The 57,400-nt window shown below is 63.6% G+C and carries 50 protein-coding genes (2 of these 50 only partly in view); 35 read left to right on the top strand and 15 right to left on the bottom strand.

From position 1 onward, the window contains the following. Positions 1–145: the beginning of a 2,3,4,5-tetrahydropyridine-2,6-dicarboxylate N-succinyltransferase gene (gene dapD / locus ACN9M1_RS08245; RefSeq protein ID WP_021194364.1), read on the bottom strand. It extends 683 nt beyond the left edge of the window; 145 of the gene's 828 nt are visible here — the first part of the coding sequence; the start codon lies at positions 143–145; its stop codon lies beyond the left edge, outside the window. 42 nt (positions 146–187) lie between these two features. Continuing rightward, a complete protein-coding gene (dapC, locus tag ACN9M1_RS08240; protein ID WP_426398721.1) occupies positions 188–1,387 on the bottom strand; it encodes a succinyldiaminopimelate transaminase in 1,200 nt (399 codons plus the stop codon). A gap of 157 nt (positions 1,388–1,544) precedes the next feature. On the opposite strand from dapC, the gene ACN9M1_RS08235 reads away from it, so the two are divergent. From ACN9M1_RS08235 to ACN9M1_RS08205, 7 genes are all read left to right on the top strand, one after another. Then, on the top strand, positions 1,545–2,480 hold the full coding sequence (locus tag ACN9M1_RS08235) for a DMT family transporter (protein WP_426398827.1): 936 nt from the start codon (positions 1,545–1,547) through the stop codon (positions 2,478–2,480). Positions 2,481–2,580: 100 nt separating this feature from the next. Beyond that, entirely contained in the window at positions 2,581–3,582 is a 1,002-nt protein-coding gene (locus ACN9M1_RS08230; protein ID WP_426398826.1) for an alpha/beta fold hydrolase, read from the top strand. 250 nt (positions 3,583–3,832) lie between these two features. Further along, positions 3,833–7,348, top strand: coding sequence for a chromosome segregation protein SMC (gene smc, locus ACN9M1_RS08225; RefSeq protein ID WP_426398720.1), 3,516 nt, complete (start codon positions 3,833–3,835; stop codon positions 7,346–7,348). Then, entirely contained in the window at positions 7,349–8,593 is a 1,245-nt protein-coding gene (locus ACN9M1_RS08220; RefSeq protein WP_426398719.1) for a cell division protein ZipA C-terminal FtsZ-binding domain-containing protein, read from the top strand. A 19-nt stretch (positions 8,594–8,612) separates the two neighbouring features. Then, positions 8,613–11,036 (top strand): NAD-dependent DNA ligase LigA, encoded by a 2,424-nt coding sequence (ligA, locus tag ACN9M1_RS08215; RefSeq protein WP_426398718.1) that lies wholly within the window; start codon positions 8,613–8,615, stop codon positions 11,034–11,036. A gap of 16 nt (positions 11,037–11,052) precedes the next feature. Beyond that, positions 11,053–11,586 carry a peptide deformylase gene (gene def, locus ACN9M1_RS08210; protein ID WP_426398717.1) on the top strand — a complete coding sequence of 178 codons (534 nt, stop codon included), beginning with the start codon at positions 11,053–11,055 and terminating at the stop codon, positions 11,584–11,586. Positions 11,587–11,676: 90 nt separating this feature from the next. Further along, a complete protein-coding gene (locus ACN9M1_RS08205; RefSeq protein ID WP_426398716.1) occupies positions 11,677–12,804 on the top strand; it encodes an alpha/beta fold hydrolase in 1,128 nt (375 codons plus the stop codon). Between the two features lie 74 nt (positions 12,805–12,878). Here ACN9M1_RS08205 and ACN9M1_RS08200 read toward each other — a convergent pair whose 3' ends face one another. The 3 genes from ACN9M1_RS08200 to map form a co-directional block, all read right to left on the bottom strand. Continuing rightward, positions 12,879–14,921 (bottom strand): pseudouridine synthase, encoded by a 2,043-nt coding sequence (locus tag ACN9M1_RS08200; protein WP_426398715.1) that lies wholly within the window; start codon positions 14,919–14,921, stop codon positions 12,879–12,881. Between the two features lie 54 nt (positions 14,922–14,975). Then, the gene (locus ACN9M1_RS08195) at positions 14,976–17,570 is read right to left on the bottom strand and encodes a [protein-PII] uridylyltransferase (RefSeq protein ID WP_426398714.1); all 2,595 of its coding nucleotides are present in this window, start codon (positions 17,568–17,570) and stop codon (positions 14,976–14,978) included. A gap of 95 nt (positions 17,571–17,665) precedes the next feature. After that, on the bottom strand, positions 17,666–18,490 hold the full coding sequence (gene map, locus ACN9M1_RS08190) for a type I methionyl aminopeptidase (RefSeq protein ID WP_426398713.1): 825 nt from the start codon (positions 18,488–18,490) through the stop codon (positions 17,666–17,668). A gap of 317 nt (positions 18,491–18,807) precedes the next feature. Between map and rpsB the strand changes: the two genes are divergently transcribed. The 19 genes from rpsB (at position 18,808) to ACN9M1_RS08095 (ending at position 38,577) form a co-directional block, all read left to right on the top strand. Continuing rightward, complete coding sequence (gene rpsB / locus ACN9M1_RS08185; protein ID WP_426398712.1) at positions 18,808–19,551, top strand: 30S ribosomal protein S2; 744 nt, start codon at positions 18,808–18,810, stop codon at positions 19,549–19,551. Positions 19,552–19,824: 273 nt separating this feature from the next. Further along, positions 19,825–20,715, top strand: a complete 891-nt coding sequence (gene tsf / locus ACN9M1_RS08180; protein ID WP_426398711.1) for a translation elongation factor Ts — start codon at positions 19,825–19,827, stop codon at positions 20,713–20,715. Between the two features lie 290 nt (positions 20,716–21,005). Beyond that, positions 21,006–21,716, top strand: a complete 711-nt coding sequence (pyrH, locus tag ACN9M1_RS08175; protein ID WP_009238238.1) for a UMP kinase — start codon at positions 21,006–21,008, stop codon at positions 21,714–21,716. Positions 21,717–21,881: 165 nt separating this feature from the next. Further along, on the top strand, positions 21,882–22,442 hold the full coding sequence (gene frr, locus ACN9M1_RS08170) for a ribosome recycling factor (protein ID WP_410937997.1): 561 nt from the start codon (positions 21,882–21,884) through the stop codon (positions 22,440–22,442). Between the two features lie 50 nt (positions 22,443–22,492). Continuing rightward, entirely contained in the window at positions 22,493–23,269 is a 777-nt protein-coding gene (uppS, locus tag ACN9M1_RS08165; protein ID WP_426398710.1) for a polyprenyl diphosphate synthase, read from the top strand. Between the two features lie 3 nt (positions 23,270–23,272). Then, positions 23,273–24,091, top strand: coding sequence for a phosphatidate cytidylyltransferase (locus ACN9M1_RS08160; protein WP_426398709.1), 819 nt, complete (start codon positions 23,273–23,275; stop codon positions 24,089–24,091). An 11-nt stretch (positions 24,092–24,102) separates the two neighbouring features. Beyond that, positions 24,103–25,293, top strand: a complete 1,191-nt coding sequence (gene ispC / locus ACN9M1_RS08155; protein WP_426398708.1) for a 1-deoxy-D-xylulose-5-phosphate reductoisomerase — start codon at positions 24,103–24,105, stop codon at positions 25,291–25,293. An 88-nt stretch (positions 25,294–25,381) separates the two neighbouring features. After that, positions 25,382–26,770 carry an RIP metalloprotease RseP gene (gene rseP / locus ACN9M1_RS08150; RefSeq protein WP_426398707.1) on the top strand — a complete coding sequence of 463 codons (1,389 nt, stop codon included), beginning with the start codon at positions 25,382–25,384 and terminating at the stop codon, positions 26,768–26,770. 117 nt (positions 26,771–26,887) lie between these two features. Continuing rightward, complete coding sequence (bamA, locus tag ACN9M1_RS08145; protein WP_426398706.1) at positions 26,888–29,182, top strand: outer membrane protein assembly factor BamA; 2,295 nt, start codon at positions 26,888–26,890, stop codon at positions 29,180–29,182. Then, on the top strand, positions 29,182–29,730 hold the full coding sequence (locus ACN9M1_RS08140; RefSeq protein ID WP_426398705.1) for an OmpH family outer membrane protein: 549 nt from the start codon (positions 29,182–29,184) through the stop codon (positions 29,728–29,730). Before bamA ends, ACN9M1_RS08140 begins: the two co-directional genes overlap by 1 nt. A 10-nt stretch (positions 29,731–29,740) precedes the next feature. Beyond that, positions 29,741–30,814 (top strand): UDP-3-O-(3-hydroxymyristoyl)glucosamine N-acyltransferase, encoded by a 1,074-nt coding sequence (lpxD, locus tag ACN9M1_RS08135; RefSeq protein ID WP_426398704.1) that lies wholly within the window; start codon positions 29,741–29,743, stop codon positions 30,812–30,814. Continuing rightward, on the top strand, positions 30,811–31,314 hold the full coding sequence (gene fabZ / locus ACN9M1_RS08130) for a 3-hydroxyacyl-ACP dehydratase FabZ (protein ID WP_426398703.1): 504 nt from the start codon (positions 30,811–30,813) through the stop codon (positions 31,312–31,314). The genes lpxD and fabZ overlap by 4 nt, the downstream gene beginning before the upstream one ends. Then, entirely contained in the window at positions 31,311–32,126 is an 816-nt protein-coding gene (lpxA, locus tag ACN9M1_RS08125) for an acyl-ACP--UDP-N-acetylglucosamine O-acyltransferase (protein WP_426398702.1), read from the top strand. The genes fabZ and lpxA overlap by 4 nt, the downstream gene beginning before the upstream one ends. An 11-nt stretch (positions 32,127–32,137) precedes the next feature. After that, positions 32,138–33,292 carry a lipid-A-disaccharide synthase gene (gene lpxB, locus ACN9M1_RS08120; RefSeq protein ID WP_426398701.1) on the top strand — a complete coding sequence of 385 codons (1,155 nt, stop codon included), beginning with the start codon at positions 32,138–32,140 and terminating at the stop codon, positions 33,290–33,292. Between the two features lie 15 nt (positions 33,293–33,307). After that, positions 33,308–34,006 (top strand): ribonuclease HII, encoded by a 699-nt coding sequence (gene rnhB / locus ACN9M1_RS08115; RefSeq protein WP_426398700.1) that lies wholly within the window; start codon positions 33,308–33,310, stop codon positions 34,004–34,006. A 22-nt stretch (positions 34,007–34,028) separates the two neighbouring features. Beyond that, positions 34,029–34,811, top strand: coding sequence for a TrmH family RNA methyltransferase (locus ACN9M1_RS08110; RefSeq protein WP_426398699.1), 783 nt, complete (start codon positions 34,029–34,031; stop codon positions 34,809–34,811). Between the two features lie 144 nt (positions 34,812–34,955). Next, positions 34,956–35,831 (top strand): M24 family metallopeptidase, encoded by an 876-nt coding sequence (locus tag ACN9M1_RS08105; RefSeq protein ID WP_426398698.1) that lies wholly within the window; start codon positions 34,956–34,958, stop codon positions 35,829–35,831. A 17-nt stretch (positions 35,832–35,848) separates the two neighbouring features. Beyond that, positions 35,849–37,648, top strand: a complete 1,800-nt coding sequence (locus ACN9M1_RS08100; RefSeq protein WP_426398697.1) for an SDR family oxidoreductase — start codon at positions 35,849–35,851, stop codon at positions 37,646–37,648. Positions 37,649–37,674: 26 nt separating this feature from the next. Beyond that, complete coding sequence (locus ACN9M1_RS08095; protein WP_426398696.1) at positions 37,675–38,577, top strand: metal-dependent hydrolase; 903 nt, start codon at positions 37,675–37,677, stop codon at positions 38,575–38,577. Between the two features lie 63 nt (positions 38,578–38,640). Here the strand turns inward: ACN9M1_RS08095 and ppsR are convergent, their stop codons facing one another. Continuing rightward, on the bottom strand, positions 38,641–39,480 hold the full coding sequence (gene ppsR, locus ACN9M1_RS08090) for a posphoenolpyruvate synthetase regulatory kinase/phosphorylase PpsR (protein WP_426398695.1): 840 nt from the start codon (positions 39,478–39,480) through the stop codon (positions 38,641–38,643). A 229-nt stretch (positions 39,481–39,709) separates the two neighbouring features. On the opposite strand from ppsR, the gene ppsA reads away from it, so the two are divergent. The 3 genes from ppsA (at position 39,710) to ACN9M1_RS08075 (ending at position 43,650) form a co-directional block, all read left to right on the top strand. After that, entirely contained in the window at positions 39,710–42,097 is a 2,388-nt protein-coding gene (gene ppsA, locus ACN9M1_RS08085) for a phosphoenolpyruvate synthase (protein WP_426398694.1), read from the top strand. Between the two features lie 161 nt (positions 42,098–42,258). After that, positions 42,259–42,684, top strand: a complete 426-nt coding sequence (locus ACN9M1_RS08080) for an NfeD family protein (protein ID WP_426398693.1) — start codon at positions 42,259–42,261, stop codon at positions 42,682–42,684. Positions 42,685–42,723: 39 nt separating this feature from the next. Next, positions 42,724–43,650 (top strand): SPFH domain-containing protein, encoded by a 927-nt coding sequence (locus ACN9M1_RS08075; RefSeq protein WP_426398692.1) that lies wholly within the window; start codon positions 42,724–42,726, stop codon positions 43,648–43,650. Between the two features lie 19 nt (positions 43,651–43,669). Here ACN9M1_RS08075 and smpB read toward each other — a convergent pair whose 3' ends face one another. Further along, positions 43,670–44,116 carry an SsrA-binding protein SmpB gene (gene smpB, locus ACN9M1_RS08070; protein WP_012435465.1) on the bottom strand — a complete coding sequence of 149 codons (447 nt, stop codon included), beginning with the start codon at positions 44,114–44,116 and terminating at the stop codon, positions 43,670–43,672. A 125-nt stretch (positions 44,117–44,241) separates the two neighbouring features. Here smpB and ACN9M1_RS08065 point away from each other — a divergent pair, with 125 nt between their 5' ends. Continuing rightward, the gene (locus ACN9M1_RS08065) at positions 44,242–44,679 is read left to right on the top strand and encodes a type II toxin-antitoxin system RatA family toxin (RefSeq protein WP_426398691.1); all 438 of its coding nucleotides are present in this window, start codon (positions 44,242–44,244) and stop codon (positions 44,677–44,679) included. Then, positions 44,666–45,022 (top strand): RnfH family protein, encoded by a 357-nt coding sequence (locus ACN9M1_RS08060; protein WP_426398690.1) that lies wholly within the window; start codon positions 44,666–44,668, stop codon positions 45,020–45,022. The genes ACN9M1_RS08065 and ACN9M1_RS08060 overlap by 14 nt, the downstream gene beginning before the upstream one ends. A 7-nt stretch (positions 45,023–45,029) precedes the next feature. On the opposite strand, the gene ACN9M1_RS08055 is transcribed toward ACN9M1_RS08060, so the two are convergent. Continuing rightward, positions 45,030–45,554 (bottom strand): DUF4124 domain-containing protein, encoded by a 525-nt coding sequence (locus tag ACN9M1_RS08055; protein ID WP_426398689.1) that lies wholly within the window; start codon positions 45,552–45,554, stop codon positions 45,030–45,032. A gap of 153 nt (positions 45,555–45,707) precedes the next feature. Continuing rightward, on the bottom strand, positions 45,708–46,652 hold the full coding sequence (locus ACN9M1_RS08050; RefSeq protein WP_426398688.1) for a DMT family transporter: 945 nt from the start codon (positions 46,650–46,652) through the stop codon (positions 45,708–45,710). A 163-nt stretch (positions 46,653–46,815) separates the two neighbouring features. Here ACN9M1_RS08050 and guaB point away from each other — a divergent pair, with 163 nt between their 5' ends. From guaB to guaA, 3 genes are all read left to right on the top strand, one after another. Continuing rightward, a complete protein-coding gene (gene guaB / locus ACN9M1_RS08045) occupies positions 46,816–48,279 on the top strand; it encodes an IMP dehydrogenase (protein WP_092970514.1) in 1,464 nt (487 codons plus the stop codon). Between the two features lie 122 nt (positions 48,280–48,401). After that, positions 48,402–48,980: a hypothetical protein gene (locus ACN9M1_RS08040; RefSeq protein ID WP_426398687.1), complete on the top strand. Its 579-nt coding sequence runs from the start codon at positions 48,402–48,404 to the stop codon at positions 48,978–48,980. Further along, positions 48,955–50,574: a glutamine-hydrolyzing GMP synthase gene (gene guaA / locus ACN9M1_RS08035; RefSeq protein WP_426398686.1), complete on the top strand. Its 1,620-nt coding sequence runs from the start codon at positions 48,955–48,957 to the stop codon at positions 50,572–50,574. Before ACN9M1_RS08040 ends, guaA begins: the two co-directional genes overlap by 26 nt. 195 nt (positions 50,575–50,769) lie before the next feature. Here the strand turns inward: guaA and ACN9M1_RS08030 are convergent, their stop codons facing one another. Further along, positions 50,770–51,429, bottom strand: a complete 660-nt coding sequence (locus ACN9M1_RS08030) for a glutathione S-transferase family protein (protein ID WP_426398685.1) — start codon at positions 51,427–51,429, stop codon at positions 50,770–50,772. A 114-nt stretch (positions 51,430–51,543) separates the two neighbouring features. On the opposite strand from ACN9M1_RS08030, the gene ACN9M1_RS08025 reads away from it, so the two are divergent. Then, positions 51,544–52,239, top strand: a complete 696-nt coding sequence (locus ACN9M1_RS08025; protein WP_426398684.1) for a helix-turn-helix transcriptional regulator — start codon at positions 51,544–51,546, stop codon at positions 52,237–52,239. Positions 52,240–52,301: 62 nt separating this feature from the next. On the opposite strand, the gene bluB is transcribed toward ACN9M1_RS08025, so the two are convergent. The 5 genes in view from bluB to cobJ are tightly spaced (at most 38 nt apart) and all read right to left on the bottom strand, a layout consistent with a single transcriptional unit that may run on beyond the window. Next, the gene (bluB, locus tag ACN9M1_RS08020) at positions 52,302–52,949 is read right to left on the bottom strand and encodes a 5,6-dimethylbenzimidazole synthase (RefSeq protein ID WP_426398683.1); all 648 of its coding nucleotides are present in this window, start codon (positions 52,947–52,949) and stop codon (positions 52,302–52,304) included. Further along, positions 52,946–54,250, bottom strand: coding sequence for a cobyrinate a,c-diamide synthase (locus ACN9M1_RS08015; protein WP_426398682.1), 1,305 nt, complete (start codon positions 54,248–54,250; stop codon positions 52,946–52,948). Before ACN9M1_RS08015 ends, bluB begins: the two co-directional genes overlap by 4 nt. A 3-nt stretch (positions 54,251–54,253) precedes the next feature. Next, positions 54,254–54,871: a cob(I)yrinic acid a,c-diamide adenosyltransferase gene (cobO, locus tag ACN9M1_RS08010; protein ID WP_426398681.1), complete on the bottom strand. Its 618-nt coding sequence runs from the start codon at positions 54,869–54,871 to the stop codon at positions 54,254–54,256. A 38-nt stretch (positions 54,872–54,909) separates the two neighbouring features. After that, positions 54,910–56,037, bottom strand: coding sequence for a CobW family GTP-binding protein (locus ACN9M1_RS08005; RefSeq protein ID WP_426398680.1), 1,128 nt, complete (start codon positions 56,035–56,037; stop codon positions 54,910–54,912). Then, positions 56,034–57,400, bottom strand: partial view of a precorrin-3B C(17)-methyltransferase gene (cobJ, locus tag ACN9M1_RS08000; protein ID WP_426398679.1) — the 3' portion only. Its footprint extends 175 nt past the window's final position; only the last 1,367 of its 1,542 coding nucleotides appear in the window; its start codon lies beyond the right edge, outside the window — the gene reads right to left on this strand; it ends in the stop codon at positions 56,034–56,036. Before cobJ ends, ACN9M1_RS08005 begins: the two co-directional genes overlap by 4 nt.

Here is a 57,400-nt window from a genome sequence, read left to right as displayed (position 1 = left end):
TCTCGGCCACGCGCAGCGCGCCCTTGTCGAGCTGCCCGATCACGTTGGCCACAGCTTCGCGGACATCGGCCGGAGCGGCCTTGGGCGACAGGTTGGCGCGGTCTTCCCACGCTTGATCGATCAGGGATTGCAGTTGTTGCGTCATGGCTTGTTGGCTCTAGGAGAGATTCGAAAAAGGGATGAGAGATCAGCGTTGCTGGCAAAACTCGGCAATGCGGCGCGCGCCTTCCAGGCATTCGTCCACGCCGGCCACCAGCGCGATGCGCACGTAGTCCTGGCCAGGGTTCGTGCCGTGTGCCTCGCGGGCAAGGTAGCTGCCCGGCAGCACGGCGACGTTCTTGGCGGCCAGGAGTTGGCGTGCGAATTCGGTATCCGACAGGCCCGTGCGCTTAACGTTGGCCCACAGGTAGAAGGCCGCGTCGGGCAGGGCCACGTCCAGCACTTCGGCCAGCATCGGCGTGACTTGCTGGAACTTCTTGACGTATTGCGCGCGGTTGTCGCGCACGTGCGTTTCGTCGTTCCACGCGGCGATGCTAGCGGATTGCACCGACGGGCTCATCGCGCTGCCGTGATACGTGCGATACAGCAGATACGCCTTGAGTAGCTTGGCGTCGCCCGCCACGAAGCCGGAGCGCATGCCCGGCACGTTGGAACGCTTGGACAGGCTGGAGAACATCACCAGCCGCTCAAAGCCGCGGCCCAGTTGGTGCGCAGCCTGCAGCGCGCCCAGCGGCGGATTGGCTTCGTCGAAATAGATTTCGGAATAGCACTCGTCCGACGCGATGATGAAACCGTATTCGTCCGACAGCGCGAAGAGCTGCTTCCAGTCTTCCAGCGTGAGCACGGCGCCGGTCGGGTTGCCCGGGCTGCACACGAAGACGAGCTGCACGTTGCGCCATTCTTCCGGCGTGATCGAATCGAAATCGGGCGCGTAGTTGCGTGCCGGGTTGCTGTTGGCGAACAGCGGCGTCGCGCCAGCCAGCAGGGCCGAGCCTTCGTAGATTTGGTAGAACGGATTCGGGCACAGCACACGGGCGCCGGGCTTGCTGCCGTCGATCACGGTCTGGGCGAATGAGAACAACGCCTCGCGCGAACCGTTCACGGGGATGACCTCGGTGGCCGGATCAACCTTCGGCAAGCCGTAACGACGCTCCAGCCATGCCGCGATGCACTGTCGCAGTGCATCGGAGCCCAGCGTCGTGGGATAATTCGCCAGCCCGCCGAGCGCGGCCACGAGCGCATCTTTGATGAGCGCAGGCGTCGGGTGCTTGGGCTCGCCGATGCCGAAGCTGATCGGCGTATGGGCGGCGCTGGGCGTCACGTCCTTGACGAGCGCTTTCAGTTTTTCGAACGGATACGGCTGCAGGGCGGACAGGCGCGGATTCACGGTGCGGGGCGGGTTGGGTAAGCCAGCGTGGCGCTTGGCGGGAAGCCCGAAATTATACGGCCAACGTGTGTTGACCGCCCTAAGAGAACCCGCATAACCCCGGAACATTGCAGGAAGCGGCGGTTTTCCGCCGTTTTTTATTGAATTCATGACAATGATGACGTCTTCGGCGCCTGTATCGGGCACCCCGGCGAACGCCGCCACCCACCACGAGCCGCAATGGACAGCCGCGCTCTTCATCCTGCTGGGCGCATCGGTGTGGGGCATTTCCTGGTATCCGTATCGCCTGCTGGCGAGCAGGGGCTTGGGCAGCATGCTGGCCTCGTCGACGACGGGTGCCGTGGCGGCCGTGCTGGCCGCCGTGTTGCTGCGACGCCATTTCCGCACCTTCCAGTGGTCGTGGGTGATTCTGGCATTAGCGCTGGCAGCCGGCGTGACCAACGCCGGCTTTGTTTGGGGCACGGTGCATGGCACGGTGATGCGTGTGCTGCTCCTGTTCTATCTGACCCCAGTGTGGACGGCGCTGCTGGCGCGCTTGTGGCTGCATGAGCGGTTGGGTTGGCGCGGTGGCGCGTTGCTCGCGCTGGCACTGTCGGGCGCGGTGATGATGCTGTGGTCTGGCGAGGCCGGCACGCCGTGGCCGGGCTCGGCGGCGGAATGGGCGGGGCTGATTGCGGGGCTCGCGTTTGCGTGTAACAACGTGCTGTCGCGCTTGGCAGGGCAGCGCCATCCGACCATGCGGCCGGAGATGCGCACTGTGGTGGTGTTTACCGGCTGCGCGGCGGTCGGGTTGCCGGCGGCGATGTTGGTGGATGGCGTGCAGGCGGTGCCCACGGCGGCCCTCGCGCAGGCGAATACCTGGGCGCTGCTGCTTGGCATGGCATGCGTGCTCGTCGGCGGCAATGCACTGGTGCAGCGTGGCCTGCAACGCTTGCCGGCCAACCGCGCTGCGCTGCTGATGCTGTTTGAGATTGTGGTGGCGGCTGTGTCGTCGGCGCTGCTGACATCGGAGCGATTGTCTGCCCAGGAAATGGTGGGCGGTGCGTTGATCATCCTGGCAGGGGCGTTGTCGGGGCTGTCGCGGCGCAAGTAATGCTGTGCAAAACAAGGCCGTGCAAACCAAGCGAGGTGTACTGATGTTGCTGCGTTCGTTGCCGGGTGCGATTTCCGCTGCGCTGGCGATTATCGTGTCGATGGCCGCTGTTTCGGCGCATGCCGCGCCGGCAGATGATGGCCCCGCGTATGGCCCGCGGCTGGAGGGCTTCACGTACCCCGCGCCGGTCAAGTTGTTCAAGTTCGAGTCGCAGGGCAATGCCTTGGAAATGGCGTACCTGGATGTCGCCCCGAAACAGCCAAACGGCCAGGTGGTGGTGCTGCTGCATGGCAAGAATTTCTGCGCGGCCACGTGGGAGGGCACGATCCAGGCGTTGACCGATGCCGGCTATCGCGTGATCGCGCCAGACCAGATCGGTTTCTGCAAATCCAGCAAGCCGCATGCGTATCAGTACACCTTCCAGCAGTTGGCCAACAACACGCATGCGCTGCTGGCTTCGCTCGGTATCCGGCAGGCCATCGTGATCGGCCATTCGACGGGCGGCATGCTCGCCACGCGTTATGCGCTGATGTTTCCGGGCGAAGTCTCGCGGTTGGTGATGATCAACCCGATCGGCCTGGAAGACTGGAAAGCCAAGGGCGTGCCGTCGATGACGGTCGACCAGTGGCTTGCGCGCGAAAAGCAGACCACCGCCGAGCGCATTCGCGCCTATGAGCAGTCCACGTACTACGCCGGCCAATGGCGTGCGGACTACGAGCCATGGGTGCAGATGCTGGCCGGCATGTATCGCGGGCCGGGGCGCGACCTTGTGGCGTGGAATTCCGCGCTGCTGTACGACATGATCTACACCCAGCCCGTGGTCTATGAGTTTGGCAACTTGCGCCCGGCCACGCTGCTGCTGATCGGCCAGAAGGACACCACGGCCATCGGCAAAGATGTCGCGCCGCCGGAGGTCCGAGCCCAACTCGGCCATTACCCCGAACTGGGTCGGGCGGCGGTGAAGGCCATCCCGCGCGCCACGCTGGTGGAGTTTCCCGATGCGGGCCATGCGCCACAGATCCAGGACCCTGATGCGCTGCACAAAGCGCTGCTCGATTGGCTGGCCAGTCCGGAGCGTTCGCGCACACGCCGTCCGGACTGACGCAACTTGTCATGAAGGTGAAACTGCTGACAAATTTGCAGTAATTCGCCCTCCAGTGCGGCAAATTTCGTCCATTTTGGTAGCCATTTGATTGGCGGGAGCGCAGGGCGCGAATGGTATGATGGCGCCATCCGCGCCCCTGGGGCGTGCCTTGCCTGTTCGCGCCGCCCGGCGTGAATGTGGCGACCAAGGCGCGTTCCTCGGGCGCCCGCTTTATCCCCTTTGCTGAACCCTTCGAGACGAACTCAACGTGCGCCTCTCTTCGATCAAGCTCGCAGGCTTCAAGTCTTTCGTCGATCCGACCAATTTCCACGTTCCGGGCCAGCTCGTCGGCATCGTCGGCCCGAACGGTTGCGGTAAATCCAACATCATCGACGCCGTGCGCTGGGTGCTCGGCGAATCACGCGCGGCAGAACTCCGCGGTGAATCGATGCAGGACGTCATCTTCAACGGCTCCACGCAGCGCAAGCCGGCCGGCCGGGCCAGTGTCGAACTCGTGTTCGACAACGCCGAAGGCCGCGCCGCCGGCCAGTGGAGCCAGTACGCCGAAGTGGCGGTCAAGCGCGTCTTGAGCCGCGACGGTACGTCGTCGTACTTCATCAACAACCAGGCGGTGCGCCGACGCGACATCCAGGATATCTTCCTCGGCACGGGCCTCGGGCCGCGCGCCTACGCCATCATCGGGCAGGGGATGATCTCGCGCATCATCGAGGCCAAGCCCGATGACATGCGTATCTTTCTGGAAGAAGCCGCGGGTGTGTCTAAGTACAAGGAACGCCGCCGCGAAACCGAAAACCGCCTGTCCGATACGCGCGAAAACCTCACGCGCGTGGAAGACATCCTGCGTGAACTCGGCACCAACCTCGAAAAGCTCGAGGGCCAAGCTGAAGTCGCACAGCGCTTCCAGGCGCTGCAGGCCGACGGTGAAGAGAAACAGCACCTGCTGTGGCTGCTGCGCAAGCGCGAGGCGCAAGGCGAGCAGGAACGCCATCAGCGCGCCATTTCGCAAGCGCAGGTCGACCTCGAAGCGCAGACCGCGCAGCTTCGCCACATCGAAGCCGAGTTGGAAACGATGCGCGCGGCGCACTACGCGTCGTCTGACGCCATGCACGCCGCGCAGGGCGCCCTGTACGAGGCCAACGCCGAAGTCAGCCGCCTGGAAGCCGAGATCCGCTACGTGGTGGAGTCTCGCAACCGCATCCAGCAGCAGATCGCCACGCTGACCGCGCAGCAAGACCAATGGCACACGCAAGGCGAGCAGGCGCAGGAAGACTTGGCAGCGGCGGAGGAACAACTCGCCATGGCCGAGGAACGCGCTGCCCAGGCCGCAGAAGAAGTCGCCCGCAAGTCGGACGAACTGCCGGCCATGGAAGCGCAATGGCGCGACGCGCAGACGGCGTTGAATGACCAGCGTGCCGCGATCCTGCAATCGGAACAGGCGCTCAAGCTGGAAGCCGCACACCAGCGCAATGCCGATCAGGCGCTGCTGCAACTGGATCAGCGCCGCGAACGTCTGTCGCAGGAATCCAGCGGTCTCGACAAGCCGGACGAAGTGCAACTCGAAACGCTGCGCGCTGAGCTGGCCGAGCAGGAAGAGGTGCTGGCCGAAGCGCAGGCCGCGCTGGAAGACGCCGAAACCCAAGTGCCGCAGCTCGACGAAGCCCGCCGCGCCGCACAGGGCCGCGTGCAATCGGAAGCGGCCGCCATCGCCAGCCTGGAAGCCCGTCTTGCCGCGCTCAAGCAGTTGCAGGAGAACGTGCAGACCGACGGCAAAGTCCAGCCGTGGCTAGCCAAGCATGAACTGAGCGAACTGCCGCGCTTCTGGAAGAAGCTGCAGATCGAGCAGGGCTGGGAGCCGGCGCTGGAATCCGTGCTGCGTGAGAAGCTCGGCGCGCTGGAGGTTTCCAACCTCGATTGGATCAAGGCGTTTGCCGCGGATGCGCCGCCCGCCAAGCTGGCTTTCTATGCGCCGCCGCCAGCTGCGAAGCCCATCGAGGCACCAGCAGGGTTGCGTCCGCTGATGTCGCTGCTGCAAGTGACGGAGCCGGGCATTCGCGCAGTGCTGCAAGACTGGCTGGCCGACGTTTACATCGCCGACGACATGCAGGCTGCACTCAATGCACGCCAGATGCTGCCCGAAGGCGGCACGTTTGTCGTCAAGGCGGGGCACCTGATCGGGCGATCGTCGGTGCAGTTGTACGCGCCCGATTCCGAGCAAGCCGGTATGCTGGCCCGCGCGCAGGAAATCGAAAACCTGCAGAAGCAGGTGCGTGCGCAGATGCTGCTGTCGGACGAAGCCAAGAGCGACGCGGTGCGCGCCGAAGCGGCCTACACCCAGGCCAGCCAGACGCTCACCATGGTGCGCGCCCGCGCCGAGCAAGCCACACGCCGCGTACACGTGCTGCAGATGGACGTGCTCAAGCTGTCGCAAGCAATGGACCGCTACAAGGCGCGTAGCGGCCAGATCGACAGCGAGCTGGAAGAGATCCGCGCGCAGATTGAAGAGCAGCGTGCCATCCGTGCCGAATCCGAAGCCTCCTTCGAGCAGCACGATGCGGCACTCGCCGATATGCAGGCGCGCTTTGAAGACAACCAGCAGGCGTTCGAAGCACTCGAAGCCCGCCTGGGCGACGCCCGCAACGCACTGCGCGATCTGGAGCGCGGTGCGCAGGAAGCGCACTTTGCCGAGCGCAACCTGGGTAACCGCATTGCCGAGTTGAAGCGCAACATCCAGGTGGCGAGCGACCAGGCGCAGCAGATCGTGCTGACGCTGGAAAACGCCCGCGCCGAACTTGAAACGATCAACGAGCAGACTGCGCATACCGGCCTGCAGGAAGCGCTGGAGCGCCGTGCCGAGAAGGAAGAAAAGCTCGGCGCAGCGCGCATTGAACTGGATGCGCTGACGGCCCAGTTGCGTGCCTTCGATGAGCAGCGCCTGACTGCCGAACGCGCCCAGCAACCGCTGCGTGATCGCATCACCGAACTGCAGTTGAAGGAACAGGCCGCGCGCCTGAACCAGGAGCAGTTCTCCGAGCAGCTTGCCACTGCCAACGTGGACGAAGCCGCGCTGGCCGAACGCCTGACCGGCGATCTCAAACCTTCGTATCTGCAAGGCGAAGTCACGCGCATCAACAACGCCATCAACGCGCTCGGCCCCGTCAACATGGCCGCGTTGGACGAGTTGGCTGCGGCGCGCGAACGCAAGGGCTTCCTCGATGCGCAGTCGGCCGATTTGAACGACGCCATCACCACGCTGGAAGACGCGATCCACAAGATCGACCAGGAAACGCGCTCGCTGCTGCAAGGCACGTTCGACCAGGTCAACTACCACTTTGGTGAACTGTTCCCGACGTTGTTCGGTGGCGGCCAGGCCAAGCTGATCATGACCGGCGAAGAGATTCTCGACGCGGGCGTGCAGGTGATGGCGCAGCCGCCGGGCAAGAAGAACTCGACCATTCACCTGCTGTCGGGCGGCGAGAAAGCGCTGACCGCGATTGCGCTGGTGTTCGCGATGTTCCAGTTGAACCCGGCCCCATTCTGCTTGCTGGACGAGGTGGACGCGCCGCTGGACGACGCCAACACCGAGCGCTACGCCAACATGGTCAAGCGCATGTCTGACAAGACCCAATTCGTTTTTATTTCTCACAACAAGATTGCGATGGAAATGGCGCAACAGCTCATCGGTGTGACCATGCAGGAGCAGGGCGTGTCCCGAATCGTGGCGGTGGATATGGATGCCGCGCTGACCATGGCGGAGGCAGCCTAAATGCAGCTCGGACAGGACAACAACCTGGTGATGGCGCTGTTGGGCGCCGGCGTGGTCTTCGTGCTGGTGATCGTGGTTTACAACCAGTGGCAGATCCGCAAGGCGCGTCGCCCCGAGGCGTACAACCCGCACATCGACGAGGCGCCGCGCCGCGATCACGCAGAAGGCGGCTGGACCGAACGCGCTGAGCCCGCACTCGGTGGCGAGCCCGAGGATGTGCGTCGCGTTGAGCCGCGCTTTGAGCCCGGCTTCTCGCCCAAGCCGAATGCCCCTGCTACGGGCAGCGCCGAAACCGAAGCCGGTGTGATCGGCGCGGAACTGGCGCCGTCCGGCGAAGAGACCGTGCTCGAAGCGGCCGACGCCGACGTGGCGGAAGCTGCTGCAGAGCCCGCACCGGGCTCGCTGGAGCCGGCCATCGGCGTGATCGATCCGTTGATCGACTGCATCGTCCCCCTGCACCCGGAGCGCGAAGTGTCCGGTGACCGGCTGCTGCCGGCGATGACGAAGCTGCGTCGCGCGGGCACCAAGCAGATCCACGTGGAAGGCCTGAACCCCGCCGCCAATGCATGGGAAGCGATCCGCGCGGGTCAGCGCTACCTGGACGTGCAGGTAGCCGTGCAACTGGCCAACCGCTCGGGCCCGCTCAATGCGCTGGAGTTCTCGGAGTTCATCAACGCCATTGATCCGCTGTCGGAAGCCGCCGATGCCGTGCCCGAACTGCCGGACATGAACGAGACGATTGCCAATGCGCGCGAACTGGATGCCTTTGCCGCCGAATGCGACGTGCAACTGGGTGTGAGTGTGATCTCCGATGGCGCGCCGTGGTCGGCTGCTTACGTGCAGACGGTGGCCACGCAGGACGGCTTGGTGCTGTCGCGCGACGGCACGCGCTTCACGCGCTTCCACGCCGGTGCGGATGGCGTGCAGCGCGCGCTGTTCACGCTGCAGTTTGGCGACACCAACTTCCTGCGCGACGACCTGACCGTCAAGGCGGGCCGCCAGATCACGCTGCTGCTCGACGTGCCGCTGGCCGAAGAAGCCACCAAGCCGTTCAAGCTCGTCTGCGAATACGCCTACACGCTGTCGCAGCGCATGGGCGCGCAGGTGGTGGACGACAACCTGCGCCCGCTGACTGAACAATCGTTCGTCGCCATCCAGAAGCATCTGCGGGTGCTGTACGACAAGCTCGAATCGCGTGGCATTCCGGCCGGTTCCAGCACCGCGGTGCGCCTGTTCAGCCACTGACGCGACTCCCCAATTTTCCATGAGCAAGACTGCTGAACCCGCGTCCGGTACGACACCCGAGACGCGGGCAGCGTGGTTGCGTGCCACGCTGAACCGCTACGCCCACGAGTACTACGTGCTCGACCAGCCCAGCGTGCCCGATGCGGAATACGACCGGCTCTATCGCGAGCTGGAGGCGCTGGAAGCCGAACACCCCCAACTGAAGACGCCCGATTCGCCCACGCATCGCGTGGGTGGGGCGATCCTGCCCGAGTTCGCGCCGGTCAGGCACGTGGTGCCGATGCTGTCGATCCGCACTGAGACCGACACCACGCCCAATGGCGCACGCGCCTTCGATGCAAGCGTGCGTCGTGAATTGGGCCTCGATGATTCCGACCCGGCCGTCGAATACGCAGCCGAGCTGAAGTTCGATGGCCTCGCCATCAACCTGCGCTACGAGGGCGGCTACCTTGTGCAGGCCGCCACGCGCGGCGACGGCACCACGGGCGAAGACGTCACGCAGAACATCCGCACCATCCGCCAGATTCCGCTGGGGCTTTCGCCGGTCAACGGTGAGGTGCCCGATGTGCTGGAGGTGCGCGGCGAGGTCTACATGCGCCGCGACGATTTTGAAAAGCTCAACGCCCGCCAGCGCGAGCGCGGCGACAAGACGTTCGTCAATCCGCGCAATACGGCAGCCGGTGCTGTCCGCCAGCTCGACCCGAAGATGGCCGCGGAGCGCCCGCTGTCGTTTTTCGCCTATGGCCTGGGCGAGGTGGTGGGCTGGAAGCGGATGCCCGAGACCCATTCCGGCTTGCTCGATGCACTGCAGGATTTCGGCTTTCCGGTCAGCAAGGAACGTGCGGCGGTGAAGGGCGGCGATGGCTTGGTTGAGTTTCACGCCGCCATCGGCGCCAAGCGCGACAGCCTGCCGTTCGATATCGACGGCGTGGTCTACAAAGTCAATTCGCTGGCATTGCAGCGCGAGCTGGGTTTCCGCACGCGCGAGCCGCGCTGGGCGGTGGCACACAAGTACCCGGCGCAGGAAGCGCTGACCACCGTCGAGGCCATCGACGTGCAGGTGGGCCGTACGGGTGCCATTACGCCGGTGGCGCGGCTGGTGCCGGTGTTTGTTGGCGGCGTGACGGTCACCAACGCGACGCTGCATAACGAAGACGAAGTCCGCCGCAAGGATGTGCGCGTGGGCGATACCGTGATCGTGCGCCGCGCCGGTGACGTGATCCCCGAGGTGGTGAGCGTGGTGCTGGAGCGTCGCCCGATGGTGGAGCAGCCCGGCCGCGATCTTTTTCACGCGGAACAGGTGCCCGCGCACGGTCCGTATCTGTTGCCGAAGATGTGCCCGGTGTGCGGTTCGCATGTGGTGCGCGAAGAGGGCGAGGCGGTGGCGCGGTGCTCGGGCGGGCTGTTCTGCTCGGCGCAGCGCAAGGAGGCGATCCGCCACTTTGCCGGCCGCCGCATGATGGACATCGAAGGCCTGGGTGAGCGCTATATCGACAACCTGGTCGAGCTGGATTACGTGCACGGCATTGCCGACCTGTACAAGCTCACGCTCGACGATTTCTTGGAAATGAAGCGTCGCGCGGACGAGCGTGACGGAGTGACTCCAGAGACGGTCGCCGCCGGCAAGATCGCCACCAAGTGGGCCGAAAACCTGCTGGAGGGCATCCACGCCAGCAAGACGCCGCCGCTGGCGCGCTTCCTGTTTGCGTTGGGCATCCGGCACGTGGGTGAATCGACTGCCAAGACGTTGGCCGACTGGCTGGGCAGCTTGGCAGTCATTCGTCGTGCGCCGGCGCCGCTGCTGTTGGCGCTGCCGGATGTCGGTGCCATCGTCGCCGAGGCCATCGCCGACTTCTTTGCCGAGCCGAAGAACCAGCAGGCGCTGGATGCGCTGCTCGAAGCCGGCGTTGTGCCGCAGGGCGAGCACGCACCGAATGCCAAGCTGCGCGAAAAGCTGGAGCCCGCCGAGTTGTATGCCACGCTGGGCGTGCCCAAGCTGACGGCCACACGCGCCAAGCAACTGGCCGTGGTGGCGCCCACGCTCAATCAACTGGCGAGTGTGCAGAGCGAACAGTTGGCGGGTCTGCCTGCAGATGTGTCGGCATCGCTGCTCGAATGGCTGGATGCGCACGACCACCGCGCGCAGCTCGCCAAACTCGATGCCCTACGCGAGGAACTGCTCGCCACCATGCCTGCTGAAGCAGCAGAAGACGGTGTGCTGTCCGGCAAGACCGTCGTGCTGACCGGCACGCTCCCCACGCTGACGCGCGACGAAGCCAAAGCGATGCTGGAGGCAGCGGGCGCCAAGGTGTCCGGCTCGGTTTCGAAGAAAACCGACTACGTCGTTGCTGGCGAAGAGGCCGGCAGTAAGCTCGCCAAGGCTGAAGAACTGGGCGTGAAGGTTCTGGACGAAGCGGGTATGCTCGCGCTGTTACAAAAATAGCCAGGAGGAGACGGGCGTGATTCGAAACATTCTCAAGATGGGCGACAGCCGCCTGTTGCGCGTGGCCAAACGGGTGGAACGCTTCAATACGCCCGAGCTGACGGCGCTGATCGAAGACCTGTTCGACACCATGGATGCCGCGCGCGGCGCCGGCCTGGCCGCTCCACAGATCGGCGTGGACCTGCAGGTGGTGATCTTCGGGTTCGACCGCAATGAGCGCTATCCGGATGCGCCGGCTGTGCCCAAGACCGTGCTGATCAATCCCACCATCGAGCCGCTTTCCGACGACATGGAAGAGGGCTGGGAGGGCTGCCTCTCGGTGCCCGGCCTGCGGGGCGTGGTGCCGCGCTATACGCGTTTGCGCTACACCGGTTTCGATCAGCACGGCCACGCCATCGACCGTATTGCCGAGGGCTTCCACGCCCGCGTTGTGCAGCATGAATGCGACCACCTGCAAGGCGTGCTGTACCCCATGCGCGTGAAGGATTTCACCCGTTTCGGCTTTACCGAAGTGCTGTTCCCGGAATTGCCCGCCAACTACGACGACTGATCGTCGAAGCCACAACAACAAGCGGGAGCGCTGCACTCGCGGGGGCGGGTGGGCGCCGGGTGGGCGTGTTCCACCTCCCACGGAGACGATATGAAGCGCGATGGTTTGATGAGCTGGCGCCGGCTGGCCTTGGGTGTGGCAATGACAGCGATGCTCGGGTTGGCTGCGTGCGCGGGCCCGCAAGCGCCGGACACAGCGGCCACGAGCACGGTCGCCGAGAAGCCCCAAGGCTCTGCCTGGCAACGCGTGCATCTGGGCAGCGATGCCGCCTACGATTTCCCCGTCTACGCCAACCATCCGCTTGATGGCGACCTGACGCACATCCGCGAGGTCGTGTTCGTGCAGCACGGCCTGCAGCGCAACGGCAACGACTACTACGCTGCCGGCGCCGATCTGCTCAAGGCCAGCGGGCGCAATCCGGATGAGGTCCTGCTTGTCGCCCCGAACTTCCCCGGCACGCCCGATGAGGGCAAGGGCTTTGACGGCATGCCAGTGTGGTCGGTCGATGGCTGGATTGGCGGTTTCAACGCGACCAACCCGCCATACACCGGGCTGAGTTCGCTCAAGGTGCTCGACGATCTGCTGACCTACGTGACCGACCCGGCGCGCGCGCCCAACGTCAAGCGTGTCACCGTGGCGGGCCACTCAGGCGGCGGCCAGATCGTGCAGCGCTACGCGGTGCTCAACAACGTGGACGAGGTCATCCGCAAGCGCGGCATTGACCTGAACTACGTGGTTGCCAATCCCTCGTCGTATCTCTACTTCACGCCCGAACGTCCGAATGGGCCGCAAGGCAAGGGCTTTGCACGGTACAGCACGGACGTCTGCCCGGACTACGATCACTACAAGTACGGCATGGTCGATATGGTTCCGTATGCCGTGGGCAAGAGCGGCAAGCAACTGTTCAACCGCTATTCGCAGCGCCACGTGACCTACCTGGTGGGCACAGACGACAACGACCCGAACCACCGCGTGCTCGACAAACTCTGCGGTGCCGAGGCCGAAGGCCCGACGCGTCTGGATCGTGCGCGCAACTACTGGCGCTATGAGCACCATCTGGCGGGTCGCAAGCGCGTCAATCACCATGCACACGAGGTGGTGGGCGTGGGGCACGATCAGGCGAAGATGTTCGGCTCGCGATGCGGCGCGCAGGCGGTGTTCGGCATGCCAGCGTCGTCCAACACCAGCGGGGCTGCCTGCCAAGCACCGCGCCTTTGAAGCCAGGGTGCGGACGTAAAAAAACCGGTCAGCGCGCAATACGCTGACCGGTTTTTCTTTGGCGGCGACCGGACTCAGAACTTCTCGAACGGCCCCAGGAAACGCCACTGCCCAACCGGCAGGTCACCCAGCACGATACTGCCCATGCGGATGCGCTTGAGGCCCACCACTTCAAGCCCCACCTGCTCACACATACGGCGGATCTGACGCTTCTTGCCCTCGCGCAGCACGAAGCGCAGTTGCTCCTCGTTCTGCCAGCTCACCTTCGCGGGCTTCAGTTCCTCGCCGTCGAGCGACAGGCCAAAGCGCAGCTTCTCGATCAACTCTTCCGGGAAGACCTTGGAGATGTCGTGCTCGACCCGGCCTTCCGGCGAGTCCCACACCACGCGCACCAAGTATTCCTTCTCCACCGTCGAATCCTCGCCGATCAGGTGGCGCGCCACGCGGCCGTCTTGCGTCAACACCAGCAGGCCGGTGGAATCGATGTCCAGTCGGCCGGCCGGTGCCAACGCCTTGCGCTGCCACGGCGCAAAGCGCTTACGCGTCGGGTCGCCTTCCCATTGGTTCTCCGGCACGAACAGCGCGGCGGCCGGCTGATAGCCGTCTTCCGCTTGGCCAGACACATAGCCGACCGGCTTGTGCAGCAGCACGGTCACACGCTCGCCCTGTTCGGAACGCGCCGCCTGGTGAATCTCGATGATGGCATCCGGGCGCACGCGCGAGCCCAGCTCGGTGACGGGCTCACCGTCCACGATCACCCAGCCGCGTGGAATCCACTCATCGGCCTCGCGGCGCGAGCACAGACCCAACTCCGACATGCGCTTGGACAAGCGAACCAGTCCGGCCGATTCGGCTTCCGGCGTCGGGCGCGGAGCGCGCTCTTCAGCCTGACGCGGTGCACGTTCCTCGCGCTCGGGGCGCGGTGGACGGGGCGGCCGATCCTCAAAGCGGCGCGGCGGGCGATCGTTGTCAAAGCGACGCGGTGCACGATCGTCGCCATAGCGACGGGGGCGTTGCTCATCGTCGAATCGGCGCGGAGGGCGCTGATCGTCGCTGTAACGGCGTGGGCGTTGTTCGTCATCAAAGCGACGAGGCGGACGCTGATCGCCGTCACGGCGCTGGCCGCGTTGGTCGTCGCCATAACGGCGCGGACGGTCTTCGTCAAACCGGCGCGGAGGCTGATCGTTGTCGAATCGACGGGGCGGACGTTGCTCGTCGTTGAACCGGCGCGGCGGACGATCATCGTCAAAACGGCGCGGCGGACGATCTTCGAAGCGACGCGGCGGGCGTTCGTCATCGAAACGTCGGGGTGGGCGTTGATCGTCGTTGAACCGGCGCGGCGGACGCTCATCGTCAGAACGGCGCGGCGGGCGGTCTTCGAAGCGACGCGGCGGGCGTTCGTCATCGAAACGTCGGGGTGGGCGTTGCTCATCGTTGAACCGGCGCGGCGGACGCTCATCGTCAAAGCGGCGCGGTGGGCGGTCTTCGAAGCGACGCGGTGGGCGTTCGTCGTCGAATCGACGGGGTGGGCGTTCGTCGTCGAATCGACGGGGTGGGCGTTGCTCATCGTTGAACCGGCGCGGCGGACGCTCATCGTCGGAGCGACGCGGCGGACGGTCTTCGAATCGACGCGGCGGGCGTTCGTCATCGAAACGCCTAGGTGGGCGTTGGTCGTCGAATCGACGGGGTGGGCGTTGCTCATCGTTGAACCGGCGCGGCGGACGCTCATCGTCAGAGCGGCGCGGCGGGCGATCTTCGAAGCGACGCGGCGGACGTTCGTCATCGAAGCGTCGCGGTGGGCGGTCGCCTTGCATGCGGCGCGGCTTGGCATCGCGCGGCGGCTGGCCATCGTTATCGCGGCGGGGCTGGCGCGGCGGCTTCCCAGCGCCTTCTTCCGGCTTGGGGCGGCGTTGCGAAGGACGCAGCGGCAGGCGGTCGCGGTTCAGGTCGGACGCGCGCAGGGGCTTGCCGGTGGAACGCACGGTGTTGCCCTCGTCGTCGCGGCGCACGCCGAGTGTGGTGCGCTTGCCGGGGCGGGTCGCACGTTGAGTCGGGTCAGTGCGGCGCTTGTCGTTGTCGTCCGGATTGCCCGGAAAATCGTCGGAATCGGTAGTCATGAATCTAGACCGGTAAGGTTGGGGCCTGCTCTCATATGAGAACAGGCCCTGTGCTCAAATGGCGAGCGCATCCAGCAACTCGCTTTCCAGCGCGAGCTGCAGTTTGTTGTCCTGGGTCAGGCGGGTGCCGTCGACCAGGAAGATGTCTTCCACACGCTCACCGAGCGTGTTGATGCGGGCGGTGTGCACCGATACGCGATGGTGCGCAAGCACACGGGCAATGGCGTACAGCAGGCCAGTGCGGTCCGTGGCGGAGATCGATAGCAGGTAGTACTGGCCGCGCTCGTCGGGGCGCAGGTCCACGCGCGGCTTGATCGGGAAGCTGCGCGACTGGCGCGAGATGCGTCCGCGCGGCGGTTCGGGCAGGGCGGTCTCGCGCGAAATCTGCTCCGCGAGTTCGTGCTCGACCAGCGTGATGATGTCGCGGTAGCGGCCGGGCTCCACCAGCCCGGTACCCGGGTCGGCCACCTGGAAGGTGTCGAGCGCGTAGCCGTGCTTGGTGGTGTGGATCTTAGCGTCGAGAATGGTCAGGCTCTTGCGCTCGAAGTACCCGCAGATGCGCGCGAAGAGGTCCGGCCGGTCCGGCGAATACACCGCCACCTGCAGCCCTTCGCCCACCGGCGAAATGCGCGCCCGCACGATGGGGGCGTCGGTGTTGACGCGGTTATAGAAATGCCGTGTGAACCAAGCGATGTCACTCGCACCATGGCGAATGAACACGCCCACGTCGAGCTGCTTCCACAGGGCCTCATACGAGGCATCGTCCAGTGTGGCCAGACGCAGCAATGCGCGCGCTTTCTCCTTGCGGCCCTCCAGCACGGCGTGCGGGTCGGTCGTGGCGCCGCCCAGGGCGCGCAACGTCATGCGGTACAGGTCTTCCAGCAGCTTGCCCTTCCAGGCGTTCCACACTTTGGGGCTGGTGCCACGAATGTCGGCCACCGTCAGCAGATACAAGGCGGTCAGGCGCCGTTCGCTGCCGACCAACTCCGCAAAATTGCGGATGACGTCTGGGTCGCCCACATCCTGCTTCTGCGCGACCTGGCTCATCGTCAGGTGGTGCTCGACCAGCCAGACGATCAGGTCGGTATCTTCCTTGGCAATGCCGTGTTCCTTGCAGAAGCGCCGCGCATCAGACATGCCGAGCACGGAGTGGTCCCCGCCGCGACCCTTGGCGATGTCATGGAACAGCGCAGCCACGGTCAGCACCCATGGCTTGTCGAAGTTCGCCATCAACTGGCTGCAGAACGGAAACTCGTGCGTGTGTTCGACGATGGCGAAGCGGCGAATATTGCGCACCACCATCAGGATGTGCTGGTCGACGGTATAGACGTGAAACAGGTCGTGCTGCATCTGGCCAACGATGCGCCGGAAGTTGACCAAGTAGCGGCCCAGCACGCTGGTCTGGTTCATCAGCCGCAGCGCGTGCGTGATGCCCTGCGGCTGTTGCAGGATCGTCAGGAACAGCGCCCGATTGGCCGGGTCCTGGCGCCATTTGGCGTCCATCAGCGTGCGGGCGTTGTAGAGCGCGCGCAGCGTGCTGGCTGACAGCCCCTTGATGCCGCGCGTCTGCTCATACAGCAGGAAGGTTTCCAGAATGGCCGACGGCTCACGCTGATACAGGTCGGGGTCGGCAATCTCGAGCATGCCTTGCCGTTCGACAAAGCGCTCGTTGATCTTGCGCGTGATGCCCAGCTCGGTCGGGAACAGCCGCGCCTCGATGTTCTGCAACACAACGGTGTTGAGCTGCGTCACTGCCTTGGCCGCCCAGTAGTAGCGACGCATGATCTGTTCGCTTGCCCGCTTGGCGGTGGTCGGGCGGTAGCCGAAGGCCTCGGCCAATTGCGTCTGCAGGTCGAAGACAAGCACGTCCTGACGACGCCCCGCCAACAGATGCAGGCGCGCACGAATGGTCTTGAGCAGGCGCTCGTTGCTGGCCAGCTCCTGCGCTTCGCGGCGTGTCAGCAGCCCGCTGACGAGTAATTCGTTCCAGCTCGAGCCGAAGCCCGCCGCCTGCGTCATCCACAGAATCACCTGCAGGTCGCGCAGGCCGCCAGGGCTTTCCTTGCAATTCGGCTCGAGCGAATAGGGCGTGTCCTGATACTTCGCGTGCCGCTGACGCATTTCCAGCAGCTTGGACTGGAAGAAGTCTTCCGCATCGAGATGGCCCTGATAGTGCGTCTCGAACGTGCGGTACAGGCCTTCGTCACCAGTGAGCAGGCGCGCTTCCAGCAGCGACGTGCGCACCGTGACGTCCTGCTCGGCTTCCTTGATGCACTCGTCGACCGTGCGCACCGACGAGCCGATATCCAGCCCCATGTCCCAGCAGCGGCCGATGAAGGCTTCCAGGCGCGCCTGAAGGGCATCGGGCGCCTCGTCAGCGGTTTGCGGCAGGAGCAGCAGGATATCGACGTCGGAATAGGGGAACAGCTCACCACGCCCATAGCCGCCCACGGCGATCAGCGCGCAGTCTGCCGGCATCTGCTCGTCCTGCCAGAGCTGGACAAGCGCGCGATCCACCGCCCGCGCCAGCTTGGTCACCAACTGATGCGCATTGGCATGTTGGTCAAACTGCGCGAACAGGTGAGCACGCTCGGCCTTCAGGGCGTCGCGCGGGGAGATTTCGGCAGGGACGGCGGCAGCGGTGTGCATGAATGGAGCGTGAATGAAACAGCGACCGGCGCGGAAGTCCGGTCGCTGCAAAGATTGGCCGGGCGCGGCCGCTGCGGCGCGCCCGCGGCGTTCGATCAGGCCGTGGCGGGGGTGCCTTCGCGCACGAACTCCGGCGGCGGAGGCGTCAGCGCCGACACGGTCAGCACTTCATAGCCGGTTTCCGTCACCAGGATCGTGTGTTCCCACTGCGCCGAGAGGCTGCGATCGCGCGTCTTGACGGTCCACTGGTCAGGCATCGTGCGGATGTCACGCTTGCCGGCGTTGATCATCGGCTCGATCGTGAAGATCATGCCCGCCTTGAGTTCCATGCCCGTGCCCGGACGACCGTAATGCAGGATCTGCGGATCTTCGTGGAAGACCTTGCCGATGCCGTGGCCGCAGTATTCGCGCACCACGCTATAGCCGGCGCCTTCCGCATGCTGCTGGATCACGTGGCCGATGTCGCCCAAACGTGCGCCCGGGCGCACCGCGGCAATGCCCTTCCACATGCATTCGAACGTCACCTGCGTCAGGCGCTTGGCCAGAATCGAGCCCTCGCCGACGATGAAGGTACGGCTGGTGTCGCCGTAATAGCCTTCCTTGGTGATGACGGTGATGTCCAGGTTGACGATATCGCCGTTCTTGAGTGCCTTGTCGCCCGGAATGCCATGGCAGATGACTTCATTAACCGATGTGCAGATCGAGGCGGGGAAGGGTGGGTAGCCGGGCGGCGCGTAATTGAGCGGCGCTGGCACGGTGCCCTGCACATCACGCATATAGGCGTGGCACAGCTGGTCAAGCTTGCCGGTGGTCACGCCCGGCTTCACAAACGGCGTGATGTAATCCAGGACTTCGGACGCAAGCCGGCAGGCCACGCGCATCTGCGCAATGTCTTCGGCGGTGTGAATGGTAACGGCCATGCTGTGACGTTCTCTGCACGCAAGCGCGCAAGGCGTTGCGTTGTGGCTAAAGCATGAATTATCGCACCAAAGCGAGCCGGCCGGGGCTCTCGGGCGCCCAGTGGGGGTCTTGCCGATGCGGGCAGGCAATCTGCCGAAGGTCTTGAGTTGATTGGGTTTTTGCCGCTATAATCGCTGGCTAAGCACTTGCTGGCCGTGTGGCTGGCAGTGCTTGAAATCGCGAGCCGCTTCACCGCGGGTGCCTTTCGTGTCAGATGCGGTATCGCATGCGAGGGGTGTCTGGGGCGGCTTCAGACCTAACCCGACTGGAGAATTTCATGTCCGTGACCATGCGCGAAATGCTGGAAGCCGGTGTCCACTTTGGCCACCAAACCCGCTTCTGGAACCCCAAGATGGCCCCCTTCATTTTCGGCCATCGCAACAAGATTCACATCATCAACCTGGAAAAGACGCTGCCGATGTACCAGGACGCACTGAAGTATGTGCGCCAACTGGCAGCCAACCGGGGCACCATCCTGTTCGTCGGCACGAAGCGCCAATCGCGTGAGATCCTGGCTGAAGAAGCTGCTCGCGCAGGTATGCCGTTCGTCGACAGCCGCTGGCTCGGCGGCATGCTGACCAACTTCAAGACGGTCAAGACCTCAATCAAGCGCCTCAAGGACATGGAAGCCGCCAAGGAAGCCGGCGCGACCGAGACCATGAGCAAGAAGGAAGCGCTGATGTTCGAACGCGAAATGGACAAGCTGACCAAGTCCATCGGCGGTATCAAGGACATGGGCGGCATTCCGGACGCCATCTTCGTGGTGGACGTTGGTTACCACAAGATTGCTGTGACCGAAGCTGCCAAGCTGGGCATTCCGGTGATCGGCGTGGTTGACACGAACCACTCGCCGGAAGGCATTGACTACGTCATCCCGGGTAACGACGACTCGAGCAAGGCTGTTGCACTGTACGTGCGCGGCGTGGCCGACGCGATCCTGGAAGGCCGTGCCAACGCGGTTCAGGAGGTCGTGGAAGCCGCTCGCGGCGGCGACGACTTCGTCGAAGTCCAAGAAGGCTAAATCACAAGAAGGCGCGCGCCCGCCGCATTGCCGAGCGGGAAGCGCGTCAGGCCATGTCGATGATGCATTGCAAACGCGTTGCATCAAAGGTGAGGGCCAGACAGGGGCGCGTAACAAACGCCCCTTTTTTTTAATTTGTCATGCGGATGTCCCACGCGCGTCGTATCTCGTGGGGCGGCCGGATGGAAACCGGACGACAGGCCGGCGCGAAGCGAAGACGCAAAGACCGTTTCAGCGCGCGACCGGACGACGATCTGAAACAAGGAGCATGAAATGGCGGCAATTACCGCAAGCATGGTGGCAGAACTGCGCGCAAAGACCGACGCGCCGATGATGGAATGCAAGAAGGCCCTGACGGAAGCTGAAGGCAACCTGGAAAAGGCCGAAGAAATCCTGCGTGTGAAGCTGGGCAACAAGGCAGGTAAGGCTGCCTCGCGCATCACCGCTGAAGGCGTGGTGGCGGCTGCCGTCGAAGGCACCACTGGCGCGCTGGTCGAGATCAACTGCGAAACCGACTTCGTCTCGAAGAACGATTCGTTCCTGGCCTTTGCCAACTCGGTGGCTGCACTGGTTGCCAAGAACAAACCGGCTGACGTTGCCGCTGTCGGCGCGCTGCCGCTGTCGCAAGACGGCTTCGGTCCGACCGTTGAAGACGTGCGCGTGGGCCTGATCGGCAAGATCGGCGAGAACATGACGATCCGCCGCTTCCAGCGTTTCGATGGCACCCAGCTGACTTCGTACCTGCACGGCGCCCGCATCGGCGTGATGGTGGCATTCGAAGGTGACGAAGTTGCAGCTAAGGATGCTGCCATGCAGGTTGCTGCCATGAAGCCGGTGTCGCTGTCGGCTGACGATGTGCCGGCCGATCTGGTCGCCAAGGAGCGCAGCGTTGCCGAGCAGAAGGCTGCCGAGTCGGGCAAGCCCGCTGAAATCGTCGCCAAGATGGTGGAAGGCAGCGTGCAGAAGTACCTGAAGGAAGTTTCGCTGCTGAACCAGCCGTTCGTGAAGAACGACAAGCAGACCGTTGAGCAGATGCTCAAGGCCGCCAACACGACCGTGAAGGCGTTCACGCTGTACGTGGTGGGCGAGGGCATCGAGAAGAAGCAAGACGACTTCGCTGCTGAAGTGGCTGCCCAAGTGGCTGCCGCCAAGCAACAGGCGTAATGCTGCACCGATTGCTTCCGATGGCGAGTCGATCCGCCCACCAGGGCTGGCCAACGAGGCCGGCTGGGCAACTTCTCTCCATCGGCGCGATCGTATAATGCCGAACAGACAGGGCACCGCAAGGTGCCCTGTTTGCAGGTGCAGCCTGCTTGCGCGGGCGCCGATCGGTGACTGTGACCGGACGGCTTCCGCGCAAGAAGGTTGCGGGATGGGCGAACTCCGTTTCGCCCGCCGCGACTGTCATTTCCCCCTTCCTGTTTCCCGTACCAGGAATCGTCACGAGGATCTCCATGCCTGCCTACAAGCGCGTTCTACTCAAACTTTCCGGCGAAGCCCTGATGGGCGACGATGCTTTCGGCATCAACCGCAGCACCATCGAAGGGATGGTCAACGACATCGCTGAAATCGTGAAGCTGGGCGTGCAAGTGGCAGTGGTGATCGGTGGCGGCAACATCTTCCGCGGTGTCGCGGGCGGCGCTGCCGGTATGGATCGCGCCACGGCCGACTACATGGGCATGCTGGCCACCATGATGAACGCGCTGGCCCTGCAGGACGCCATGCGCCACGCCAACCTCGAAGGCCGCGTGCAATCGGCGCTGCGCCTGGACCAAGTGGTCGAGCCGTACATCCGACCGCGCGCCATCCGCCAGTTGGAAGAGGGCAAGATCGTGATCTTCGCGGCCGGCACCGGCAACCCGTTCTTCACCACCGACACGGCCGCCGCGCTGCGCGGCTCGGAAATCGGCGCCGAGATCGTGCTGAAGGCCACCAAGGTCGACGGTGTCTACACCGCTGATCCGAAGAAAGATCCGAGCGCCACCCGCTACACCACCATCACGTTCGACGAGGCCATCTCGCGCAATCTGCAAGTGATGGACGCGACCGCCTTCGCGCTGTGCCGCGACCAGAAGCTGCCGATCAAGGTGTTTTCGATCCAGAAGCCGGGTGCGCTCAAGCGCGTCATCCTGGGTGAGGACGAGGGCACGCTGGTGCACGTCTGAGGCGGCCCGAGCGCCTGTTTCACCCGAGGCCGCTAAGTCAACGCAAATGGCGTTGGCGTGCGGCTTCCATGTAAAATCGCCTATTGTCTTTTTGGTCTTGCCGCTGCCCTGTGTCCAATTCCGGGGCGCATGTCTGGCAGGCCGCCGTTATCGTTCGGAGGAAGTATGAGCGTCGCCGATGTTAAGAAGAATACCGAGCAGAAGATGCAAAAGTCGATCGAGGCTCTCAAGACGGATCTCGCCAAGATCCGTACTGGCCGTGCCCACACCGGCCTGCTCGATCATGTGCAAGTCGACTACTACGGCTCGATGGTGCCCATTAGCCAAGTCGCCAACGTGACGCTGGTGGATGCGCGTACGATCGGCGTGCAGCCGTGGGAAAAGAAGATGGTGCAAGCCGTCGAGAAGGCTATCCGTGAAGCCGATCTCGGCTTGAACCCCGCCACCATGGGCGACATCATCCGCGTGCCGACGCCCGCGCTGACCGAAGAGCGCCGCAAGGAGCTGACGAAAGTCGTGAAGGGCGAGGGCGAAGATGCCAAGGTCGCCGTGCGCAACCTGCGCCGCGATGCCAACGAACAGCTCAAGAAGCTGGTCAAGGACAAGGCCATCTCGGAAGACGACGAGCGCCGTGGCGGTGACGAAGTCCAGAAGCTGACCGACAAGTTTGTCGCCGAGATCGACAAGCTCGTCGCCGAGAAAGACAAGGAAATCATGACGGTGTAAGGCCGTCTCCTGCCACGCGTGCTCTGCGCGCGCGGTGGGAAGCTCGATTCATGCATATCAGCTCCACACTGGCGGTGCCAGACACCGCCGACACGCCGCGCCACGTCGCCATCATCATGGACGGCAATGGCCGTTGGGCAACCGAGCGCCATCTGCCGCGCGTTGCGGGGCACAGCCGTGGCCTCGATGCCGTGCGCGCAACGGTCGAGGCCGCAGCGCGCCGCGGCGTCGGTTATCTGACGCTGTTTGCGTTCAGCTCCGAGAATTGGCGTCGCCCCGCCGAAGAAGTCACCTTCCTGATGAAGCTGTTCATGACGGCGCTGCGCCGCGAGGTGAGCAAGCTGCATGAGAACGGCATCCGCGTGCGCGTGGTGGGCGATCTGTCGGCATTCAGCCCGCGCATCCAGTTGCTGATTCGTGAGGCCGAGGCCAAAACCGCCAGCAACCCAGGCCTGACGGTCACCATCCTCGCCAACTACGGCGGCCGGTGGGACATTCTCCAGGCCATGCGTGCCCTGGTGGCAGCGCAGCCGGGTATTGCACCTGAGGCGATCACCGAGGAGATGCTTGCGCCGTATATGGCGCTGGCCTATGCGCCGGAGCCTGACCTCTTTATCCGCACCGGTGGCGAGCAGCGCATCAGCAACTTTCTGCTCTGGCAACTCGCCTATTCCGAGTTGTACTTCACCGATCGCTACTGGCCGGATTTTGATGCCGCCGAACTCGATCGCGCCTTCGCCTGGTATCGCAACCGCGAGCGCCGTTTTGGCCGCACCAGTGCGCAGCTCGATCCGGGTATTCCCCCCGTGCTGTCCGCTGGAGCCTGACACATGCTGCTGACTCGCGTCATTACCGCTGTCTGCCTGCTGATTGTCATCCTGCCCATTCTGTTCTTCGCGCCGCCCGCCGGCCTGGTCGGGCTGGTGATGGTGTTTGCTGCGCTCGCTGCCTGGGAGTGGGGCCGGCTTGTGCGCTTGCCCGGCTGGTGGGGCCCGGTTGTCTATGCTGTCGTCGCCGTGTTGTTGACGATTGCTTGGCACGACATGCCGGCGCGTGGCGATGTCCGCCCGTTGTTCTATTTGGCTGTGATCGCGTGGGTCGTCGCCTGGGGACTGCTGGCTGGTGGCGTGCGCGAGCTTAGCCCTGCGCGACGGGCGATCTTCGCGCTACTGGGCTGGATCATGCTGCCCGCGTTCGTGCACGCCGTGAGCGTGCTGCGCGCACAGGGCATCGCCTTTCTGCTGTCGGTGGCGGTGTTAGTGTGGGCGGCTGATGTGGGCGCGTATTTCGTTGGCAAGGCGATCGGTCGTCGTAAGCTGGCGCCGACCATCAGCCCGGGCAAGTCTTGGGAAGGCGCGATCGGGGGGGCTGTGCTGGTGGCGGTGATCGCAACGGTGGCGGGCGTGACGCACTGGTTTGCGCCGACGTGGTTTTCGCACGAGTTCGATCAGCGTGGGGCGGGCGTCGCCTTGGTGCTGACCATCCTGTTGGTGGCCGCGAGCGTTGGCGGCGATTTGTTTGAATCGTTGCTCAAGCGCCAAGTCGGCATGAAAGACAGCAGTCGCTTGCTGCCCGGTCACGGTGGTGTGCTCGACCGCATTGATGCGTTGCTGCCGGTGTTCCCGTTGGCCGCGCTGCTGATTTCCTGAGGCGTCTGAACATGATGCGTTTGACCGTTCTTGGCGCCACCGGCTCCATTGGCGACAGCACGCTCGACGTCGTGCGCCGCCATCCCGACAAGTACCGCGTGTTCGCGCTCACCGCCAACGCGCAGGCCGACAAGCTGGCCAAGCTATGCCGAGAGTTTCGTCCCCAGATGGCCGTGCTCGGTTCTGAGGCTGGTGCCGACGCGTTGCGGGAGCATCTGGGTGCCGATGCCGCTGGCATCGAAATCCGCTTCGGCGCCGAGGCCCTGGAAGAAGCTGCATCCCACTCTGATTGCGACGCGGTGATGGCGGCCATCGTCGGGGCGGCGGGCTTGCGTCCGACGCTCGCCGCGGTGCGCGCTGGTAAGCGCGTGTTGCTGGCCAACAAGGAAGCACTGGTGATGTCCGGTGCGCTCTTCATGGAGGCGGTCCGCCGCCACGGTGCGACCGTGTTGCCCGTCGATAGCGAGCACAACGCTATCTTTCAGAGCCTGCCGCAGCAATCCCCGCAGTTCGGGCGCGGCGTGTCGCGCATCGTCCTGACGGCCTCTGGTGGCCCGTTCCGTACGCGCGATGTCGAAACGTTAGTCGACGTTACGCCCGATCAAGCCTGCGCGCATCCGAACTGGGTCATGGGACGCAAGATCTCGGTCGACTCCGCCACCATGATGAACAAGGGGCTGGAGGTGATTGAGGCGTTCTGGTTGTTCGGCGTGCCTGTCGAACACCTCGAAGTGCTGATTCACCCGCAGAGTGTGATTCATTCGATGGTCGGCTACGACGACGGCTCGGTGCTGGCGCAACTCGGCAACCCCGACATGCGCACGCCGATCGCGTACGGGCTGGCTTACCCCGAGCGGATCGACGCAGGTGTGCCGCTACTGGATCTGGCAGCAACCGGCACCCTGACATTTGAGGCGCCCGATCTGCGTCGCTTCCCGTGCTTGGCGCTGGCGTTCGACGCCCTGCGTGCTGGCGGTACAGCACCTGCTGTATTGAACGCCGCCAACGAAGTCGCGGTCGAAGCGTTTTTGCAGCGCCGCATCCGCTTTACCGACATTGCCGCCGTGGTCGGCGATACGCTGGCGCGCACCTCCATTGTGCCGGCCGATTCGCTTGATACGGTTTTTGCGGCAGATGCTGCAGCGCGCAATCAGGCCGAGCGCTATATCGCCACGGCGTGCTTGCCGTTGTCTGCTGCGTAAAAAAGCGGCTCATCAGAGCAAGCGGGTAACATAGCGCGTTCGCGCGGCAGTGTCCGCGCGTACCCTTCAGTGCATCCGGAGAAGGTTCTTGCAGACCGTTTTAGCGTTTGTCTTTGCGCTCGCCGTATTGATCGTCATTCACGAACTGGGGCACTACAGCGTCGCCCGCCTGTGCGGCGTGAAAGTGCTGCGGTTCTCCGTCGGCTTCGGCAAGGTGCTGTTCCGCCGGGTCGGCCGTGGCCCCGACCATACCGAGTGGACCATTTGCGCCATCCCGCTGGGTGGTTACGTCAAGATGTTGGGCGAGGGCGCGCGCGACCCCGAAAAAGACCCGCCGATTCTCCCCGAAGACCTGCCACGCACGTTTGATCACCAGCCGGTCTACAAGCGATTCGCCATCGTGGCTGCTGGGCCGATCGCCAACTTCCTGCTGGCCATCGCGCTGTACGCCGTGCTGGCGTGGGTGGGGGCGGTGGAGCCACTGCCCATCCTCGGTGCGCCGCCACCGGGCAGTATCGCCGCGCAGGCCGATCTCCGGGCCCACGATCGTGTGGTCGCCATCGGCACTGAAAGCGAAGCGCCCGTGCCGGTGCGAGGCTGGAACGAGGTGCGTATGCGTCTGTACTCGGCCGGCATTGGTGGTCACGATGCGCTTGTCCAGGTGCGTGGCACCGATGGGGCCGAGCGTACCGTCCGTCTGCAAGGCCTGCCGAGCGCCGCGCGTACGCCGCAAGCCGACGTGATCGACCAGATCGGCCTGCGCCTGCTGGGTGGCCCGGTGACCATTGTCGACGTCCTGCCCAATAGCGCCGCCGCACGCGCGGGCTTGCATGCCGGCGATCAGATCGTGCGCTTTGCGGGCCAGCCGGCGGACCAGGCGATGGATCTCATCCGCCAGATTCGCGCCATGCCGGAGCAGAACGCCTCGATTGACCTCTTGCGCAACGGCGAGCCGCTGACGCTGCCCGTCCGCCCGGATGCCGACACCGACGCCAAGAACCCGAACGGCCCCAAGATCGGCAAGCTCGGTGCGCAACTCAATCAAAAGGTCGAAACGGCACTGATTCGTGATGAACCAGGCGCCGCGCTGGTGCATGCCGTGCACGAGGTCTGGCAGACGTCGATGCTGTCGCTGCAGGTGCTGGGCAAGATGATCGTGGGGCAGGCGTCGCTGCAGAATCTGAGCGGCCCGATTACGGTGGCCGACTTTGCTGGCAAAGCGGCGAGCCTTGGCTGGCAGCCGTTTGTGGGCTTTCTCGCGTTGATCAGCGTCAGCCTTGGTGTCCTGAACTTGTTACCCGTTCCGGTATTGGATGGGGGGCATTTGCTGTATTATTGCGTGGAATTTTTAACAGGCCGACCCGTGCCGGAATCCTGGCAAGCAGTACTTCAAAAGATCGGCGTCGCCTGTATTCTGCTTCTCACTTCGCTCGCCTTGTACAACGATTTGAGTCGGTTGTTTCTGACTCGAGGCTAGGCCGTATTTAAAGCTGCATCGGCAAGTCGCATCGTTGCCCACAGCGTGAGCGGGCAACCCAGGGTTTTGAAAACACTCGGAAGTGGATTCCAACCGGATCCAATTTAGGGGATTAGATTGATCAGACAACATCGCTTCCCGCTCAGCGTGCTGGCGGCTTCCGTTCTGACCGTGACTGCCGGTCAGGCTCATGCAGTGGAGCCGTTCGTCGTGAAGGACATTCGCGTGGAGGGGGTACAGCGCGTCGAACCGGGTACCGTGTTCGGCTATCTGCCCGTGAAGGTGGGTGAGACCTTCACCGACGACAAGGGCGCCGAGTCCATCCGCGCGCTCTACAACACCGGCTTCTTCAAGGACGTGCAGATTCGTTCTGAAGGTAATGTGCTGGTGGTGCGCGTGGAAGAGCGTCCGGCCATCTCGCAGCTCGAGTTCATCGGCTTCAAGGAATTCGATAAGGAAGCACTGCGCCGCACGCTGCGCGGCGTGGGTGTGGCCGAAGCCCGCTACTACGACAAGTCGCTGATCGACCGCGCCGAGCAGGAAATCAAGCGCCAGTACGTTTCGCGCGGTTACTACGCCGCCGAGGTGTCGACGACGGTCACGCCGGTCGATGCCAACCGGGTGTCGATCACCTTCACGGTGGACGAAGGCCCGACCGCCAAGATTCGCCAGATCAACATCGTCGGCAACAAGGCCTTCAAGGAAGGCGATCTGCGCGACGAGATGCAGTTGTCCACGCCGAACTGGCTGTCCTGGTACACCAAGAACGATCTGTACTCCAAGCAGAAGCTGACGGCTGATCTGGAAGCGCTGCGCTCGTTCTATCTGGACCGCGGCTATCTGGAATTCGCCATCGAGTCGACCCAGGTTTCCATCACGCCGGACAAGAAGGACATCTACCTGACGCTGAACATCCACGAGGGTGAGCAGTACAAGGTGTCGGATATCAAGCTGACCGGCGAGCTGCTCGGCAAGCAGGCCGAGATGGAAAAGCTCATCAAGCTCAAGCAGGGCGATGTGTTCTCGTCGGCCAAGCTGTCGTCGACGACCAAGTCGATTACCGACCTGCTCGGCACGTATGGCTACGCATTTGCGACCATCAACCCGCAGCCGCAGATCGACCAGAAGAACCGCACGGTGGCGCTCACGTTGGTGGTCGACCCGGGTCGCCGCGTCTACGTGCGTCGCGTCAACGTGGTCGGCAACAGCAAGACCCGCGACGAAGTCGTGCGCCGCGAAATGCGCCAGATGGAAGCCTCGTGGTTCGATGGTGAAAAGCTGCAGCTTTCGCAGAACCGCATCAACCGCACGGGTTATTTCACCGACGCGAACATCACGACCGAAGATGTGCCGGGCACGTCTGACCAGGTCGATGTGAACGTCAACGTGACCGAAAAGCCGACCGGCCAGATCAACCTGGGCCTGGGCTTCTCGTCGACCGACAAGCTGGTGCTGTCGGCGGGTATCCGTCAGGACAACGTGTTCGGTTCGGGTACCAGCCTGGGTCTGGACGTGAACACGTCCAAGTCCAACCGTACGATCGCCGTCACACAGTACGACCCGTATTTCACGACCGACGGTATCAGCCGCTCGACCGAGCTGTACTACCGCACGTATCGCCCGCTGTACTACACGGGTGACCAGGACTACCGCGTGGTGCAGGAAGGCGGCAACCTGAAGTTCGGGGTGCCGTTCTCGGAAACCGACACGGTATTCTTCGGCCTCGGTTACGAGCGTACGTCGATCGATGTGACGAGCAATACGCCGCTGGCCTACCAGAACTGGGTTGCTAAGAACGGTCGCGTCACGAATAACTTCCCGTTCACGATCGGCTGGTCGAAGGACCAGCGTGACAGCGCACTGGTCCCGACCCGCGGGCGCTATCAGCAGGCCAACCTGGAAGTCGGCATGCCGGGCGGCGTGACGTACTACCGTGCGTACTACCAGCATCAGTGGTTCTATCCGCTGTCGAAGTCGTTCACGATGGCGTTCAACAACGAAATCGGTTACGGCCATGGCTACGGCAGCAAGGACTTCCCGATCTTCAAGAACTACTATGCCGGCGGTATCGGCTCGGTGCGCGGTTACGAAACCAGCACGCTGGGGCCGCGTGATGCCAATGGCGTGGCCATCGGCGGTGCCAGCAAGTTCATCGGCAACGTCGAATTTATCTTCCCGCTGCCGGGTTCGGGCGTCGACCGTACCGTCCGTCTGTTCACGTTCTTCGACTACGGCAACGTGTTCGCCGAAGGCCAGCCGTACAAGCTGGGCGACATGCGCTACTCGACCGGTTTCGGCCTGTCGTGGCTGTCGCCGATCGGTCCGCTGAAGATCAGCATGGGCTTCCCGATCAAGCGCAAGGCCGAAGACCAAACTCAACGCTTCCAGTTCCAGATCGGAACGGCATTCTAATGACCGCATTCATCATGAAAACCACGCGCATCACGTTGTCCCGCATGGGCGTGTCCGCTGCTTTTGCTGCAATCGCCATGGCCGTTGCAATGCCGGCCGTTGCCCAGGAAGCCCGCATTGCGGCGGTCAATTCTGAGCGCATCCTGCGCGACTCGCAGCCGGCCAAGGCCGCCCAGGCCAAGCTGGAAACCGAATTCGCCAAGCGCGATCGCGAGCTGCAGGACATGGCTGCCAAGCTCAAGTCCATGTCCGACAAGCTCGATAAGGACTCCGCCGTGCTGGCCGATTCGGACCGTACCCGCCGCCAGCGCGAGCTGTCCGATCTGGACCGCGATTTCCAGCGCAAGCAGCGTGAATTCCGCGAAGACCTGAACCAGCGCCGCAATGAAGAGCTGGCGCAAGTGCTGGAGCGCGCCAATCGCGTGATCCGCTCGATCGCCGAGCAACGCAAGTACGACCTGATCGTGCAAGAGGCCGTGTACGTGAACCCGCGCATCGACATCACCGACGAGGTGCTGAAGGCGCTCAATTCGCAATCGGCGAAATGAGGTTGTTTGCATGTCGTTTTCGCTTGGTGAACTTGCCGCGTCGCTCGGCGCGACCGTCCAGGGTGACGCTGGCCTGATCGTCAAGTCGATCGCGCCGCTCGACCAGGCCGGCGCAGATCAGCTCGCTTTTCTCTCGAATCCGCTGTACCTCAATCAGGCTGTGAGCTCCGGCGCGGGTGCGATCATCGTATCGCCCCGTGATCTGGAAACGCTCCAAGGCCAGGGCCACGTTGCTGGTCGTAACTGGCTGGTGGCAGCCAATCCGTATGCTGCATTCGCGCGTGTTGCCCAGCGCTTTGTTGCGCTGGCGGCGCGGCCTGTTGTGCCGGGCGTTCACCCGAGTGCCAGCGTGGGCGAAGACGCTGTGGTGCCGGCGTCCTGCTCGATCGGCCCGAATGTCACGATCGAATCGGGTGCCGTACTCGGTGAGCGCGTGCGCATTGCCGGCAATAGCTTTGTCGGCGCGGATGCCCGTATCGGCGACGACACGCTGCTCAATGCCAATGTTTCGATCTACCACGGCTGCGTCGTTGGCGCGCGCTGCATTTTGCACAGCGGCGTGGTGATCGGCGCGGACGGCTTCGGCTTTGCACCCGATTTCGGCCCGCAGGGCGGCGAGTGGGTAAAGATTCCGCAGACTGGCCGCGCCGTGATCGGAGACGACGTGGAGATTGGCGCGAACACCGCCATTGACCGTGGTGCGATGGCTGACACGGTGGTCGAGCAGGGCTGCAAGATCGACAATCAGGTGCAGATCGCGCACAACGTGCATGTTGGCGCCTATACCGTCATCGCAGGCTGTGCGGCCATTTCGGGCAGCACGAAGATCGGCCGCTACTGCATCATCGGCGGCGCGGCCAACTTTGCCGGCCACCTGACGATTGCCGATCGCGTGACGGTGTCCGGCGGCACGTCCATCACCAAATCCATTACCAAGCCCGGTGGCCATTTCACCAGCGTGTTCCCCTTCATGCCGCATGGCGATTGGGAACGCAACGCGGCCATCGTCCGAGGCCTGACGCGCATGCGCGAACGGTTGCAACAACTGGAACAGCAGGTCAAAGACCTGCGAAAAGAATCATGACCGAAGCAACGAATGCTACGAGCGCGACGACCAGCCTCGTCAGCGATTTCAACATCAAGAAGATTCTCGACCTGCTGCCGCATCGCTACCCGATGCTGCTGGTGGACCGCGTGGTGGAGCTGGAAGCTGGCAAGCGCATCAAGGCCATCAAGAACGTGACGTTCAACGAGCCGTTCTTCAACGGCCATTTCCCGGGTCATCCGGTGATGCCGGGTGTGCTGATCCTTGAGGCACTGGCGCAGACCGCCGCGTTGCTGACGTTTGGGGATCCGGATCACAAGCGCCAGGAAAACGATCTGTATCTGTTCACAGCCATCGACGGCGCGCGCTTCAAGCGCCAGGTGGTGCCGGGAGACCAGCTCTGCCTGCATGCCGAATTGCTGCGTGGCAAGCGCGGTTTCTGGAAATTCAAGGTGTTCGCCATGGTGGATGGTGAGCTGGCTGCCGAAGCGGAAATCATGTGCGCCATCATCAAGGACGAACCGAAGGGCGAGGCATGACGCAAGCACAGAAGATCCATCCGACCGCGCAGATCGATCCGAAGGCTGAACTGGATTCGAGCGTCGAGATCGGCGCGTTTACCGTCGTCGGTCCGAATGTGCGCATGGGCGCGGGCACGCGTGTGGGCCACCATACGGTGGTCGAGGGCTACACGACGCTGGGCCGCGACAACAGCATCGGCCACTTCGCGTCGGTGGGCGGGCGCCCACAGGACATGAAGTATCGCGACGAGCCGACGCAGCTGATCGTTGGCGATCGCAATACCATCCGCGAATTCACCACGATCCACACCGGCACCACACAGGATGCCGGCATCACGTCCATCGGTGATGACAACTGGATCATGGCCTACGTGCACATCGCACACGATTGCCGCGTGGGCAACCACACGGTGTTCTCGAGCAACGCGCAGATTGCCGGCCACGTGGAAGTGGGCGATTGGGCCATCCTGGGCGGTATGTCGGGCGTGCACCAGTTCGTCCGCATTGGCGCGCATGCCATGCTGGGCGGTGCTTCCGCGCTGGTGCAGGACGTGCCGCCGTTCGTGATCGCCGCGAGCGACAAGGGTGGCAACAAGGCCGCGCCGCACGGTATCAACGTGGAAGGCCTGCGCCGTCGCGGCTTTACGGCTGAGCAGATCACCGGTTTGCGCCAGGCCTACAAGCTGCTCTACAAGAGCGACCTGAGCTTCGACCAAGCCAAGGCGGAAATCGCTGCGCAGATCACGCAGGCTGACGACGCCCCGACCCGCGAGGTGCTCACCGCGTTCGCTGACTTCATCGCCGCCACCAAGCGCGGCATCGTGCGTTGAACCAGCAGAGCATGCCGGCACGCCGCATCGGCATGGTGGCCGGCGAGGCGTCCGGCGATCTGCTGGCCTCGCTGCTGCTGAAAGGGCTGCACGCACAGCTGCCCGCCGACATCGCCTACAACGGCATCGGCGGTGCACGCATGGCGGAGCAGGGCTTCCAGTCGAACTGGCCGATGCACAAGCTGTCGGTCAACGGTTACGTGGAAGTGCTTGGCCAGTTGCGCGAGATCCTCACCATCCGCAAGGAACTCAAGCAGGATCTCCTGGCCAAGCCGCCGCTGGCCTTCATCGGCGTTGACGCGCCGGACTTCAATTTCAACGTCGAGATCGCCATGCGCCAGGCGGGTGTGCCGGTGGTGCACTTTGTCAGCCCGTCGATCTGGGCGTGGCGTGCGGGGCGTATCAAGACGATCGCCAAGGCGGTTGATCACATCCTCTGTCTGTTCCCGTTCGAGCCGGAGATTTACGCCAAGGCAGGCATTCCGGCCACGTATGTGGGCCATCCGCTGGCGGATGAGATCCCCCTGGTGCCGGACGTGGAAGGCGCACGTACGCGCCTCGGGCTGCCGCTGGGCCGCAAGGTCGTGGCAGTGCTGCCGGGTAGCCGCAATTCCGAAGTGAAGCATCTCGGGCCGACCCTGTTTGCCGCCATGGCGCGCATGCAGTTGGTGGAGCCCGATCTGGCGTTTGTGCTGCCCGCGGCCAACGCCACCCTGCGCGAGCGCATCGATGCCATGCGTGCCGAGCATCCGGGTCTGCACCTTTGGGTCGTCGATGGCCAATCGCATGCGGCCATGGAAGCGGCTGACGTGATTCTGCTGGCTAGCGGCACGGCCACGCTGGAAGCCGCGCTGTACAAAAAGCCGATGGTCATCACCTACAAGGTGCCCTGGCTGACGGCGCAGATCATGAAGCGCAAAGGCTATCTGCCGTACGTGGGGCTGCCGAACATCCTATCGGGCCGCTTTGTTGTGCCCGAGCTGTTGCAAGACGACGCAACGCCCGAGGCGCTCGCGCGCGAAACGCTGCTGCAACTGAGCGACCACGGCAACGCCACGTTCCTGCGCGAGCACTTCACGCAGATGCATCTGACGCTCAAGCAGAACATGGCGGAGATCGGCGCGAAAGTCGTGGCCGACCTCCTGCGCAGCCGCGGCAAGCTCTAAGCTGGTACTGACGCCATGGTTTCCCGTAAACCCGATCCCGATCAGCTTGGTCTGCCGCTGTCGCAAGAACCGGCGGCCAAGCGCGCGCGCCGCATTCTTTGCGGCGTGGACGAAGCTGGGCGTGGGCCGCTGGCTGGGCCTGTGACAGCCGCTGCCGTGATCCTGAATCCGCGCAAGCCGATCAAAGGCCTGGCCGACTCCAAGATCCTCACCGCCAAGAAGCGCGAGGCGCTGTACGACGAAATCGTCGAAAAGGCGGTCGCTTGGCACGTGGCCGAAGCGACGGTCGAGGAAATCGATCGCATCAACATCCTGCACGCGACCATGCTGGCCATGCAGCGTGCGGTGCAGGGCGTGGCGGCATCGGGCACGTTGCCCGACCTCGTGCAGGTGGACGGCAACCGTTGCCCGCAGGTGGCGTTTGCGGTGGAAGCCATCGTCAAGGGCGATGCGCTGGTGCCCGCCATTTCTGCGGCGTCGATCCTGGCCAAGGTCACGCGTGACCGCCAACTGGCCGCGCTGCATATTGAGTTTCCGCACTATGGTTTCGACGTCCATGCCGGATATGGCACGCCGCAACATCTGGCCGCCATCGATTTGCATGGCGTGACGCCGCATCACCGCCGTTCGTTCGCACCCGTGCGCCGTGCGCTGGAGGGCCTGACGGCGATCAACGCCGAAGCCGCCACCGCAGCCACCGCCTGGGACGATTGACCTTCCTCCGCTGGACCGTTTCGTGAAGCACATCACCTCCCGCGACAACGCGGTGTTCAAGCATCTCAAGGCGCTGTCAGGCTCGACGCAGCACCGGCGGCGTGCGGGTCAATCCGTGCTCGACGGCGTGCATCTGGTCGCGGCTTACCTGGATGCCGGGCATACACCCGCTCAGGTGCTGGTTTCCGAGCGTCATGTTGCGCATCCGGAGGTGGCGCCGCTGCTTAAACGCGTCGATTCGCAATCCATCATCCTGCTGGCCGACAGCCTGTTTGGGCAGCTCACGACGGTCGTCAACGGCATCGATCTGATGGCCGTGATCGATACGCCGGAAGGCCATCTGCCGAAGACGATCGATGCGGATTGCGTGATCCTCGACGGCATTCAGGATGCCGGCAATGTGGGCTCCATCCTGCGCTGCGCGGCAGCGGCGGGGGTGCGCGATGTCTTCATGACCGCGGGTTGCGCATTCGCGTGGTCGGCCAAGACGCTGCGCGCGGCGATGGGCGCGCATTTCCATCTCAATATCGTCGAGCACTGCACCTTCGAGAGCGTGCAGCCGCGCCTGCAGGTGCCGCTGTTGGCGACGTCTTCACACGCAAAGCAGGCGGTGTTTGATGTGCCGCTTAAGGCGCCTGTCGGTTGGGTCTTCGGCAGCGAAGGCGCTGGCGTGTCCGACGCCTGGCTTTCCGCCGTGACCACGCCCGTCGTCATTCCGCAGCCGGGCGGCATGGAATCGCTCAATGTGGCTGCCGCGGCCGCCATCTGCCTGTTCGAGGCCGTGCGCCAGCGTCGCGCTGGCTGATTTCTCCCCCTTTCTCGTCGACTACGCATCACATGGCGTTTTCAAACGCCAGAAACATTCCGCATTGACTTTGACATTGAGTAATGGAACATTGAGATCGGTGCCATTGAGCGCCCCTCGATAACCAAACTCAAGGAGACCGCCATGCCGAACCCCACGGTGGCGCAGGTCAACGTCGACGAACTCGCGCAGTTTCGCGAAATCCAGCAGCTCGCCTACCAGTGCGTCGAGGCGGTCGGTGCAATGTTGCGACCCGGCATGACGGAGAAAGACGCCGCCAAGCTGCTCACGGAATGGCTGGGCGACCGCGGCGTCCATGACTGGCTGCACAAGCCGTTCGCCTGGTTTGGCGATCGCACGGCGTTCCAGGGCTTTTCCGGCCTGACGCACATGGCGGGCTTCAACCTGGCGTTCTTCCCGTCGTCGCGGCGGCTGGAGGCCAACATGCCGGTCATCCTCGATGTGGCGCCGGTGCGCGATGGCGTGATCGCCGATGTGGGCTACGCGATGTGTCTCGGCGAAAACGCCATCCTCGAACAGCTGCTGGATGATCTGATGGCGCACCGTGAGTTGATCGTGCGCCTGATCCGCGAGCGCCGCCCCATGGCCGAAGTGGCGCGGGCAGTGGATCAGCTTTGCATGAAGCAGGGCGTGGAACCGCGTCACAAGGCGTACCCGTTCAAGGTGCTGGCGCATCGCGTCGCCAAGCTAGAGAAAACGTCGAAGCCGCACTTCGTGGCGCGCTTCGGGCTGAACGCCACGCGCAACCTGATCCTTGACCAAGTGCGCAGCGGCAAGCAGGAAGGCTGGTCGCCACTGTGGTCGATCGATCGCCGCTCCGAGCACGCACCCGTGCCGGGCCTGTGGGCCGTCGAGCCGCACTTGGGCTTCCATGGCGTGGGCGCCAAGTTTGAAGAGCTGCTCGTTATTACCGAAGACGACGCCTACTGGCTCGACGACGACCTGCCGCACGTGCGCCGCTGGCAGCGACGCCAGCTCGCGCAGCAACGTGCTGCCTGACGCGCGAGGAGGCTCCGATGAAAACGCTTCTCGAAGAGGCTCCGCTGGCGCTGTTCGAACCGGCCGCCGGGCGTCCACGTGCCGATCGCTCCGTGCAATCCGGCAACGTCACGCTTGCCGTCAAGACCTGGGGCGACCCGGCGCACCCGACCGTCGTGCTCGTTCATGGCTATCCCGACAACAGCGAGATCTGGCACGACATGGCGCCGCTGCTCGCGCGCGACTACTACGTCATCGCCTATGACGTGCGCGGTGCCGGGCGGTCGAGCGCGCCGAAGGGGTTTCGCCATTACACCTTCGCGCGGCTCACCGATGACTTCATTGCCGTCATCGATACGCTGAGCCCAAGCAAACCTGTCCACCTGATCGCGCATGACTGGGGTTCGATCCAGTCGTGGGAGTTCGTGACGGAGGAGCGCCTGCGCGGGCGCATTGCCTCGTACACGTCGTGCTCGGGGCCTTGCCTAGACCACGTTGGTTATTGGATGCGCCAGCGCCTGCTGCGGCCGACGCCGTCGTCGCTGGGCAAGATGCTGGGGCAACTTGTGCGCTCGTGGTACGTGCTGCTGTTTCACCTGCCGATGGTGCCGGAGTTGAGCTGGCGCTTGTGGCTGGGGCGTGCCTGGCCGCGCGTGCTGCGTCGCGTGGAAAAGACCACCATCGCACCGCGCGCCACGCAAACGGCAGACGGCGTGCATGGCGTTTCGCTGTATCGCGCTAACTTCATCCGCAGCCTGTTCACGCCGCGCAAGCGATACGCACACGCGCCGGTGCAGGTGATCGTGCCCACGCTGGACAAGTACGTCAGCCCCGCGCTGTCGGAAGACTTGTCACGCTGGGTGCCGCAGTATTGGCGGCGCGAAGTTGTAGCGCGGCACTGGCTGCCGGTCACGCATGCCGCACGCATGGCCGAGATGGCGCGCGAGCTGATCGAGCACGCCGAGGGCAAGCCGGAATCCGAAGCACTACAACGCGCGCGTCAACATGGCGAGCGCAAACCGCTGTCCGGCAAGCTGGCCGTCATCACGGGGGCAGGCAGCGGCATTGGTCGTTGCGCGGCGCTGGAATTCGCGGAGCAGGGCGCAGCCATCGTCGCCGTCGACATTCGCACCGAAGACGCAGAACGCACCGCCACGCTCATCCGCCTGACGGGCGGCAAGGCGTGGGCACGTACCGTCGACGTTGGTAACGCTGAACAGATGGAAGCGCTGGTGGACTGGGTCGGCAAGGCGCTCGGCGGCGCCGACATCGTCGTCAACAACGCGGGCATCGGCATGGCAGGCGGCATTGTCGACACGTCTGAGCGCGACTGGCAACGCATCCTGCACGTGAACGTGTGGGGCGTGATCCATGGTGCGCGGTTGTTCGCCAGGCAGATGGTGGCGCGCGGGCACGGTGGGCACATCCTGAATACCGCGTCGGCGGCAGCCTTTGCCCCGTCGCGCGATCTTGCTGCCTATGCGACGACGAAGGCTGCGGTGCTGATGCTGTCTGAATGCATGCGCGGCGAACTGGCCGGGCAGGGCATCGGCGTGTCGGCAATCTGCCCCGGCTTTGCCGAGACCGGGATCATGGCCTCCACCGTCTACGCCGGCACAACGGAGGCGCAACAGGCCCAACTGCGCGCCCGCGCGACCAAGCTCTACCAGTTACGCGGCCTCAAGCCCGAGACCGTGGCCAAGGCGATGCTACGCGCAGTCCTGCACAACAAGCCGGTCGTCACGATTGGCATCGAGGCAAAGGCGTCGCGCTTCATTTCGCGTTATGCGCAATGGCTCAGCCGGCTGATCGCACGCGTGAGCATGGCCGGACATTGAACCCGGCTTTGACAAGAACACAGGAGATGACCATGACCGCGCCCGACTACTTCATCAAAGCCCGCCACGTCCGCTTCGACTGGAAGGACACGCCGATCCAATGGATTCCCGGTGACCCGTCCAGCACGCACATCATCAACATCCTGAATCTGCTGTTCCCGGCGGGTGAACTGTGGTTCTGCCGCGTCTACAACAAGGCGCTGCCGTTGATTACCGACGCGAAGCTGCGCGCCGATGCCGAGGGCTTCCTGCGTCAGGAGGCCGTCCATTCGCGCTCGCACGGCGGCGTGCTCACGCATTACTACAAGGCTCATGACATCGACACGCAGCCGTTCACCAAGCGGCTGGACTGGCTGTTCTCCAAGGTGCTCGGCGAACAGCCACTCGGCCTGAAGATCGGCCACACACGTTTCTGGCTGCGGCAGCAACTCGGGATCATCGCCGCGCTTGAGCACTTCTTCGGCTATCTCGGCAATTGGGTGCTCAATGCCAAGGGGCTGGACGCCGCCAAAGCCGACCCCGTCATGCTCGACCTGCTGCGCTGGCACGGCGCGGAAGAGGTCGAACACCGCACCGTGGCGTTCGACATCTTCCGCCACATGGGCGGCACCTACCTCGAGCGCTGCTTCCACATGCTGACGACCATCATCCTGCTGTTGTACTTCCTCGTGACGGGCTTCCGCTTCATGCACAAGCGCGATCCGGGCGCGGGCCGGTTCCCCGGTTTCATCCGCGGCTGGTGGCATGGCTCGCGGCGCAATTGCTTGCCGTCCTTCTGGAAGATGCTGGGCGCCGCGCTGCGCTATTTCCGGCCAAGCTATTCGCCACATCATGAGGGCTCAACCGAGCAGGCGCTGGCCTATCTGGAGACCTCCCCGGCAGCGCAGGCCGCGGCACACGGCGGCAATTGGGTGCGCGATCGCGCTTGACCCGGCGCCAGAAAAGCAAAACGGCCGGTGCAATGCCGGCCGTTCTTGTTCCCGAGCTCGCGCTCAGTAGTTGTTGTGCTCCATCTTCACGTCCTGCAGGATCGTCGTGGCAATTTCTTCGATCGACTTGTGCGTGGACGACAGCCACTTGATGCCCTCGCGCCGCATCATCGATTCGGCTTCGTTCACCTCGTAGCGGCAATTTTCCAGCGCGGCGTACTTGCTCCCCGGGCGACGTTCGTTGCGGATTTCGGACAGGCGCTGCGGGTCGATCGACAGGCCGAAAATCTTGCTCCGGTAGTCGTACAGCACCGACGGCAGCTTGCCGCGCTCAAAGTCGTCTGGAATCAGCGGGTAGTTCGCGCACTTCATGCCGTACTGCATGGCCAGGTAGAGGCTGGTTGGCGTCTTGCCGCTGCGCGACACCCCCACCAGGATCACATCCGCCTCGGCCAGGTTCTTGTGCGACTGGCCGTCGTCGTGCGCAAGTGAAAAGTTGATCGCTTCGATGCGGTTTTTGTACGCCTCGGTATCCGCGTTCTGGTGGAAGCGGCCGATGGCGTGGGTGGACTTGAGGTTCAGCTCCTTCTCGAGCGGCTCGATGAAGGTCTGAAACATGTCCAGGATGGTGGCCTTGGCCCGATGGACGATCTCGTTTGCCTGGGCATCCACCAGCGTGGTGAAGACGATCGGCTTCACCCCTTCGGCGTGGAACGCCTCGTTGATCTTGGCCACCGCCACATGTGCCTTGTCGATCGTGTCGACAAAGGGAATCCGCACTTGGCGGAACTTCATCTCGAACTGGGCGAGGATGGAGTGGCTAAAGGTTTCTGCGGTGATCCCGGTGCCATCCGACACGATGAAAACAGTGCGGACGCCCGGCTTTGCGGCGAGGTCGGTCATTGAAAACGAGGGGTTTTTCCAGCACGCCGGCAGGAAATCGTGCTGCGGCACGGTAGAATAGCGGCGATCGTTTAGCTAAGCAATTCGGGCCCGTCCGGCGCCAGACAATGTCACGACGACAGTTCTGGCGCTTTTTCGGATGGCTTAGCCAAGCGATTCGCGCGGTCAGACGACAAGAACAATGCCCCGCGCGTATCCGACCGGTTTTTTACTTAGTTCAGAGGCTTGTATGACTAACCTGTCGCAAGACGGCGCCTATGTGCTGCCGTTCGAGCAACTGCGGATGACGGATGTTGAGGTCGTTGGCGGTAAAAACGCATCGCTGGGCGAGATGATTTCCCAGCTGGATAGCGCCGGCGTGCGCGTTCCGGGCGGTTTTGCCACCACGGCGCTGGCGTTCCGTGACTTTCTTGCACACAACAACCTGACCGAGCGCATCTCGCAGCGCCTGGCCGCGCTGGACGTCGACGACGTCAAGGCGCTGGCTGCCGCCGGCAAGGAGATCCGCGAGTGGGTCGCCACCGCACCGTTCCAGCCGCGTCTGGAGCAGGAAATTCGCGAATCGTACGCTCGCGTGGCTGCCCGTGAAGGCGCCGAGGCATCGTTCGCCGTGCGCTCGTCCGCCACGGCCGAAGATTTGCCGGACGCTTCGTTCGCCGGCCAGCAAGAGAGCTACCTCAACGTTCTCGGCATCGACGACGTGCTCGACAAGATCAAGCACGTGTTCGCCTCGCTGTACAACGACCGGGCGATTTCGTACCGCGTGCACAAGGGCTTTGCCCACGACGTGGTGGCCCTGTCAGCCGGCATCCAGCGCATGGTGCGCTCGGACTGCGGCGCCTCGGGCGTGATGTTCACGATCGACACCGAATCGGGCTTCCAGGATGTCGTCTTCATCACCTCCAGCTATGGCCTGGGCGAGACGGTGGTGCAGGGCGCCGTGAACCCGGATGAGTTCTACGTCTTCAAGCCGACGCTGGCCGCCGGCAAGTACCCGATCATCCGCCGCTCGATCGGCTCCAAGCTGATCAAGATGGAATTCACCGCGCCGGGCGAAGCCGGCCGCGTGAAGACCGTCGACGTGCCGGGCGAGTTGCGCAACCGCTACTCCATCAGCGATGCAGACGTGACGGAACTGGCCAAGTACGCCGTCATCATCGAGAAGCACTATGGCCGCCCGATGGACATCGAGTGGGGCCGCGACGGCAAGGACGGCAAGATCTACATCCTGCAGGCCCGCCCGGAAACGGTGAAGAGCCAGGCACATGGCAAGGTCGAGCAGCGCTTCCGCCTGAAGGGCTCGGCACCGGTGTTGACCACTGGCCGCGCCATCGGCCAGAAGATCGGCACGGGCCCGGTGCGCGTGATCAACGATCCGGCGGAAATGGAACGCGTGCAGCCCGGCGACGTGCTAGTCGCCGACATGACCGACCCGAACTGGGAGCCGGTGATGAAGCGCGCTTCGGCCATCGTCACCAACCGTGGCGGCCGTACCTGCCACGCAGCCATCATCGCGCGTGAACTAGGCGTGCCGGCCGTGGTCGGCTGCGGCGACGCCACCGACCTGCTGAAGGACGGCACCCTGGTGACGGTCTCGTGCGCCGAAGGCGACGAAGGCAAGATCTACGACGGTCTGCTGGAAACCGAAATCACGGAAGTCCAGCGTGGCGAAATGCCGACGATCAGCACTAAGATCATGATGAACGTCGGCAACCCGCAACTGGCGTTCGATTTCTGCCAGATCCCCAACGGCGGCGTGGGCCTGGCGCGTCTGGAATTCATCATCAACAACAACATCGGCGTTCACCCGAAGGCGATTCTTGACTACCCGCAAGTCGACAGCGACCTGAAGAAGGCCGTGGAAAGCGTGGCCCGCGGCCATGCCAGCCCGCGCGCGTTCTACGTCGACAAGCTGGCCGAGGGCATCGCGACCATCGCGGCGGCGTTCTATCCGAAGCCCGTGATCGTGCGCCTGTCGGACTTCAAGTCGAACGAGTACAAGAAGCTGATCGGCGGTTCGCGCTACGAGCCGGATGAAGAAAACCCGATGCTGGGCTTCCGCGGCGCCTCGCGCTACATCGCCGAAGACTTCGCAGAAGCCTTCGAGATGGAGTGCCGCGCCATGAAGCGCGTGCGCGACGAAATGGGCCTGACCAACGTTGAGGTCATGGTGCCGTTCGTGCGTACGCTCGGTCAGGCTGAGAAGGTGGTCGAGCTGCTGGCCAAGTACGGCCTGAAGCGCGGCGAGAACGGCCTGCGTCTGATCATGATGTGCGAAGTGCCGTCCAACGCGATTCTGGCCGAGCAGTTCCTGCAGCATTTCGACGGCTTCTCGATCGGTTCGAACGACCTGACGCAGCTCACGCTGGGTCTGGACCGCGACTCCGGCATGGAGTTGCTGGCCAAGGATTTCGACGAGCGCGATCCGGCGGTCAAGTTCATGCTGCAGCGTGCCATCTCCACGGCGCTGTCGATGAACAAGTACGTTGGTATCTGCGGCCAGGGCCCGTCCGACCATCCGGACTTCGCCCAGTGGCTGGCGAAGGAAGGCATCTCGTCGATTTCGCTGAACCCGGATTCGGTGATCGCCACCTGGCAGAAGTTGGGTTCGGCCTGATGTTGCAGTAAGGTAGAAAAGGCGCGTGCCGGACATGGTGCGCGCCAACAAGAACGCGAAGTGCCCGGCGGCTGTCCAATGCTGGCGGGGGCCGAGCGACATGCCCCCGCAGACGTGCAGCGTCGCGGGGGTTTTTTCTTGGATTCAGGGAGGGGGAGAGTATGTCGGCTCAGACCGTCTGGTTCTCGCTGGCCATGCTGCTCGTCATTGGCGAGTTGATGACGGGGACGTTCTATCTACTGATGGTGGCGATTGGTTTGCTGGCGGGAGGTATCGCCGCGCTAATCGGTCTTGCATTCCCAGCGCAGGCCATTGTGGCCGCCATCGTTGCGGTGTTTGGCATCGTTGGTTTGCGCCGCACACGCTACGGCCGGATCGCGCGCGAAGATGCGGCCCGCAATCGCAACGTCAATCTGGATATCGGTGAAGTGCTGCGCGTCGATGCGTGGTCACCCGAGCGCCGTGCGCGCGTGCAGTATCGCGGCGCCGCGTGGGATGTCGAGCTGGCACCCAAAGCGCCCGCAAGCGGCGGGGAATTCCGCATTGTTGAAGTCCGCGGCAGTGTGCTTGTCGTCGCGCCTAAATAACCACCAACAACAACCAATACACCCAACCACGGAGGTTCTATGTTCGAGCTGGGGACTCTCGCGATCATCGTCCTGTTTGCCGCCATTGTGCTCATCGCGCAAGGCATCAAGATCGTGCCGCAACAGCACGCCTGGATTCTGGAGCGGCTGGGCAAGTATCACGCCACGCTCTCGCCGGGGCTCAATATCGTGCTGCCCTTTGTCGATCGTGTGGCCTACAAGCACGTGCTCAAGGAAATCCCGCTCGATGTGCCGAGCCAGATCTGTATCACCAAGGACAACACGCAGCTGCAGGTGGACGGCATCCTGTATTTCCAGGTGACCGACCCGATGCGGGCGTCGTACGGTTCGAGCAACTTCGTGGTCGCCATCACGCAGCTCGCGCAAACCACGCTGCGCTCGGTGGTCGGCAAGCTGGAGCTCGACAAGACGTTCGAAGAGCGCGACTTCATCAACCACAGCGTGGTCAACGCGCTGGATGAGGCGGCATCGAACTGGGGCGTGAAGGTGCTGCGCTATGAGATCAAGGATCTGACGCCGCCGAAGGAAATCCTGCACGCCATGCAGGCGCAGATCACCGCCGAACGCGAAAAGCGTGCGCTGATTGCTGCATCGGAAGGTAAGCGTCAGGAACAGATCAACCTGGCATCCGGCGCGCGTGAAGCGGCCATCCAGAAGTCGGAGGGTGAAAGGCAAGCCGCCATCAACAAGGCCCAGGGCGAGGCGGCAGCGATTCTGGCAGTGGCGGAAGCCAATGCGCAAGCGATCCAGAAGATCGGTCAGGCCATTCGCACCGAAGGCGGTGTCGATGCGGTCAACCTGAAAGTGGCGGAAGAGTATGTGAGCGCGTTCGGCAACCTGGCCAAGCAGGGCAACACGCTCATCGTGCCGGGCAACATGGGTGACCTGAGCACGATGATTGCGTCAGCGTTGACGATCGTGAAGCAGCAGCGGCCCAACGCGTAACGGTAGCGTGCGAGAGGGCTCAGGCCTTCTCGCGCATCAGGCGCGCTTTTTCGCGCTGCCAGTCGCGGTCTTTTTCGGTCTCGCGCTTGTCGAATTGCTTCTTGCCCTTGGCGAGGCCGATTTCGCACTTCACGCGGCCGCGCGTGTAGTGCAGGTTGAGCGGGACGAGCGTGTAGCCGCGCTGCTCGACCTTGCCGATCAGCTTCTTGATTTCTTCAGCGTGCAGCAGCAACTTGCGGGTGCGCACGGGGTCGGGGTGGACGTGCGTGGAGGCCGATTGCAGCGGGCTGATGTGGGCCCCGATCAGGAACAGTTCGGCGTTACGAATGACGACGTAGCCTTCCTTGATCTGCGCACGGTTGGCCCGGATGGCCTTCACCTCCCAGCCCTCGAGAGCCATGCCCGCCTCATAGCGCTCTTCGATGAAGTAATCGAAAAAGGCTTTCTTGTTATCGGCGATGGTCATACGTTGGAATGTGCGGTGAGCGCCCCGGGGTGATGAATCCGGCATGCGCTGCGATAAAATGGCGAGTTTAACAAATCCGCCGCGAGCCTTACGGGCAAACGGCGCGCAAAGCTTTCGGATGGCGCATGGCAGACGTTGAAAAAACCGTGTTAATTGGGCATTCGGCCGAACAGATGTTCGACCTCGTCACCAACGTCAAGGACTATCCGAACTTCCTGCCGTGGTGCGGCGGCGTGGAAATCTACGAGCAGACGGAAACGTCACTCGATGCACGCGTGGACATCGCCTTCAAGGGCATCCACCAGTTCTTCCGCACGCGCAACGTGCAAACGCGGCCCACCCGCATCGATATGACGTTCGCGGACGGGCCTTTCAAGAGCTTCACCGGCTTCTGGGTGTTCACGCCGCTGCGCGCGGATGCCTGCAAGATCAACTTCCACCTGCACTACGAGTTTTCCAGCGTGATCCTGGAAAAGCTGATCGGCCCGGTGTTCAGCATGATCGCCAACACCTTCGTCGATTCCTTCGTCAAACGCGCCGAGGCCGTCTATGGCGAATCCTGAGCGAATTGACGTGATGGTGTGCCTGGCGACGGTCACGCCGCCGCGCTTGGTGAGTGTGCAAGTGCCGGCCAATGCCACGGCGGCAGATGCGGTGCGCGCTGCTGGTGTGCTGGAAGGAACCGACCTGACGACCGAGACGTGCCGTCTGGCTGTCTACGGCAAGCGCAAGACAGCGGATGCGCCGCTGCATGCGCGGGACCGAGTGGAGATTCTCGGCCCGCTGATTGCCGACCCGAAAACGGCGCGTCGGAGTCGCGTGCAGAAGGTGCGGGCCACCGGTACGCGTGAAGGCCAGAGGTGGCTGCGTAACGCGGCGCCGCCCAAAGACGACGTCCTCGAGTAACGCGCGCTTAGCTGCAGTTGACGCTGAGAGCGGCCTGGTTGCGCTGAATGTTGGCGGCGCGCTGGTTGTCATCCATATAGGAGAGCGAGCCGTCCGGCTGCGGCGTGCCGACGCGGCGGCCTTGCTGCATATAGGCGGTCTCGTTGCGAAGGCGCTGGCATTCCGCCTGTTTGCGCTGGGCCAGTTCGGCTTGCTTCGCTTCTTCCTGTTCCTTCTTGGCGCGATCCGCCAAGCGCTTGCGCAGCTCGTCGTCAGGGTTCGACGCGGCGACGCCAGAGGCGGGCTTGGCGGCAGGGTCTGCGGCCTTGACGCCCGAAGCCGGCGCGGGCAGCGCTTCATAGGCCGTCGCCGTGCGGGTGTTCGGGTTGCGGATGATGCGGTTGGCCGGCACCGACGGCGGCGGAGCGGCGTCGCTGTAGACCATGTGGCCCTTGTCGTCGCGCCATTGCCAGGCCCACTGCGCAAGCGCCGGCGGGCAGGCGAGGGCGATCAGAGTAGCGGTGGCGGGCAACAGGACGTGCAGTCGTTTCATGGAGTTCTCGTTCGATAGACTGCCGGTGGCGCGCTGGCCGACCCGACGACGGCCCCTCGGCGCGCACGGAGGCTCGGTGACGTGATCGCCACGCGTTGTTCTGGACGATGGCCTGGCTCGGCCCTCGACTCGCCCCCCGGCAAGGCGCCCAGTTTATGCAGACTTGTCTTCGGCGTGCAAGCGCACCGACCAACCGACGCCCACGATCAACAAGCCAATTGCCGCGATTTCCAGCGTGCGGGGCCAGCGGCCGTCGTACACAAAGCCGTATGCCAGCGCGAACAGCGTCTCGAACACGATCATCTGGCCCGACAGCGTGAGTGGTAGACGTCGGGAGGCGATGTTCCACAAGTTGTTGCCGATCAGCGACGCGCCCAGTGCCAAGGCGGCATTCACGGCCCAGAAGGTGGTCCATATGCGGCCACCGCCATGCGCCCATCCGGTTCCGGCGACGAGCAGCCCGATTGCCGCGAGTGCGGTCGACAGAATGCCCGTTGAGATGCCGTACAGCGCGGACCATTCGTTGCCGGAAAAGTGCGGATTGCGTTGCAGGTAGCGGGCGTTGTCGACGGCGTACCACGTCCAGCTGCACAGTGCGCCGGCCGCGCAGGCGATGCCGGCAATGCGCTGCCAGACGGGGCGGGCGTTGGCTGCCGTGGCTGCGGCCGCGTGGCCAAACAGATCAACGTTGATGCAGACAATGCCGGCAGCGACCACCAGTAGCGGCCAGATCAGCCGGGACAGCGGCACCGCGCCATGGTCGCGCCGGCCCAGCACGGTCACGGTGATCGGCAAGATGCCAATGATCAGCGAAGCGGGTGCGACGCCGGCCAATTGCACGGCAAAGGCGAGCAGGACGTAGTAAGCAAGGTTGCCGGCGCAAGATTGGCGTACCAGCGCAAAACAATCGGCGCGGGTGATCTTGCGGGCAATGCGGGGGAGGATGGGGGCAGCTGCAAGGGCTGCGATGGCACCGTAGGCAAGGTAGCGGCCCAGGGCCAGTTCCCATGGCGAGAACGCTGGCAGCGCGCGGGGCGCAATAAAGACCATGCCCCACATAGCCCCAGCCAGCAGGGCGCACAATACGCCGATTCCCATTCGAGCACTCAAGAAGCCAGTTCCGCGCGGCCGCTGGCGGCCACAGTTGCGTCAGGCGCTTTTGCTGCGTGCGCGAAGAAAAATTTATCGAGCATAGCACGGGTGTCTACAACCGTGGGGCGAATTCCCGTATAATCCGATTTTGCGCCTAGAGGAAATTGCTATGCGTCTTGTCCAGAAAGCACTCACATTCGATGACGTGCTGCTCGTCCCGGCCTATTCGGCCGTCCTGCCCCGCGATACGTCCCTTCGCACCAAGCTCACCCGTTCGATCGAACTTGCCATTCCGCTCGTGTCCGCCGCCATGGATACGGTCACGGAAGCGCGGCTCGCCATCGCCATGGCGCAGCAAGGTGGCATCGGTATCGTCCACAAGAACCTGAAGCCGGAAGAACAGGCGCGCGAAGTCGCCAAGGTCAAACGCTTTGAATCGGGCGTGCTGCGCGATCCGATCACCATCGGCCCGGACATGAAGGTCCGCGACGTGATGGCGCTGTCGGCACAGCACGGCATCTCGGGTTTCCCGGTGCTGGAAGGCAAGAAGGTGGTGGGCATCATCACCAACCGCGACCTGCGCTTTGAAGAAGAACTGGACGCCCCGGTGCGCGCCAAGATGACGCCGAGCGAGAAGCTCGTGACCGTCAAGGAAGGCGCTTCGCTGGAAGAGGCCAAGCGCCTAATGAACAAGCACCGCCTGGAGCGCGTGCTGGTGGTGGGCGAGGCTTTCGAGCTGCGCGGCCTGATCACCGTCAAGGATATCCAGAAGGCCACGGAATACCCGCTGGCCTCGAAGGACGAGCGCGGTTCGCTGCGCGTCGGTGCTGCCGTGGGCGTGGGCCCGGATAACGATCTGCGTATCGATCTGCTGGTCAAGGCTGGCGTGGACGTGATCGTGGTTGATACCGCGCACGGCCATAGCCAAGGCGTGCTCAGCCGCGTGCGCTGGATCAAGGACAACTACCCGCAAGTGCAGGTGATCGGCGGCAATATCGCCACCGGCGATGCGGCCAAGGCGCTGGTTGATCATGGCGCGGATGGCGTCAAGGTCGGTATCGGCCCGGGCTCGATCTGCACGACGCGGATCGTCGCTGGCGTGGGCGTGCCGCAAATCTTTGCGGTGTCGAATGTGGCTGAAGCGCTCAAGGGTACAGGCGTGCCGCTCATCGCTGACGGCGGTATCCGCTATTCGGGCGACGTGGCCAAGGCGCTGGCTGCCGGTGCGCACACCGTGATGATGGGCGGCATGTTCGCCGGCACGGATGAATCCCCGGGTGAGGTGTTCCTGTTCCAGGGCCGCTCGTACAAGAGCTACCGCGGCATGGGTTCGGTGGGCGCGATGAAGGATGGCGCTGCCGACCGTTACTTCCAGGAAGACAACACCGCCAACGTCGATAAGCTCGTGCCGGAAGGCATTGAAGGTCGCGTGCCCTACAAGGGCTCGGCATTGCCGATCGTGCATCAACTCACGGGCGGTGTTCGCTCGTCGATGGGCTACTGCGGCTGTGCATCGATTGCTGAGTGGCACGAGAAGGCCCAGTTTGTCGAGATCACCGCTGCTGGCATGAACGAATCGCACGTGCACGACGTGCAGATCACGAAGGAAGCGCCGAACTATCACCGCGACTGATCGCTTCGATCAACGCAGACAAGATAGAAGGCAAGCAGTACTGCCGCCGGGGCGCGCGGGCGCTCCGGCCGATTCAATTCGGTGGCCGGCGCACGGGCGGCCACCCGCAACTGGGGACACTGATGAAAGCGCTTTTGCGTCTCGTTCTGTTTCTGGATGCGGCTGTCGCACTGTGCGTCGGTCTCGTCCTGCTCGCTTCGCCGTTGACATCGATTTTCGGCGCGCTGCAACTGCCGCAACCGGAACCCGCCATGTATGGCCAACTGCTCGGCGTCATGCTGATCGGCGTGGCCTGGCTGCTCTGGTATGCCACTGTCAATGGGCAACTGACCAGCGCCGTGGCGCAGGTCATCGGCCATGTGAACCTGGCTGTGGCCGTGCTGGTGATTGTGTGGCTGCTGTTCTTCCACCTGCCGGTGGAAGGCGCGGGCCGCATCTGGCTGCCGACGTTTGCTGCGGTGCTGGCGCTGTTCTCGGCCGTGCAGATTCCCGCCTCGCGACGCGTGCGCACCCATGAGCGCGAGCGCGCGCAGAAGGCCAAGGACGAAGCCGTGGCTGCCCGCGAACGCGAACGCCTTGAGAAGGCGCAGCGCAAAGAACCCGGTTACATGCCGCCGCCCGGCTACGGCCCCGGCACTGAAGTCGACACGATTGCCGATTCCATTCCTCCACAACATGCACGACAAAGTCCTCATCCTTGATTTCGGCTCGCAGGTTACGCAGCTGATCGCGCGCCGTGTGCGCGAAGCCCACGTCTACTGCGAAATCCATCCGAACGACGTGTCCGACGCCTTCGTGCGCGAGTTCGCGCCCAAGGCCATCATCCTGTCCGGCAGCCACGCCAGCACCTACGAAGACCACCAACTGCGCGCGCCGCAAGCCGTGTGGGATCTGGGCGTGCCGGTGCTGGGCATCTGCTACGGCATGCAGACCATGGCCGTGCAACTGGGCGGCAAGGTGGAGTGGAGTGACCACCGCGAGTTCGGCTATGCCGAGGTGCGCGCCCATGGCCACACCCGCCTGCTGAAGGACATTCAGGATTTCGCCACGCCGGAAGGCCACGGCATGCTCAAGGTGTGGATGAGCCACGGCGACAAGGTTGCCGAGCTGCCGCCGGGCTTCAAGCTGCTGGCCTCCACGCCGAGCTGTCCGATTGCCGGCATGGCCGATGAGGCGCGCGGCTACTACGCCGTGCAGTTCCACCCGGAAGTCACGCACACGTTGCAGGGCCGCGCGATGCTCGAGCGCTTCGTGCTGGAGATCGCCGGTGCCAAGCCGGACTGGATCATGCGCGACCACATCGAGGAAGCTGTCAAGCGCATCCGCGAACAGGTGGGCGATGAAGAGGTGATCCTGGGTCTGTCGGGTGGTGTCGATTCGTCGGTGGCGGCTGCGCTGATCCACCGTGCAATCGGTGACCAACTCACCTGCGTGTTCGTCGACCACGGCCTGCTGCGCTTGGACGAAGGCAAGATGGTGATGGACATGTTTGCCGGCCGCCTGCACGCCAAGGTCGTGCACGTGGATGCGTCCGAACAGTTCCTCGGCCACCTGGCCGGCGTGACCGACCCGGAAGCCAAGCGCAAGATCATCGGCCGCGAATTTGTCGAGGTGTTCCAGGCTGAAGCCAAGAAGCTCTCCAACGCCAAGTGGCTGGCGCAGGGCACGATCTACCCGGACGTGGTGGAATCGGGCGGCACCAAGACGAAGAAGGCAACGACCATCAAGAGCCACCACAACGTGGGTGGCCTGCCGGAAACGCTGGGCCTGAAGCTGCTCGAGCCGTTGCGCGACCTGTTCAAGGATGAAGTGCGCGAGCTGGGTGTGGCACTCGGCTTGCCGCACGAGATGGTGTATCGCCATCCGTTCCCGGGCCCGGGCCTGGGTGTGCGGATTCTGGGCGAGGTCAAGCGTGAATACGCAGACCTGCTGCGTCGTGCCGATGCCATCTTCATCGAAGAACTGCGCGGCACCAAGGCCACGGCGCAAGATGCGACTGCCGGCCTGTGCACCGAAGCGGATGTCGGCAAGAGCTGGTACGACCTGACCAGCCAGGCGTTTGCCGTGTTCCTGCCGGTCAAGTCCGTGGGCGTGATGGGCGATGGCCGTACGTACGACTACGTGACGGCACTGCGCGCCGTGCAGACCACCGACTTCATGACGGCACACTGGGCGCATCTGCCGTATTCGCTGCTGGGCCGTGCATCGAACCGCATCATCAACGAAGTGCGCGGTTTGAACCGGGTCGTGTACGACGTGTCAGGCAAGCCGCCCGCAACGATTGAGTGGGAATAAGCGCCACGATCAGTCAATGAGGTAGGCCACCGGTCTAGTCCAGCATTCGGTGGCGCCTTAAATCGCTCGATACAGGGTTCTCAGTTCGTCCGCCGTCCAAACTCGAGTTTGGACACATTGGGACAAGAACGGCTTGGTGACTGCCAAGCCGTTTTGCATTTTCAGGGCCATGCGGGCCTGTCTGACGCCTTGAGCCTATAGCGCACCGGCTTCCGTCTGCTTCCAAGCATCAAGCGCTTGAACTTGCGTGAACCATCGCTGCAGGTTGGGTAGACCGGTGACGGGGAATTTGGCGTTGTGTTGGTCAGCCAGCGGTGCGGCTATCGCAAAATCGGCAAGGGAAAGGCCGGTGCCGGAAATCCACTCTCTATTGCTAAGGTGCGCATCAAGAACTGTTGCCGCCTCAATCACGAGCTGCTCCCCGCGAGCGACCTCAGTGGGGTCGGGCGAACCGATTCCAGCCAAAGACTTGATCGAGTTCTCCCAGTTAAGCATGGCGATGCCCGGCATGAAATGCTGCCCGCACCAAAAGAGCCAGCGATTAACATCGGCGCGGCCATGGGGTTCGACGGGATAAATGGTTTGGCCAGGGGCCATGTCTGCCAAGTACTGCATGATGGCGTAAGACTCCCAAAGAACAAATCCATCATGCTCGAGCACTGGAACCCGATGGTTCGGGTTAAGTTTCAGAAATTCAGGAGCGTTTTGCTCTCCCTTGAACAAATTGACCAGCACGAGATCGACTTTGATGTCGAGGTGATGCGCGGCCATCCGTACTCGGCGGCTGCAGGTGGATGCGGGATGGTAGTAAAGGCGCATGCTTTGCGTTCCTTGGTGAGTGATCAAGGTGCGCATTGTCTTGCTGCATGCTGACGGAAACTGGCAGTAGCGATGAGGCAATCCGTTCTTGGGGTTGCTGCCAAATGATGGCAGGATCTCGCCCAGATCACTGCACCCACAAAGCCACCCATGTCTCGCACCGAAAGACTATTTGATCTGATGCAGGCCCTGCGAAGCCATCGCTTCCCGGTGACGGGCAGCCATTTGGCCAAAGAGCTTGGGATCAGCATCCGTACGCTTTACAGAGACATCGCAACGCTTCAGGCCCAAGGCGCCAACATTGAAGGCGAGCCCGGGCTTGGTTACGTTTTGCGCCCTGGCTTTATGCTGCCGCCATTGATGTTTACCGAGGAGGAAATCGAGGCTCTTGTCTTGGGCTCTCGGTGGGTGTCCGAGCGTGCCGACCTCCAGTTGAGTCGAGCCGCAAAAGGCGCGTTATCGAAGATTGCTTTTGTTTTGCCCCAACACCTGCGGACCGCGCTGGATACCAATTCATTGATGGTCGGGAAAGGGGAGCACACCGAAACAGAGGCCATCGATCTGTCGCAAATTCGAAAGGCCATTCGCGTCGAACATAAGGTCCTCATCCAATATTTGGACCTGAATGGCTCCAGTTCAGAGCGAACGATCTGGCCCGTTGCATTGGGCTATTTTGATGACGCTCGGATGCTTGCCGGGTGGTGCGAACTCAGGCAAGAGTTCCGTCACTTTAGAACGGATCGCATCTCCGCTTTGACAGTCAAGCCGGAGCGCTACCCTCGTCGTAGGCAGGTTCTACTGAAAGAATGGCGCGAGGTGGACAGGCTGCAGCGACATCGGCAGTAGCACTTGTGTCAGCGCGCGATATCTTCCGCTTTCCGAGGCGCCAAAGATTGTTCAGAGAACGGTTACGCCGTCTTCCAGGTGTTTTCAGACACCATGTCTGCGAGCGGTTGCCGTTCGGCCCAGCCTTGTTGTTCCAGCATGGGCTTCTCATAAAAGCCGTCAACATGGCCCAGACACAGAACGGCCACCGGCCGCGCATCGTCCGGTAATTGCAGCAACGCCCCAAGTTGCTGCGGATCGAACAGCGACACCCAGCCCATGCCGATGCCCTCGGCGCGCGAAGCCAGCCACAGGTTCTGAATGGCGCAGGCGACCGAGGCGAGGTCCATCTCGGGCATGGTGCGGCGGCCGAAGATGTGGCGCTCGCGTCCATCCATCAGCGTGGCGACCAGCACTTCGCCGCAATCCAGAATGCCTTCCACTTTGAGGCGCATGAACTCGTCTTCACGCTCACCGAGTGCGTTAGCCGTGCGCCTGCGCTCGGCGTCGACCAGGGCGTGTATCTGCGTGCGCAGTGACGTGTCGGTGATGCGGATGAAGCGCCAGGGCTGCATGAAGCCGACGCTCGGCGCGAGGTGCGCGGCATGCAGCAAGCGTTGCAGCACGTCGGGCGCGATCGGATCGGGCCGGAAATGCCGCACATCGCGCCGCTCCCGGATGACGCGATAGACGGCATCGATTTCCCCCTGGCTGTAGCGATGTCGGCTCATAGCTTGAACAGCGCCGCGGTGGCTTTCGGGTTGGACGGGAAATAGCCGTGGAGGTAGCTGGCCACGATGCTGCCGTGGCGATAGACGGCTTCGCCTGCAGCCGTTCCACTGGCGCGGCGCGCGCGCGTGGCAGGCGAAAGCGTTGTCTCTAAGGTCGAATAGTGGAAGGCATGACCGCGCAATGTTTCGCCGCCCAGCTCGACGGATTGCAGGCCGAGCGCGGCAAGCCGGTTGTGCAGCGTTCCGTGACCAGGCAAGAGGCCGAGCATGGTGCCCGTGGTGCCGGTGCGATCGGTGAATGCATCGAGCAGGTAAAGCATGCCTCCGCATTCTGCGTACAGCGGCTTGCCGGCCGCGACGTGCGCGTGCAGCGAAGCCCGCGTGGCTCCGTTGGTGCTGAGCGTTTCGAGATGCAGCTCGGGGTAGCCGCCCGGTAGGTAAACCGCATCGGCGGCGGGCAGTGGTTCATCTGCCAGCGGCGAGAAGAACACGACTTCCGCCCCCAGCGCGGCAAGCAATTCCAGATTGGCCGGATAGAGAAACGAAAACGCCATGTCGCGCGCCACGCCGATCCGCACGCCCGCCAATAGCGGTGGCACGGGCGCCACGGGTGCAGGAGCAAACACCACTGGCGGCGGCAGTTCGACCAGTTGGGTTTCCGCAATGCGCGCAGCCGCCGCTGCAATGCGCGATTCGAGGTCGTCGATCTCCTGTGCCTGCACCAGGCCGAGATGGCGCTCGGGCAGCGTCATGGCGTCGTCGCGCATCACCGCGCCGACACAACGCAGCGATGGCGGCAGCATCTCAAGCAGCATCTCGGCATGGCGGGCGCTGGCCGCGCCATTGGCGACGACGCCGTGGAACGGCAAGTCGGGCCGGAACGTTGCCAAGCCATGGGCGACCGCCGCGAAGGTCTGCGCCATGCCGCTCACGTCAATCACCGGGACGACCGGCACGCCGAACGCCACGGCGAGGTCGGCACTCGATGGCGTGCCATCGAACAGCCCCATGCTGCCTTCGATCAGGATCAGGTCTGCGCTGGCGGCGGCATCGTATAGCCGCTGGCGGCAATCGGCCTCGCCGGTCATCCATAGGTCGAGCGAATACACCGGGTTGCCGGACGCACGTTCGAGGATGAACGGGTCCAAAAAATCCGGCCCCGTTTTGAACACGCGGACATTGCGCCCTTGATCGCGATGGTGGCGCGCAAGGCCAGCGGTGAGCGTGGTCTTGCCCTGATGCGATGCGGGTGCAGTCAGGAACAACGCGGGACAGGCGCGCGGGGTGTTCTGCGTGGACATGGCTTAGTACTCAACCCCTTGCTGCGCCTTGACGCCTTGTTCGCGGTAAGGGTGTTTGACGAGGCGCATCTCCGTGACGAGGTCGGCGGCCTCGATCAGCGCCTCTGGTGCGTGCCGGCCGGTCACCACCACGTGCATGGCAGGCGGGCGTTGCGCGAAGACGGCCAGTACTTCCTCGAGCGGCAGATAGTCGTACTTCAGCACGATGTTCAGTTCATCGAGGATCACCATGTCGTAGTCGTTTTCGTCACCTCGGCCGCTCAGGATCATGCGGCACGCTTCGTCCCAGCCTTTGCGGGCGGTGGCGACGTCGGCATCGCGGTCTTGAGTGTTCCACGTGTAACCATCGCCGGTGGTCAGGAAGTCGCAGTTCGGAAAACTGCCCAGCAGGTCGCGCTCGGCGGTGTGCAGCGCGCCCTTGATGAACTGCACCACCCCAAGGCGCATGCCGTGGCCAACCACGCGCAGGCCCATGCCGAAGGCGGCGCTGCTCTTGCCCTTGCCAGTGCCGGTGTTGACGATCAGCAAGCCCTTTTCAAGCGTGGCCGCGGCCTTCTTCTTTTCGAAGCCGGCTTTGCGGCGCTCGGTCATGCGCTGGTGTGCGGTCGGGTCGGTCTGCATGGTGTGTTCCTTCCGGTGTTCGTTTGCTGGTCGTCCACTTAGCGCCATGCGGTGCCTGTTAACGCGTTCAGCTTTTCCAGAACACGCGTGCGGCTTGGGTGATAGCCAATGAAGACGAGTTGTGCGTGCCGCGCCGGTGCGGCATCAGCTTCATGCCGCAGCTCGATCCGGCTGCGTACGCCTTGCACAAGCAAGCGGCCGTCGCCGCTGACCGGTGGTGCGAAGCCTTTGATGCGTAGCAGCGGTTCGCTGCGCGCGATGGTGGTGATGGCCTCGCGCAGCGTGTCGGCGTCTTGCGCTTGCGTACTGCGCAGCATGAACGACAACCAGCCCGGATCCTGCTCATGAAAATGCTTGTGTGTGCTCAACCCGTGGCTGTGGGCGCCAAGGCTGCCGTGGCTGTGGCCATCGAATAGGCGTTGGTTGGCCAGCGGGCGCATTTTCAAGCCCGGCATGGTCGCCACCGGCCCGTAGTGTTGATGCCCCGCACCAGCATCCGCCGGCTCGTGCAGACGCAGCCCCAGCGTCAAACGCGTATCCAGCTTCGCCTTGTACGCCAACTCAATAAAGCGGATGGACGGCGCAAGCGCGCGCACGCGGGCCTCGGCGTCGAGCATGGCGGGCTCGTCGAGCGCATCGATCTTGTTCAAGACCACGATGTCGGCGTTGGCCAGTTGCTGTTCGAACAGGTGGGCCACCGGTTGACCCAGTTCCGGCTGGCTCGCAGTACTGGCCTGACTGAATTCGCCCGCCAACAGCAACGGCGTGTCGACCACCGCCAGCGTGGCGTCGAGTACAAAGTAGGGCGCCAGCGCTTCGCCTTGCAGTTGCTCCATCACGGCAGTCGGCAACGCCAGGCCGGAGGTTTCGATCAGCACATGGTCGATCAGGCTGCGGCGCTCCCAGAGCGCTTGCATGGTCGGCAGGAAATCCGCGTCGTCGTCGTAGGCCACCAGGCCGTTGGACAGATCGTGGATTTCCACCTCGCCGGCTTTGTGGTCACCTTCGCGCAGGATCGCGCCGTCGATGGACACTTCGCCGAATTCATTGACCAGGATGGCGAGGCGACGCTGCTTGCAGTCGTGCAGCAGATTCGACAGCAACGTGGTCTTGCCGGCGCCGAGAAAGCCGGTGATGACGGTGACGGGAATGCGTGGCTGGCTCATGCGTGCAACTCCTGCAGCGTGTTCAGCACCGAGGCGAAATCGGAGGCCACGGCCGGATAGTCGAGGCTGGGCCGGTCGATGACGATGAGCGGAATGCCGAGCGCTTCGGCCGCAGCCGCTTTGGCTTGATAGCCGCCAGCGTCGCCGGAATCCTTGGTGACCACGCAGTCGATCGCCCAGTCGCGCCACAGCGTTTCGTTGGCGGCCTGGGAGAAGGGGCCCTGCATGGCGACGATATGCGCGCGTGGGATGCCGGCGTCGATGGCGCGCTGCAGGTGCTGTGGGTCTGGCGCCACGCGTACGAACCATTGATGTTCCGACGCGCCAGGCGCCTGCACGAAGTGCGCAAGGTCTTTAGAGCCCGTGGCCAGGAAGATGCGCTTTCCGTGCTGCATGGCCAGCTGCGTCGCGTCTTCGATCGACGCCGCGCGAACCGCGCCTTGTACGGCGGCGGTGCGTGGACGCTCATAGCGCAGGTAGGGCAGATCGAGTTCGCGGGAGAGTGCGATCAACTGCCGCGACATCTCTACGGCATAAGGGTGGGTTGCATCGACAATCGCGCGGGCGCGGGTGTCTCGCAGCAGTTCGCGCCGGCGCTCAATGCCGAGGCGGCCGGCGAGGGGCGTGGCGCCAGGGCAGGTTTGTGCCGCGAGCTCAGCGCCGTATTCGCTGACAGTGGACACAACAGCTTGATGTCCCGCCGCCACGATCTCCCGCGCCAGGGCATTGCCATCGCTAGTGCCGGAGAACACCCAGGTCGCGCCGTGGGGCAGGTGGTTGGCGGTGATGGTGTCCGGTGCGTCGTCCCAGTTGCCATAACCGCGTGGCGTGTAGATCCAGCCGCGTTTGCGCTTGGTGAAGCGGTTGCCGATCACGAGCGTGGTCAGCATGTCGAAACGCCGCGTGCGTAATTCGGCCAGCGTGATGATCTCGACAGTCTGGTCTTCCCGATAAGCATTGCGCACGATGCCGCACAGGGTCTCGGCGCGCTTGTGCTCGAGCATGATGTCGAGGACGCGGTAGACGCCTTCCTGACGCTGCTTGCTCTGCACGTTGTAGAACACGGCGGCGAGATCCGCCTGGGCGATATGGCGCGCGCGCGTTTCGATCCACGCCCAAGGGCAGAGCAGGTCAGACAGGCTCAGCGTGGCGAAGTCATGCGACAGCGGCGAGCCCAGCAACGATGCACACGCGTTGGCCGAGGTGATACCGGGAATCAGTTGTACGTCGTAGCGGTCGTCCTCGGCCATGTCTTCGAAGGCCAGCGCCGCCATGGCGTAGATGCCGATGTCGCCGCTGGAGATCAGCGCCACGGTCTTGCCTGCACGTGCTTGTGCAATAGCCAGTTGGGCGCGATCGCGCT

Origin of the sequence: Ralstonia sp. R-29 (genome assembly GCF_049913345.1) — a bacterium.
In the GTDB taxonomy this organism is placed as follows: Bacteria; Pseudomonadota; Gammaproteobacteria; order Burkholderiales; family Burkholderiaceae; genus Ralstonia.
This window is presented reverse-complemented; position numbering and strand designations above follow the sequence as displayed.

What these genes read in the sequence shown, in the direction of transcription:
- ACN9M1_RS08235 (WP_426398827.1), top strand. Translation starts at nt 1,545, where the DNA reads ATGACGTCTTCGGCGCCTGTATCGGGCACCCCGGCGAACGCCGCCACC.
- ACN9M1_RS08230 (WP_426398826.1), top strand. Translation starts at nt 2,581, where the DNA reads ATGGCCGCTGTTTCGGCGCATGCCGCGCCGGCAGATGATGGCCCCGCG.
- ACN9M1_RS08220 (WP_426398719.1), top strand. Translation starts at nt 7,349, where the DNA reads ATGCAGCTCGGACAGGACAACAACCTGGTGATGGCGCTGTTGGGCGCC.
- ligA (WP_426398718.1), top strand. Translation starts at nt 8,613, where the DNA reads ATGAGCAAGACTGCTGAACCCGCGTCCGGTACGACACCCGAGACGCGG.
- ACN9M1_RS08205 (WP_426398716.1), top strand. Translation starts at nt 11,677, where the DNA reads ATGAAGCGCGATGGTTTGATGAGCTGGCGCCGGCTGGCCTTGGGTGTG.
- ACN9M1_RS08200 (WP_426398715.1), bottom strand. Translation starts at nt 14,921, where the DNA reads ATGACTACCGATTCCGACGATTTTCCGGGCAATCCGGACGACAACGAC.
- ACN9M1_RS08195 (WP_426398714.1), bottom strand. Translation starts at nt 17,570, where the DNA reads ATGCACACCGCTGCCGCCGTCCCTGCCGAAATCTCCCCGCGCGACGCC.
- map (WP_426398713.1), bottom strand. Translation starts at nt 18,490, where the DNA reads ATGGCCGTTACCATTCACACCGCCGAAGACATTGCGCAGATGCGCGTG.
- rpsB (WP_426398712.1), top strand. Translation starts at nt 18,808, where the DNA reads ATGTCCGTGACCATGCGCGAAATGCTGGAAGCCGGTGTCCACTTTGGC.
- tsf (WP_426398711.1), top strand. Translation starts at nt 19,825, where the DNA reads ATGGCGGCAATTACCGCAAGCATGGTGGCAGAACTGCGCGCAAAGACC.
- pyrH (WP_009238238.1), top strand. Translation starts at nt 21,006, where the DNA reads ATGCCTGCCTACAAGCGCGTTCTACTCAAACTTTCCGGCGAAGCCCTG.
- frr (WP_410937997.1), top strand. Translation starts at nt 21,882, where the DNA reads ATGAGCGTCGCCGATGTTAAGAAGAATACCGAGCAGAAGATGCAAAAG.
- uppS (WP_426398710.1), top strand. Translation starts at nt 22,493, where the DNA reads ATGCATATCAGCTCCACACTGGCGGTGCCAGACACCGCCGACACGCCG.
- ACN9M1_RS08160 (WP_426398709.1), top strand. Translation starts at nt 23,273, where the DNA reads ATGCTGCTGACTCGCGTCATTACCGCTGTCTGCCTGCTGATTGTCATC.
- ispC (WP_426398708.1), top strand. Translation starts at nt 24,103, where the DNA reads ATGATGCGTTTGACCGTTCTTGGCGCCACCGGCTCCATTGGCGACAGC.
- ACN9M1_RS08140 (WP_426398705.1), top strand. Translation starts at nt 29,182, where the DNA reads ATGACCGCATTCATCATGAAAACCACGCGCATCACGTTGTCCCGCATG.
- lpxD (WP_426398704.1), top strand. Translation starts at nt 29,741, where the DNA reads ATGTCGTTTTCGCTTGGTGAACTTGCCGCGTCGCTCGGCGCGACCGTC.
- fabZ (WP_426398703.1), top strand. Translation starts at nt 30,811, where the DNA reads ATGACCGAAGCAACGAATGCTACGAGCGCGACGACCAGCCTCGTCAGC.
- lpxA (WP_426398702.1), top strand. Translation starts at nt 31,311, where the DNA reads ATGACGCAAGCACAGAAGATCCATCCGACCGCGCAGATCGATCCGAAG.
- lpxB (WP_426398701.1), top strand. Translation starts at nt 32,138, where the DNA reads ATGCCGGCACGCCGCATCGGCATGGTGGCCGGCGAGGCGTCCGGCGAT.
- rnhB (WP_426398700.1), top strand. Translation starts at nt 33,308, where the DNA reads ATGGTTTCCCGTAAACCCGATCCCGATCAGCTTGGTCTGCCGCTGTCG.
- ACN9M1_RS08105 (WP_426398698.1), top strand. Translation starts at nt 34,956, where the DNA reads ATGCCGAACCCCACGGTGGCGCAGGTCAACGTCGACGAACTCGCGCAG.
- ACN9M1_RS08100 (WP_426398697.1), top strand. Translation starts at nt 35,849, where the DNA reads ATGAAAACGCTTCTCGAAGAGGCTCCGCTGGCGCTGTTCGAACCGGCC.
- ACN9M1_RS08095 (WP_426398696.1), top strand. Translation starts at nt 37,675, where the DNA reads ATGACCATGACCGCGCCCGACTACTTCATCAAAGCCCGCCACGTCCGC.
- ppsR (WP_426398695.1), bottom strand. Translation starts at nt 39,480, where the DNA reads ATGACCGACCTCGCCGCAAAGCCGGGCGTCCGCACTGTTTTCATCGTG.
- ppsA (WP_426398694.1), top strand. Translation starts at nt 39,710, where the DNA reads ATGACTAACCTGTCGCAAGACGGCGCCTATGTGCTGCCGTTCGAGCAA.
- ACN9M1_RS08080 (WP_426398693.1), top strand. Translation starts at nt 42,259, where the DNA reads ATGTCGGCTCAGACCGTCTGGTTCTCGCTGGCCATGCTGCTCGTCATT.
- ACN9M1_RS08075 (WP_426398692.1), top strand. Translation starts at nt 42,724, where the DNA reads ATGTTCGAGCTGGGGACTCTCGCGATCATCGTCCTGTTTGCCGCCATT.
- smpB (WP_012435465.1), bottom strand. Translation starts at nt 44,116, where the DNA reads ATGACCATCGCCGATAACAAGAAAGCCTTTTTCGATTACTTCATCGAA.
- ACN9M1_RS08065 (WP_426398691.1), top strand. Translation starts at nt 44,242, where the DNA reads ATGGCAGACGTTGAAAAAACCGTGTTAATTGGGCATTCGGCCGAACAG.
- ACN9M1_RS08060 (WP_426398690.1), top strand. Translation starts at nt 44,666, where the DNA reads ATGGCGAATCCTGAGCGAATTGACGTGATGGTGTGCCTGGCGACGGTC.
- ACN9M1_RS08055 (WP_426398689.1), bottom strand. Translation starts at nt 45,554, where the DNA reads ATGAAACGACTGCACGTCCTGTTGCCCGCCACCGCTACTCTGATCGCC.
- ACN9M1_RS08050 (WP_426398688.1), bottom strand. Translation starts at nt 46,652, where the DNA reads ATGGGAATCGGCGTATTGTGCGCCCTGCTGGCTGGGGCTATGTGGGGC.
- guaB (WP_092970514.1), top strand. Translation starts at nt 46,816, where the DNA reads ATGCGTCTTGTCCAGAAAGCACTCACATTCGATGACGTGCTGCTCGTC.
- ACN9M1_RS08040 (WP_426398687.1), top strand. Translation starts at nt 48,402, where the DNA reads ATGAAAGCGCTTTTGCGTCTCGTTCTGTTTCTGGATGCGGCTGTCGCA.
- guaA (WP_426398686.1), top strand. Translation starts at nt 48,955, where the DNA reads ATGCACGACAAAGTCCTCATCCTTGATTTCGGCTCGCAGGTTACGCAG.
- ACN9M1_RS08030 (WP_426398685.1), bottom strand. Translation starts at nt 51,429, where the DNA reads ATGCGCACCTTGATCACTCACCAAGGAACGCAAAGCATGCGCCTTTAC.
- ACN9M1_RS08025 (WP_426398684.1), top strand. Translation starts at nt 51,544, where the DNA reads ATGTCTCGCACCGAAAGACTATTTGATCTGATGCAGGCCCTGCGAAGC.
- bluB (WP_426398683.1), bottom strand. Translation starts at nt 52,949, where the DNA reads ATGAGCCGACATCGCTACAGCCAGGGGGAAATCGATGCCGTCTATCGC.
- ACN9M1_RS08015 (WP_426398682.1), bottom strand. Translation starts at nt 54,250, where the DNA reads ATGTCCACGCAGAACACCCCGCGCGCCTGTCCCGCGTTGTTCCTGACT.
- cobO (WP_426398681.1), bottom strand. Translation starts at nt 54,871, where the DNA reads ATGCAGACCGACCCGACCGCACACCAGCGCATGACCGAGCGCCGCAAA.
- ACN9M1_RS08005 (WP_426398680.1), bottom strand. Translation starts at nt 56,037, where the DNA reads ATGAGCCAGCCACGCATTCCCGTCACCGTCATCACCGGCTTTCTCGGC.